The sequence below is a fragment of the Prochlorococcus marinus genome (assembly GCF_001180245.1).
GTDB classification, from domain to species: domain Bacteria; phylum Cyanobacteriota; class Cyanobacteriia; order PCC-6307; family Cyanobiaceae; genus Prochlorococcus_A; species Prochlorococcus_A marinus_F.
In genome coordinates, this window is record NZ_CVSV01000045.1 from 1 (window position 1) to 57,671 (window position 57,671).

At 31.5% G+C, this 57,671-nt stretch carries 59 protein-coding genes and 1 tRNA gene (1 of these 60 running past the window's edge); 29 read left to right on the forward strand and 31 right to left on the reverse strand.

Annotation, left to right across the window (positions count from 1 at the left end):
• The 5 genes from AMO19_RS01455 to rsgA form a co-directional block, all read left to right on the forward strand.
• On the forward strand, positions 1-216 hold a 216-nt coding region (locus tag AMO19_RS01455; RefSeq protein WP_146255916.1), incomplete at its 5' end, for a peptide-methionine (R)-S-oxide reductase.
• A 74-nt stretch (positions 217-290) separates the two neighbouring features.
• On the forward strand, positions 291-1,010 hold the full coding sequence (gene grpE / locus AMO19_RS01460; protein ID WP_075507118.1) for a nucleotide exchange factor GrpE: 720 nt from the start codon (positions 291-293) through the stop codon (positions 1,008-1,010).
• A gap of 29 nt (positions 1,011-1,039) precedes the next feature.
• Positions 1,040-2,164: a molecular chaperone DnaJ gene (gene dnaJ / locus AMO19_RS01465; protein WP_075507045.1), complete on the forward strand. Its 1,125-nt coding sequence runs from the start codon at positions 1,040-1,042 to the stop codon at positions 2,162-2,164.
• Entirely contained in the window at positions 2,164-2,394 is a 231-nt protein-coding gene (locus tag AMO19_RS01470) for a sulfurtransferase TusA family protein (protein ID WP_075507046.1), read from the forward strand. Before dnaJ ends, AMO19_RS01470 begins: the two co-directional genes overlap by 1 nt.
• Entirely contained in the window at positions 2,384-3,301 is a 918-nt protein-coding gene (rsgA, locus tag AMO19_RS01475; protein WP_075507047.1) for a ribosome small subunit-dependent GTPase A, read from the forward strand. Before AMO19_RS01470 ends, rsgA begins: the two co-directional genes overlap by 11 nt.
• Here rsgA and AMO19_RS01480 read toward each other — a convergent pair.
• Genes AMO19_RS01480 through murC form a run of 3 tightly spaced genes read right to left on the reverse strand, consistent with a single transcriptional unit; the run spans position 3,267 to position 5,941 of the window.
• Positions 3,267-3,617: a YbaB/EbfC family nucleoid-associated protein gene (locus AMO19_RS01480; protein ID WP_075507048.1), complete on the reverse strand. Its 351-nt coding sequence runs from the start codon at positions 3,615-3,617 to the stop codon at positions 3,267-3,269. The two genes, rsgA and AMO19_RS01480, sit on opposite strands and share 35 nt — an antisense overlap.
• A 17-nt stretch (positions 3,618-3,634) precedes the next feature.
• Complete coding sequence (gene murB / locus AMO19_RS01485) at positions 3,635-4,528, reverse strand: UDP-N-acetylmuramate dehydrogenase (RefSeq protein WP_075507049.1); 894 nt, start codon at positions 4,526-4,528, stop codon at positions 3,635-3,637.
• Positions 4,529-4,531: 3 nt separating this feature from the next.
• Complete coding sequence (murC, locus tag AMO19_RS01490; RefSeq protein ID WP_075507050.1) at positions 4,532-5,941, reverse strand: UDP-N-acetylmuramate--L-alanine ligase; 1,410 nt, start codon at positions 5,939-5,941, stop codon at positions 4,532-4,534.
• A 193-nt stretch (positions 5,942-6,134) separates the two neighbouring features.
• Between murC and gap the strand changes: the two genes are divergently transcribed.
• Positions 6,135-7,157 carry a type I glyceraldehyde-3-phosphate dehydrogenase gene (gene gap, locus AMO19_RS01495; RefSeq protein ID WP_075507051.1) on the forward strand — a complete coding sequence of 341 codons (1,023 nt, stop codon included), beginning with the start codon at positions 6,135-6,137 and terminating at the stop codon, positions 7,155-7,157.
• On the opposite strand, the gene thiL is transcribed toward gap, so the two are convergent.
• Both thiL and AMO19_RS01505 read right to left on the reverse strand, forming a co-directional pair.
• Positions 7,158-8,144 (reverse strand): thiamine-phosphate kinase, encoded by a 987-nt coding sequence (thiL, locus tag AMO19_RS01500; RefSeq protein ID WP_075507052.1) that lies wholly within the window; start codon positions 8,142-8,144, stop codon positions 7,158-7,160.
• A complete protein-coding gene (locus AMO19_RS01505; protein WP_075507053.1) occupies positions 8,137-9,228 on the reverse strand; it encodes a peptidylprolyl isomerase in 1,092 nt (363 codons plus the stop codon). The genes thiL and AMO19_RS01505 overlap by 8 nt, the downstream gene beginning before the upstream one ends.
• A 43-nt stretch (positions 9,229-9,271) precedes the next feature.
• On the opposite strand from AMO19_RS01505, the gene efp reads away from it, so the two are divergent.
• Positions 9,272-9,832: an elongation factor P gene (gene efp, locus AMO19_RS01510; protein WP_075507119.1), complete on the forward strand. Its 561-nt coding sequence runs from the start codon at positions 9,272-9,274 to the stop codon at positions 9,830-9,832.
• Positions 9,832-10,338 carry an acetyl-CoA carboxylase biotin carboxyl carrier protein gene (accB, locus tag AMO19_RS01515; RefSeq protein WP_075507054.1) on the forward strand — a complete coding sequence of 169 codons (507 nt, stop codon included), beginning with the start codon at positions 9,832-9,834 and terminating at the stop codon, positions 10,336-10,338. Before efp ends, accB begins: the two co-directional genes overlap by 1 nt.
• Here accB and pdxA read toward each other — a convergent pair.
• From pdxA to AMO19_RS01545, 5 genes are all read right to left on the reverse strand, one after another.
• Positions 10,315-11,349 (reverse strand): 4-hydroxythreonine-4-phosphate dehydrogenase PdxA, encoded by a 1,035-nt coding sequence (pdxA, locus tag AMO19_RS01520; protein WP_075507055.1) that lies wholly within the window; start codon positions 11,347-11,349, stop codon positions 10,315-10,317. The two genes, accB and pdxA, sit on opposite strands and share 24 nt — an antisense overlap.
• 22 nt (positions 11,350-11,371) lie before the next feature.
• Positions 11,372-12,250, reverse strand: a complete 879-nt coding sequence (locus tag AMO19_RS01525) for an SDR family oxidoreductase (protein ID WP_075507056.1) — start codon at positions 12,248-12,250, stop codon at positions 11,372-11,374.
• Between the two features lie 262 nt (positions 12,251-12,512).
• Positions 12,513-12,911 carry an HNH endonuclease gene (locus AMO19_RS01535; RefSeq protein ID WP_075507058.1) on the reverse strand — a complete coding sequence of 133 codons (399 nt, stop codon included), beginning with the start codon at positions 12,909-12,911 and terminating at the stop codon, positions 12,513-12,515.
• Between the two features lie 163 nt (positions 12,912-13,074).
• Positions 13,075-13,533, reverse strand: a complete 459-nt coding sequence (locus AMO19_RS01540) for a DUF6554 family protein (protein WP_075507059.1) — start codon at positions 13,531-13,533, stop codon at positions 13,075-13,077.
• Between the two features lie 59 nt (positions 13,534-13,592).
• Positions 13,593-14,102, reverse strand: a complete 510-nt coding sequence (locus AMO19_RS01545) for an AbrB family transcriptional regulator (RefSeq protein ID WP_075507060.1) — start codon at positions 14,100-14,102, stop codon at positions 13,593-13,595.
• Between the two features lie 132 nt (positions 14,103-14,234).
• Between AMO19_RS01545 and AMO19_RS01550 the strand changes: the two genes are divergently transcribed.
• On the forward strand, positions 14,235-14,432 hold the full coding sequence (locus AMO19_RS01550) for a hypothetical protein (protein WP_025967735.1): 198 nt from the start codon (positions 14,235-14,237) through the stop codon (positions 14,430-14,432).
• A gap of 1 nt (position 14,433) precedes the next feature.
• Here AMO19_RS01550 and AMO19_RS01555 read toward each other — a convergent pair whose 3' ends face one another.
• Positions 14,434-15,570 (reverse strand): pyridoxal-phosphate-dependent aminotransferase family protein, encoded by a 1,137-nt coding sequence (locus tag AMO19_RS01555; RefSeq protein ID WP_075507120.1) that lies wholly within the window; start codon positions 15,568-15,570, stop codon positions 14,434-14,436.
• 87 nt (positions 15,571-15,657) lie between these two features.
• On the opposite strand from AMO19_RS01555, the gene cbiD reads away from it, so the two are divergent.
• The 6 genes from cbiD (at position 15,658) to mrdA (ending at position 22,350) form a co-directional block, all read left to right on the forward strand.
• Positions 15,658-16,770: a cobalt-precorrin-5B (C(1))-methyltransferase CbiD gene (gene cbiD / locus AMO19_RS01560; RefSeq protein ID WP_075507061.1), complete on the forward strand. Its 1,113-nt coding sequence runs from the start codon at positions 15,658-15,660 to the stop codon at positions 16,768-16,770.
• Positions 16,771-16,825: 55 nt separating this feature from the next.
• Positions 16,826-18,412 (forward strand): glutamine-hydrolyzing GMP synthase, encoded by a 1,587-nt coding sequence (gene guaA / locus AMO19_RS01565; RefSeq protein ID WP_075507062.1) that lies wholly within the window; start codon positions 16,826-16,828, stop codon positions 18,410-18,412.
• A gap of 483 nt (positions 18,413-18,895) precedes the next feature.
• A complete protein-coding gene (locus AMO19_RS01570) occupies positions 18,896-19,609 on the forward strand; it encodes a PD-(D/E)XK nuclease family protein (RefSeq protein ID WP_075507063.1) in 714 nt (237 codons plus the stop codon).
• An 80-nt stretch (positions 19,610-19,689) separates the two neighbouring features.
• Positions 19,690-20,298 carry a hypothetical protein gene (locus tag AMO19_RS01575; protein WP_075507064.1) on the forward strand — a complete coding sequence of 203 codons (609 nt, stop codon included), beginning with the start codon at positions 19,690-19,692 and terminating at the stop codon, positions 20,296-20,298.
• Positions 20,299-20,405: 107 nt separating this feature from the next.
• Entirely contained in the window at positions 20,406-20,549 is a 144-nt protein-coding gene (locus AMO19_RS08390; protein WP_179850471.1) for a hypothetical protein, read from the forward strand.
• Positions 20,550-20,559: 10 nt separating this feature from the next.
• Positions 20,560-22,350 carry a penicillin-binding protein 2 gene (gene mrdA, locus AMO19_RS01580; protein WP_075507065.1) on the forward strand — a complete coding sequence of 597 codons (1,791 nt, stop codon included), beginning with the start codon at positions 20,560-20,562 and terminating at the stop codon, positions 22,348-22,350.
• Positions 22,351-22,372: 22 nt separating this feature from the next.
• Here mrdA and AMO19_RS01585 read toward each other — a convergent pair whose 3' ends face one another.
• Genes AMO19_RS01585 through AMO19_RS01595 form a run of 3 tightly spaced genes read right to left on the reverse strand, consistent with a single transcriptional unit; the run spans position 22,373 to position 26,509 of the window.
• On the reverse strand, positions 22,373-22,897 hold the full coding sequence (locus tag AMO19_RS01585; protein ID WP_075507066.1) for an NAD(P)H-dependent oxidoreductase: 525 nt from the start codon (positions 22,895-22,897) through the stop codon (positions 22,373-22,375).
• A 17-nt stretch (positions 22,898-22,914) separates the two neighbouring features.
• Positions 22,915-24,717, reverse strand: a complete 1,803-nt coding sequence (locus AMO19_RS01590) for a diflavin flavoprotein (RefSeq protein WP_075507067.1) — start codon at positions 24,715-24,717, stop codon at positions 22,915-22,917.
• A gap of 16 nt (positions 24,718-24,733) precedes the next feature.
• Positions 24,734-26,509: a diflavin flavoprotein gene (locus AMO19_RS01595; RefSeq protein ID WP_075507068.1), complete on the reverse strand. Its 1,776-nt coding sequence runs from the start codon at positions 26,507-26,509 to the stop codon at positions 24,734-24,736.
• Positions 26,510-26,628: 119 nt separating this feature from the next.
• On the opposite strand from AMO19_RS01595, the gene alaS reads away from it, so the two are divergent.
• Positions 26,629-29,289 carry an alanine--tRNA ligase gene (alaS, locus tag AMO19_RS01600; protein WP_075507069.1) on the forward strand — a complete coding sequence of 887 codons (2,661 nt, stop codon included), beginning with the start codon at positions 26,629-26,631 and terminating at the stop codon, positions 29,287-29,289.
• Here alaS and speA read toward each other — a convergent pair.
• On the reverse strand, positions 29,274-31,220 hold the full coding sequence (gene speA, locus AMO19_RS01605) for a biosynthetic arginine decarboxylase (protein WP_075507070.1): 1,947 nt from the start codon (positions 31,218-31,220) through the stop codon (positions 29,274-29,276). The genes alaS and speA overlap by 16 nt on opposite strands.
• A 122-nt stretch (positions 31,221-31,342) precedes the next feature.
• Between speA and ndk the strand changes: the two genes are divergently transcribed.
• On the forward strand, positions 31,343-31,801 hold the full coding sequence (gene ndk, locus AMO19_RS01610) for a nucleoside-diphosphate kinase (protein ID WP_075507071.1): 459 nt from the start codon (positions 31,343-31,345) through the stop codon (positions 31,799-31,801).
• Positions 31,802-31,804: 3 nt separating this feature from the next.
• Here ndk and thiO read toward each other — a convergent pair whose 3' ends face one another.
• Positions 31,805-32,914 carry a glycine oxidase ThiO gene (thiO, locus tag AMO19_RS01615; protein WP_075507072.1) on the reverse strand — a complete coding sequence of 370 codons (1,110 nt, stop codon included), beginning with the start codon at positions 32,912-32,914 and terminating at the stop codon, positions 31,805-31,807.
• A 79-nt stretch (positions 32,915-32,993) separates the two neighbouring features.
• Between thiO and gatB the strand changes: the two genes are divergently transcribed.
• The gene (gene gatB, locus AMO19_RS01620; protein ID WP_075507121.1) at positions 32,994-34,466 is read left to right on the forward strand and encodes an Asp-tRNA(Asn)/Glu-tRNA(Gln) amidotransferase subunit GatB; all 1,473 of its coding nucleotides are present in this window, start codon (positions 32,994-32,996) and stop codon (positions 34,464-34,466) included.
• Positions 34,467-34,469: 3 nt separating this feature from the next.
• Here gatB and coaE read toward each other — a convergent pair whose 3' ends face one another.
• Complete coding sequence (gene coaE, locus AMO19_RS01625; protein WP_075507073.1) at positions 34,470-35,087, reverse strand: dephospho-CoA kinase; 618 nt, start codon at positions 35,085-35,087, stop codon at positions 34,470-34,472.
• A gap of 76 nt (positions 35,088-35,163) precedes the next feature.
• On the opposite strand from coaE, the gene argJ reads away from it, so the two are divergent.
• Positions 35,164-36,402 (forward strand): bifunctional glutamate N-acetyltransferase/amino-acid acetyltransferase ArgJ, encoded by a 1,239-nt coding sequence (gene argJ, locus AMO19_RS01630; RefSeq protein WP_075507074.1) that lies wholly within the window; start codon positions 35,164-35,166, stop codon positions 36,400-36,402.
• Between the two features lie 220 nt (positions 36,403-36,622).
• Here the strand turns inward: argJ and AMO19_RS01635 are convergent, their stop codons facing one another.
• From AMO19_RS01635 to AMO19_RS01645, 3 genes are all read right to left on the reverse strand, one after another.
• Positions 36,623-37,219, reverse strand: a complete 597-nt coding sequence (locus tag AMO19_RS01635; RefSeq protein ID WP_075507075.1) for a YadA C-terminal domain-containing protein — start codon at positions 37,217-37,219, stop codon at positions 36,623-36,625.
• 89 nt (positions 37,220-37,308) lie between these two features.
• Complete coding sequence (locus tag AMO19_RS01640; RefSeq protein ID WP_075507076.1) at positions 37,309-38,010, reverse strand: hypothetical protein; 702 nt, start codon at positions 38,008-38,010, stop codon at positions 37,309-37,311.
• A gap of 507 nt (positions 38,011-38,517) precedes the next feature.
• Positions 38,518-39,189, reverse strand: coding sequence for a ParA family protein (locus tag AMO19_RS01645; protein ID WP_075507077.1), 672 nt, complete (start codon positions 39,187-39,189; stop codon positions 38,518-38,520).
• A 150-nt stretch (positions 39,190-39,339) separates the two neighbouring features.
• Here AMO19_RS01645 and AMO19_RS01650 point away from each other — a divergent pair, with 150 nt between their 5' ends.
• A complete protein-coding gene (locus tag AMO19_RS01650; RefSeq protein WP_075507078.1) occupies positions 39,340-40,302 on the forward strand; it encodes an aldo/keto reductase in 963 nt (320 codons plus the stop codon).
• A gap of 8 nt (positions 40,303-40,310) precedes the next feature.
• On the opposite strand, the gene AMO19_RS08395 is transcribed toward AMO19_RS01650, so the two are convergent.
• On the reverse strand, positions 40,311-40,448 hold the full coding sequence (locus AMO19_RS08395; RefSeq protein ID WP_179850472.1) for a hypothetical protein: 138 nt from the start codon (positions 40,446-40,448) through the stop codon (positions 40,311-40,313).
• 478 nt (positions 40,449-40,926) lie between these two features.
• Here AMO19_RS08395 and AMO19_RS01660 point away from each other — a divergent pair, with 478 nt between their 5' ends.
• Entirely contained in the window at positions 40,927-42,051 is a 1,125-nt protein-coding gene (locus tag AMO19_RS01660) for a THUMP domain-containing class I SAM-dependent RNA methyltransferase (protein WP_075507079.1), read from the forward strand.
• A 25-nt stretch (positions 42,052-42,076) separates the two neighbouring features.
• On the opposite strand, the gene AMO19_RS01665 is transcribed toward AMO19_RS01660, so the two are convergent.
• Together AMO19_RS01665 and AMO19_RS01670 are read right to left on the reverse strand one after the other, a co-directional pair.
• Positions 42,077-42,463, reverse strand: coding sequence for a phage holin family protein (locus AMO19_RS01665; RefSeq protein ID WP_075507122.1), 387 nt, complete (start codon positions 42,461-42,463; stop codon positions 42,077-42,079).
• A 1-nt stretch (position 42,464) separates the two neighbouring features.
• The gene (locus tag AMO19_RS01670; RefSeq protein ID WP_075507080.1) at positions 42,465-42,926 is read right to left on the reverse strand and encodes a hypothetical protein; all 462 of its coding nucleotides are present in this window, start codon (positions 42,924-42,926) and stop codon (positions 42,465-42,467) included.
• A 188-nt stretch (positions 42,927-43,114) separates the two neighbouring features.
• Between AMO19_RS01670 and AMO19_RS08270 the strand changes: the two genes are divergently transcribed.
• The 4 genes from AMO19_RS08270 (at position 43,115) to AMO19_RS01685 (ending at position 48,466) form a co-directional block, all read left to right on the forward strand.
• A complete protein-coding gene (locus AMO19_RS08270) occupies positions 43,115-43,252 on the forward strand; it encodes a hypothetical protein (protein WP_146255918.1) in 138 nt (45 codons plus the stop codon).
• An 83-nt stretch (positions 43,253-43,335) separates the two neighbouring features.
• A complete protein-coding gene (locus AMO19_RS01675) occupies positions 43,336-43,698 on the forward strand; it encodes a hypothetical protein (RefSeq protein ID WP_075507081.1) in 363 nt (120 codons plus the stop codon).
• A gap of 76 nt (positions 43,699-43,774) precedes the next feature.
• On the forward strand, positions 43,775-47,365 hold the full coding sequence (gene smc / locus AMO19_RS01680) for a chromosome segregation protein SMC (RefSeq protein ID WP_075507082.1): 3,591 nt from the start codon (positions 43,775-43,777) through the stop codon (positions 47,363-47,365).
• A 45-nt stretch (positions 47,366-47,410) separates the two neighbouring features.
• On the forward strand, positions 47,411-48,466 hold the full coding sequence (locus tag AMO19_RS01685; protein WP_075507083.1) for a PRC-barrel domain-containing protein: 1,056 nt from the start codon (positions 47,411-47,413) through the stop codon (positions 48,464-48,466).
• Between the two features lie 3 nt (positions 48,467-48,469).
• On the opposite strand, the gene AMO19_RS01690 is transcribed toward AMO19_RS01685, so the two are convergent.
• Together AMO19_RS01690 and AMO19_RS01695 are read right to left on the reverse strand one after the other, a co-directional pair.
• On the reverse strand, positions 48,470-49,756 hold the full coding sequence (locus tag AMO19_RS01690) for a glycosyl transferase (protein ID WP_075507084.1): 1,287 nt from the start codon (positions 49,754-49,756) through the stop codon (positions 48,470-48,472).
• A 4-nt stretch (positions 49,757-49,760) separates the two neighbouring features.
• Positions 49,761-49,842 (reverse strand) — tRNA-Leu (locus tag AMO19_RS01695).
• A 260-nt stretch (positions 49,843-50,102) separates the two neighbouring features.
• Between AMO19_RS01695 and accC the strand changes: the two genes are divergently transcribed.
• Entirely contained in the window at positions 50,103-51,452 is a 1,350-nt protein-coding gene (gene accC / locus AMO19_RS01700; RefSeq protein WP_075507085.1) for an acetyl-CoA carboxylase biotin carboxylase subunit, read from the forward strand.
• A gap of 17 nt (positions 51,453-51,469) precedes the next feature.
• Here accC and AMO19_RS01705 read toward each other — a convergent pair whose 3' ends face one another.
• Entirely contained in the window at positions 51,470-51,775 is a 306-nt protein-coding gene (locus tag AMO19_RS01705) for a YggT family protein (protein WP_075507086.1), read from the reverse strand.
• A 90-nt stretch (positions 51,776-51,865) separates the two neighbouring features.
• Here AMO19_RS01705 and psbX point away from each other — a divergent pair, with 90 nt between their 5' ends.
• Positions 51,866-52,051, forward strand: a complete 186-nt coding sequence (psbX, locus tag AMO19_RS01710) for a photosystem II reaction center X protein (protein ID WP_011862101.1) — start codon at positions 51,866-51,868, stop codon at positions 52,049-52,051.
• An 80-nt stretch (positions 52,052-52,131) separates the two neighbouring features.
• On the forward strand, positions 52,132-53,061 hold the full coding sequence (locus AMO19_RS01715) for a Ycf66 family protein (protein ID WP_075507087.1): 930 nt from the start codon (positions 52,132-52,134) through the stop codon (positions 53,059-53,061).
• Here AMO19_RS01715 and AMO19_RS01720 read toward each other — a convergent pair whose 3' ends face one another.
• From AMO19_RS01720 to def, 5 genes are read right to left on the reverse strand one after another with little or no spacing between them, the layout of a single operon-like run.
• Positions 53,062-53,337 carry a chlorophyll a/b-binding protein gene (locus AMO19_RS01720; protein ID WP_075507088.1) on the reverse strand — a complete coding sequence of 92 codons (276 nt, stop codon included), beginning with the start codon at positions 53,335-53,337 and terminating at the stop codon, positions 53,062-53,064.
• Between the two features lie 7 nt (positions 53,338-53,344).
• Positions 53,345-55,327, reverse strand: coding sequence for an ABC transporter ATP-binding protein/permease (locus tag AMO19_RS01725; protein ID WP_075507089.1), 1,983 nt, complete (start codon positions 55,325-55,327; stop codon positions 53,345-53,347).
• A 42-nt stretch (positions 55,328-55,369) separates the two neighbouring features.
• Positions 55,370-55,648 (reverse strand): hypothetical protein, encoded by a 279-nt coding sequence (locus AMO19_RS01730; RefSeq protein WP_075507090.1) that lies wholly within the window; start codon positions 55,646-55,648, stop codon positions 55,370-55,372.
• Between the two features lie 46 nt (positions 55,649-55,694).
• A complete protein-coding gene (locus tag AMO19_RS01735) occupies positions 55,695-56,036 on the reverse strand; it encodes a histidine triad nucleotide-binding protein (RefSeq protein ID WP_025905813.1) in 342 nt (113 codons plus the stop codon).
• A gap of 4 nt (positions 56,037-56,040) precedes the next feature.
• Entirely contained in the window at positions 56,041-56,646 is a 606-nt protein-coding gene (gene def, locus AMO19_RS01740) for a peptide deformylase (RefSeq protein ID WP_011862107.1), read from the reverse strand.
• 80 nt (positions 56,647-56,726) lie between these two features.
• Between def and AMO19_RS01745 the strand changes: the two genes are divergently transcribed.
• On the forward strand, positions 56,727-57,671 hold the start of the coding sequence (locus AMO19_RS01745; RefSeq protein WP_075507091.1) for an alpha/beta hydrolase family protein. It continues 981 nt past the right edge of the window; the window shows 945 of its 1,926 coding nt (coding positions 1-945); its start codon is at positions 56,727-56,729; its stop codon lies off the right edge, out of view.

Here is a 57,671-nt window from a genome sequence, read left to right on the forward strand (position 1 = left end):
AAAAAATACGATAGCGGTACAGGATGGCCAAGTTTTTGGGATTCAATTCAAGGATCAGTAGAAACAAAAGTTGATTTCAAGTTAATTGTCCCAAGAACCGAATATCACTGCTCTCGATGCGGAGGTCATCAAGGGCATGTATTCAATGATGGGCCGCTTCCCACTGGTAAAAGATACTGTAACAATGGATTAGCATTAAAGTTTGTTCCTGATTAAATATTTGTGCGGCCTTCCGCAACTTGTTTTGTGCATCACTTTATTGGAAAATAGTTTTATTAAATTTTAGAAAAATGATTGAAAATCAATCAGACAATATTGATAATAAAGAAAATGATGTTTCTACCCAGGATAATTCTCCTGAAGATAGATCATCTACGCAAAATTCAACTACCGAAAATGATGAATTATCTTCTCAAAAAACAGAGGAAATAAATACTGAAGAATTAAAAAATACTATTTCAAATAATGATGCAAGATTAGAACAATTAGAAAAAGAGCATGAAACATTAAAAAATCAATATGTAAGGATTTCAGCAGATTTTGATAATTTTAGAAAAAGGCAGTCTAGGGATCAGGATGATTTAAAAATCCAACTCGTTTCAAAGACTTTAACTGCAATACTTCCTATTGTTGATAATTTTGAGAGAGCAAGACAACAACTTAAACCAGAAAGTGAAGAAGCTCAAGCTCTTCATAGAAGTTATCAAGGATTATATAAACAATTGGTAGAAGTTTTAAAACAACAGGGAGTGTCACCCATGAGAGTTGTTGGTCAACAATTTGATCCGAACTTGCATGAAGCTGTATTAAGAGAGCCTAGTGAAGAGTTTGAAGAGGATTTTATTATTGAAGAATTGCAGCGAGGATATCACCTAGAAGGTAAGGTTTTGAGACATGCATTGGTGAAGGTCTCTATGGGACCTGGTAAACAAAATTCACAACAGGAAGTAGAAAAGGATACAGTTGAAGGGGATGTTGATTCAGAGGCAAATACTTCTGAAAATGTATAAATTCCAAATTCTTATTTAAGCATTATCTAATGGCTGATTTTTACCAAATACTTGGAGTTTCAAGAGATGCTGATGCGGATACCCTAAAAAGGGCTTATAGAAAATTAGCAAGACAATATCATCCTGATGTTAATAAAGAACCTGGTGCTGAAGATAAGTTTAAAGAAATTGGTAAGGCTTATGAAGCATTAGCTGATCCTGAAACAAGAGCTAGATATGATCAGTTTGGAGAGGCTGGCCTTGGAGGTGCAGCTGGAATGCCTGATATGGGCGATATGGGTGGCTTTGCAGATTTATTTGAAACGTTTTTTAATGGCTTTGGTGGACAAAATCCCCAGGGTGGAAGAACTCAAAGAAGAGGCCCTCAACAAGGAGATGATCTAAGGTATGACCTCAATGTTGACTTTAAAGATGCAATATTTGGTCAACAAAGAGAAATTAAAATTCCTCATCTTGAGACATGTGAAATCTGTAGGGGAACAGGAGCCAAACCAGGCACCGGGCCAAAAACTTGTTCAACATGTGGGGGTAGTGGACAAGTGAGAAGAGCTACTAGAACACCTTTCGGTAATTTTACACAAGTAGCTGAATGTCCTTCATGCAATGGAGCTGGTCAGATAATTGCTGATCCATGTGTAAGTTGCGGCGGTAATGGAGTAAAGCAAGTCAGAAAAAAATTAAGAATTAATATTCCTGCAGGAGTTGATACAGGTACCAAATTAAGAGTTTCCGGAGAGGGTAATGTTGGTTTGAAAGGAGGTCCACCAGGAGATCTTTATGTTTTTATCAAGGTTAAGAATGATTCAAAACTTAAAAGAGATGGTGTGACTATTTACTCAGAAATAAATGTTAGTTATTTACAGGCCATTTTAGGTGATACTGTTGAAATTACTACAGTTGATGGAAATGTTAATTTAAAAATTCCAAGTGGTACACAGCCAAATACAACTCTCTCACTTGAGAATAAAGGGGTACCTAGACTTGGTAATCCCGTTGCTAGAGGAAATCATGAAGTTTTAGTAAAAGTAAAATTGCCAACTCGTATAACTGAAGAAGAACGAAAGCTCTTAGAAGGTTTAGCTTCTCAATATTCAGACAAAAGTATTAATTCCAGTAGTGGACTTTTTAGTAAATTATTTGGTAAAGAATCCTAATGATTTCTTTAAAGCATTTGGATCTTAAATCTGTTCCATGTCCTTTAAATGTTGTCAAAATCAAATTGGCTTTGGAAAAATTATCCAAAAATGAACACCTTATAGTTGAACTAGATAAAGGGGAACCAGAAGAAATGGTATTAAATAACTTAAAAGAGATGGGATGTTTGTTTGAGCCAATTAAAGAAAGTGAAAAATTTATAAAAATAAAAATATTGAATGAAAATTAATAGTAAAAATTTAGGTTTAGTTACGAAAAAATTTAATGAGTTTTTTTTAGTTGACTTAAAAAATCAAGAAAACTTTGAAAATAGCGATAAATTTTTATGCAAGGTGAAGAAGTCTATAAATTTCAAGGATCAATTAATTTATGTTGGTGACGAAGTAATAATTGACAATATTGATTTACAAAGCAAACGTGCAGTAATAACAAGTCTTATAAAAAGAAAAAATTTATTAGTTAGACCCTCAGTTGCTAATATTTCTAACATATACGTAACTTTTTCAGTTGAAGAGCCAGAGTTAAATTTATCTCAAGTGAATAGGTTTTTGATATCAGCAGAATCTATGGGTGTTGAGGTGTCATTAGTTTTGACAAAATGTGATTTAATTTCAGATTTAAGAAGATCTTCATTAATTAATAAATTTGAGAAATGGGGCTATCAAACAATAACTTTAAATTTAGAGAGATCTGATTACTTTAATAATTTCTTAGCTGAATTAAAGCAAAAAAAGTGTTCAATTTTTATGGGTCCATCAGGTGTTGGCAAAACTACTTTGCTTAATATGATAATTCCTGGTCTTCAAAATAATACTTCTCCAGTTTCAAATAAAATTAAGAGAGGTAAAAACACTACTCGAAATGTTGAGTTATTTTCAATTTCGAATCAAAGTTACATTGTGGATACTCCTGGTTTTAATATGCAACCTCTAGAGGTTGATATTAAGTTGTTACCAAATCTTTATTCAGAGATATATAAACAGGTAATCGAAGAAGGAATTAAGTGTAAATTTCGTAACTGCTTACATTTAAAAGACGATGGATGTAATTTAAATAAATCCTTCGAAAGATATCCTTTTTATAAAGACATGATTGAGTCTTCTAAGAGTCACTATTATCAAAACCAGGAAGATTAAGATTTAATCCACCAGTCAAGTCATTCATCCTTTCTTTCATAGTTGTAGTTGATAATTCATGAGCTTTTTTAATAGCTTGTAGAATGTTTTGCTCTATTTTTTCTTTATCTGCGTTTAAAAAATTTTCTTGTACTTCTACCTTTAAAGGAAGTTGATTTCCACTTATCCAGACTTTTATCATTTCATCATCACTTTTTCCTTCAATCTCCATATTTTCAAGTTCATCTTGTAATTTTTGAGCATCTTGCTGAATTTGTTTAGCTTTTTTAAAAGCTTCTGTAAGTTGTCCAAAGTTAGGAAGTCCAAAACCCGCCATTTTGTAAAAAAGTTTCTTTAGTTAGGATAGTCAAAACCAATCATTCTTACTTCTGGTTGCAAAAAAATTCCCTTGTTTTGTAGTACTTTTTGTTGAATTACTGTTATTAATTCATAAATATCTTTTGAACTTGCTGAAGAAGTGTTAATTATAAAATTTGAATGTATTGTAGAAATTTCAGCACCTCCAATTTTAAATCCTTTTAAACCTATTTCATCAATTAATTTTGCTGCATAATTATTTTGAGGATTTTTAAAAACACTACCAAAACTTGGCTGATGATATGGTTGTGTGTCTGTTTTTAATTTAAGGTTATTTTTGGTTGTTTGAATTAATTGTTCTAGATTCCCATTAGGCTCAAAATGTAGTTTTGCACTAATAATTGTTAAATCATTTTTTTGAAAAGAACTAAATCTATACTCAAAGTTTATATCTTTTTTTTCAATTTCAAGTTTCTCATTAGTTTTATTGTTTATAACTTTTACGGAAATAAGATTTTTTGCCAGAGATAAATTGCCTGTGCCAGCATTCATATAAATTGCCCCTCCTAATGTTCCTGGAATTCCGACAGCCCATTCACCTCCTTGTAATCCATTTTTAGCAAGAGAATTAGATAATGTTGGGAGCATCACACCTGCTTCCGCCTCAACAATTCCTGAATATGGCTCTATCTTTAATGATTTTAATTTTTTTGTGCACACAACTAAGCCTTTTATAAAAATATTATTTATTAAAAGATTGGAACCTGCGCCAATTATTTGACATCTTTGTTTGTTTAAATTAGCCCATTTTATTAGATGTGAAAATTCTTCAATGCTTTTTGGCTCAGCAAAATATTCAGCTACTCCTCCCACTTTTATAGTTGTATAACTACTTAAATTACATTTTTCAGAAAAAATTTTTTTATTCATAAATTAGTTATTTTTTTCATTTAAAATTGACCAGAAATTATGACAATCACCAGCTCCCATATTCAAAATTAAATCACCTTTTTGAGTTAATTGATAAAAATTCTTTGTAACTTCATGATAATTATTTATGTAACATACATTTTTATTTTTTTTATAAATCATATCAGTGATAATTTTCGAAGTAATTTTATCTTCGTTTACTTCCCCTGCCCCATAAATACTGGTTATATAAATAACATCTGCTTTCGATAATTCTTCAGCGAACTCTTTAATAAATTTCTTTACTCGAGAGTATCTATGAGGTTGAAATATAGCTATTAATCTTCTTTTTTGAGATTCCTTATTATTTTTTTGCTGAATAAATAATCTTCCTAATTGAATCGTCTCTTTTATTTCGTTTGGGTGATGCGCGTAATCATCATATAAACTTCTTTGATCTATTTGGCCTCTGAATTCAAATCTTTTTTTTGGTAGTTTCAGATATTTTATATTTTTTTTAATTTCCAAAAAATCTACTCCTATCATTCTTGAAGCTGCTATTGCTGCAGTGACATTAGATAGATTGTGTAAACCTGGAATCGGAATATTTAAACTACTAATAAAATTTCCATTTTCATAGTATTTTCCAATTGTATACTTTGAATTAATTTCAGCTGGGATTATTGCATAAGCTACGTTTTCTGACGTAGTGTTTGACCACTTGTAATTAGAATAAAAATTATTTCTTGAAATTTCACAATCAAAATTAAGTAATAATTTTTTAGAGTTTGTAGCGAAACTTTTAAAAGAAGATATGACTTCACTTAAATTAGAAAAGTGATCGCAATGATCAAAATCGATGTTATTGATTATTCCAATATCAGATTTATATTTGTTAATTGTCCCATCAGATTCATCAACTTCAGCCACTAAGAATTTTGTATTTTCTAAATGACAATTAGAGTTGTAAATAGGAATTATTCCTCCAGTTATTGAAGAAGAATTACCTGTACATAATTCAAGTATTGTAGATAGAAATGTACTGGTTGATGTTTTTCCGTGACTGCCAGCTACCGCCAATGTAGTATAAGTACGCATTAGCATTGCGAGTATATCTGAACGATGTTTTATTGATAAATTTTTTTCTCTGCAGTATAAAAATTCTTCATTTTCTGGCTTGATCGCGGAGCTTACAACAAAATTAATCAATTTGTTGGTAAATTTTGAAATAACAAATTTAATATTTTGTTGAATTTGAGAAGTAAAGATTACTGCACCTAATTTCTCCAATTTTTTAGTTTCATTATTTTTAACTAAATCAGATCCTGAAACTGAACAACCTTTTTTAAGTAAACCTATTGCTAATGCTGACATTCCAATACCTCCAATCCCAATGAAATGAAAATGACTTTTCAACAGTAATTTTTTATCCAATGTTTTTCTTTTGCTTAAATCAAAATAACTTCTAGGTAAAATTTTGCTATTTTTTCTTAAAAAAAAATGTTTTTTTTTCTTGAATTAATACAAAACTAGACTTATTTGCTTAATAAATCAAAAAAACCTTACGTTATTGCACAAAATTCAGTATGATCAGCAACTTAGGTTAATCATTTAGAAATTATTAGTTATGACTTTGCGTGTTGCAATTAACGGCTTTGGCAGAATTGGTCGAAACTTTATGCGTTGTTGGCTTAGTAGAGGGGCTTACACCAATATTGAAGTAGTTGGAATTAACGTTACCTCAGATCCTAAGACTAATGCTCATCTATTAAAGTATGACTCAGTTCTTGGTCAACTTGATGGTGTTGATATTCAATATACTGATGATACTTTTGTAATTAATAACAAGACTATTAAATGTTTTTCTGATAGAAACCCATTGAATCTCCCTTGGAAGGACTGGGGTGTAGATTTAGTTATTGAATCTACTGGGGTATTTAACACAGACGTAGGTGCAAGTAAGCATTTAGAGGTAGGAGCAAAAAAAGTTATCTTAACTGCTCCTGGAAAAGGCGATGGCGTTGGTACTTATGTAGTTGGAGTTAATGCTGATACATACAAACACAAAGATTATGATATTTTAAGTAATGCCAGTTGTACAACGAACTGTTTAGCTCCAGTAGTTAAAGTTTTAGACCAAACTTTTGGGATTAACAAAGGTTTGATGACTACAATTCATAGTTATACAGGAGATCAAAGAATTTTAGATAATAGTCATAGAGATCTAAGAAGGGCTAGAGCCGCTGCTACAAACATTGTTCCTACTTCTACAGGTGCTGCAAAAGCAGTAGCACTGGTATACCCAGAAATGAAAGGCAAATTAACAGGAATTGCAATGAGAGTTCCAACTCCTAACGTTTCAGCAGTAGATTTCGTATTTGAATCTTCTAAATCTGTCACAACCGAAGAAGTCAATAACGCTCTCAAGGAAGCATCTCTAAGCTCAATGCAAGGCATCATCAAGTACGGAGATGAACCATTAGTGTCAAGCGATTATGCAGGTACTAATGAATCATCAATTGTGGATAGTGACCTTACTATGTGTATCGGAGATAATCTTGTAAAGGTTCTTGCATGGTATGACAATGAGTGGGGTTATAGTCAGAGAGTTGTAGATTTAGCTGAGATTGTTGCTAAAAATTGGGAATAATTAAAAGTGTTTGAAAGGTTTGTTATTGAGTAATTTATTTTTTTTATTATCTTTAAATTCTATTGATGGTTTACCATCAACAAAAAACCCAATTTCGTAAATATCTTTATTAAGTTTAGATATATTTTTTGCCCATTCTTTTGGTAATGAGAAAACTAATTCATAGTCTTCACCTCCAAAAAAATAATATTCGTCCCATTTATCTCCTTTAGGCCAATCTTTATCTTTAGGTATTTTTTCATAATTTATTATCGCTTTACAGTTGCTAGCAATTGCTAAATCTTGTAAGGCTTGAAATAGACCATCACTGCTATCAGTGCATCCTACTCTCGTTAGTTTTTTATTGGCGCGAGTTGTGAGAAGATTATTTAGAAAATTTGGGTAGACTTTAGGGCGGCAAAAATGTTCAATGGACTTCCTGATTAATTTTTTATTAAGAGAAAAATCATTATCGAAATTAACTTTATTTTGTATCATAAATCCTAGTTTGCTAAGACCATGAATTCCTGTAGTTAAGATTATATCTCCTGGTTTACACGCGTTTCTTCGCAATTCAAGTTCACCTTGAATTCCAAAGGCCGTAATTGCAATTATTTTTTCATTTCCCTTTGAGCAATCTCCCCCTAGAATCATCCCGCCATATTCTTTTAATGCTTTATTTATTCCTTTGTATAATTCTTCAACCCAAATCCACTCAGTTCTAGCAGGTAGAACTAGGCTGATTGTAATACCTATAGTTTGCTTGCTTCCACTTGATAATAAGTCAGAGATGTTGCTAACAACTGCTTTCCAACCCAGGTCCCCAGGACAAATAGTAATGTCATTGAAATGAACATTTTCTACCAAAGAATCACTATTAACAAGTATATTTTCATTTTTAGTTTTGATTAAAGCACAATCATCTGAAATTTGGTTTTTAGGCATAAATTTTCTTAGCCTATTTATTAATTCTTTTTCCCCTATATCTTCTAATATTTCTTTATGCATGTAATTTGAGGTTTTCAATCCCATCTAAAACATCAATCGAAATTATTGTGTCATCTTTAGTAAGCTCTTCTAATACATCAAATCCATCTATAACGTAACCAAAGGCAGCATTCCTCCCGTCAATTAAATTGCGACCTGCTGGATTTAATTCTGCTTCATATAAAAAGAAGAAAAATTGCGATGAGCCATCATCAACTGCGGTATTTGAATGGGACCATCCTAGAGTTCCAAGTGTTGCAAATGGCAATGTTGGCGTCTCTGTGTAAAGACCTAAATCTTCAAAAGTTTGATTATAAAAAGTATCTTTTTCATCAGGAATTCTAATTTCTAAGGGAACGTGACGTTCTTCGTTTGTTTCAGGATCTACGTAACCAATATCTTCACCAATTGGATCACCTGTTTGCAGTACAAAAAATTCTTCTGCTCTGTTGATAGGTAAGTCTTTGTAGAAGTTTTTTGAAGATAAATCTATAAATGCTCCTGCTGTAAGTGGAGCGTTAAATCCATCCACAATAGCTTGCATATCTCCTTTCGAGGTTTTTATATTAACCTTTGCTCTGCCTAGTAATCTTGGTAAATTATCAAATTCCTGGGGAATAGAGTATGGAAATTCGTTTGGTAGAAAATATTCTTCTAATCCACCTATTTTATCTAAAGCATCTCTTCGGGTCGTTATAAATGAGTATTTATCCTTTGATTTAGAGTAATCTTGAAGATTTTCAAGATTATCTTTGAGTTCTAAAAATGTTTTTTCAGCAATTTTCTTTTTATCGTTAGGTAATTCTTTAATAATTTTACTCTGGTATTTTTTTAGTAAAGATTGACATTTTGTAACAGTTTTCGTGAGAGCGGGCCATCTTCCTCCTCTTACAAGGTCACTAGTTTCTTCCAATTTGTGTTGAAGTTCTTGTAACTCAACTTGCTTGATAGGGAGTGCGTTTCTGAGGATTGCACTAGGGTCTTTTACTGCATTTCCAGTAGGCAAATCAGCTAGTACTTGAATCGGTTTTAAGAGAAAAAACTGTAAAATTACAATCGATAGAATTACGAAAAGTTTGTTCTGATTTGATAAGAATTTTTGCATAGCACTCTTGCAGGTTTATGATCCTTGGGGATGTAATACAGGAATGATTTCCAGTAACGATTTTCGCACAGGTACTACCATCGAATTGGATGGACAAGTTTGGCGTGTTGTAGAATTTCTACATGTCAAGCCTGGCAAGGGTTCTGCTTTCGTGCGAACAAAATTAAAATCAGTTCAAAGCGGCAACGTAGTTGAAAAAACTTTTCGAGCCGGAGAATCAGTACAGCAGGCTATCCTTGAGAAGTCTAACCTGCAACACACTTATGTGGAGTCTGGTGATTATGTTTTTATGGATATGACAAGTTTTGAGGAGACAAGACTTTCTTCAGAACAAATCGGTAAGGGTGCTAAGTATTTGAAAGAGGGTATGGAGGTTAATGTAATTTTCCATAATGGTAAAGTTTTAGAAGTAGAACTTCCAATATCTATTACTTTGAAAGTTACAGAGACTGATCCTGGAGTTAAAGGTGATACTGCTAGTGGGGGCACGAAACCAGCTATTCTAGAAACAGGTGCTCAAGTTATGGTTCCTTTATTTATTTCTGTTGGAGAAATGATTAAAGTTGATACCCGTAATGATAGTTATCTTGGACGTGAAAATTAATGGCTATGAAATTAGATCATGATGACTTAAATCGCTTAATAGAGAAAATCTCTACAAGCGATATTCAAGAATTCTCACTAGAGGGAGAAGATTTTAAACTCGAAATAAAAAGGAACTTATTTGATCAAAATCAAGTTGTTAATAATTTAGTATCTAATACTTCATTTGATAGGCAAACAATTGCTAATGAAAAAACTTTCAATAATAATATCCCAGTTGCTAATGAGCCTGAAGCGCCTCAGGTAGCCCCTCCTGGGCGCTCTGACCTTACTGAAATAACATCACCTATGGTTGGAACCTTTTACAGAGCGGCAGCTCCTGGCGAGGACCCATTCGTAGAAGTTGGAAACATTGTTAAGGTCGGCCAAACTATTTGCATTTTGGAAGCTATGAAGTTAATGAATGAAATTGAATCTGAATTTAACGCTGAAATAGTAGAGATTCTCGTTGAAAATGGAACACCAGTTGAATTTGGTCAAGTTTTAATGCGTGTTAAGCAGTCTTGAATTATTGGTCATTTCTACAGCAGCTTTTATAGCCTCAATCATACTGTGAGATTCAGCTACTCCTTTTCCAGCAATATCAAATCCCGTCCCATGATCTGGGGATGTTCTTATAAACGGCAAACCTATTGTGGTATTTACTGAGTAATTAAGAGCTATTATTTTCATTGGTATTAAACCTTGATCATGATACATGGCGAGAATACCATCATGCTTTTCCGCATCTTTATAATTCCATGCTTTTACGGAAGAATTCCAACAACTATCTGGTGATAAAGGGCCTAACAATTTAATACCTCTATTCTTTTTATTCCAAGCAATCAATGAATCATTGAGCCAATCTTTTTCTTCACTGCCCAAAATCCCCTCTTCACCAGCATGAGGGTTTAATCCTGCTACTTTTAAAGTAGGTTTATCAACATAGGTATTACAAAAATCTTTGAAAAGGTTTAGTTTTGAATGGATTAATTCTGGAGTTAATTGATTGGGAACCTCACAAAGAGCTATGTGAGTTGTAGCTAGTAGCGTATTGAATCTCCATCCTGTGATTGGTGATTTTGCTGTAAATAACATTCCAACATTTTTAACTCCACACGATTTTGCTAATACTTCAGTTTGACCAGAGAAGTAATGACCTGATAGTGACCATGATTTCTTGCAAATTGGTCCAGTTACAAGTGCTGAATTAGGATGTTGTTTTACAAGTTCAATTGCTTTTGTTAAGTAATAGAAACTTGCATTACCATAACTTGATTTAGAATCATTATCTGCTGAGGAAATTTCGAGATCATGTATTTCTAAATCTTTAGGATTTGCAAGGTTTTCTAATCCTAGGGATCTAAGATGGTTGTAAGTATTTTGTAAATTTCTTTTTGATCCAACCAATATAAAGTCAATATTGTCTGATATCTCATTAGAACAAAGTGCTTTTAAAATTATTTCGGGTCCAATACCTGACTCATCTCCCACGCTTATTACTAGCTTCAAATCCTTTTTTGTATTCTGAAAATTCATAAAGAGTTTTTAAATTTATTTTTTAACTATTCAAATAGCAATTTTTTAAACCTATTTTATAGTTTTTATAAATTAGTTTATATCCGAGTGTTTCGCATAGTAGTTTATTGGAAACTCTTCTATTTTCCATCCAAAAAGATTGAGCGATAGGTGATAATTCTTTTTTTGCATCTTCAAATAACACTGGCCTTGGCATCGTTAAGCCAAGTAAATCGTAGCAATATTGAATAACTTCTATCTGAGAACAGGGTTGATCATCTGCAATATTAATAATCTGATAAAACTTTAATGAATTTTTATTTTGTAATAGATAGATAATTGCATTAGTAATATCAGCAACATGAATTCTTGAAAATACCTGATTTTTTTTAGATATAACACGAACTTTTTTATCTTTTATTGCTTCAAAAGTGGATCGTCCAGGTCCATAAATACCAGGTAACCTAAAAATTTGTACAGGTAAACCGGATTCAAGCCATTCTTTTTCACAATTTAATCTTTTATGACTTCTTTCCTGAACAGGGTTTGGATTATCAATTTCGGAAACCCAATCACCCTTAGTGTTACCGTAAACTCCTGTTGTAGATAAATAGCCAACCCATTCAAGGGATAAACTTTTTAGCTGATCCTTAAGACTGCTTAATACGGGATCTTTTCCATTCTTGTCGGGAGGTATGCAACTAAGAATATGTGTGACTCCATCAAAAGTTTTTTTGGTAGGAATAATACCGATTTCGCTGTTGAATAGGAAACTATCTGGATCTTTTTTTTCAGATCTCGAACTTATTAAAGCGGTATAACCTAATTGTCTAATTTTTTTTGCAAAGAAACTACCGCTGAACCCACATCCGAAGATTAAAAATTTATTTTTACTATTTAGTGAACTTGCGGAATTCTTCATGTGTTGATAAAGTAGTACATATGTATTATTAATGATGAAGGCAGTTCTTAAACCTGAATTAAAATTAAAAACTTATTGCATTAGCAAAAGTTATAGTCGTCTTAAAGAAAAAGAAATCAGTTTTATTAACTTTAAATTCTATCAAAAACTATTTGTACTTCTTATTTCATTTTCGACAATTTTAATATTCCCAGAATCGCCAAGAGAACTGGAAAATATATGTGAGAGTTATAACGCTAAAAAAATATGTAATGTTTGGTGATCAAGCTGCTCTGTATTCTGATCCATCTTTTCCGTTATTTTTATTAACCTGAAAATTAGGATTAGCCCATTGCAGTAATCTTATCGCTAGTCTTAAATCTCCATCTAACCAAGCTCTTATAGCCATTGCTCTTCGAGGATCATAAAATTTTTGTCTTCTATACCAATACAAAGCATTTTCATCTGATTTATCACCATTACAGGAAAGGCATGCTGGTACACAGTTTTCCGTTGTACTTAAGCCTCCTTGGCTTCTTGGTATTACATGGTCAATAGATTCGGAAGTTTTTCCGCAATATATACAACTCTTTCCTGTAAACTTATGAATAGATTTTCGCCATTGTCTTAATCTGAACTTAGGACATAAATCCTCTAAAAACACCGCATCATTAATATGCATTCAGAATATTTAGTTAAATAAATGATGGCTTGAATATGTTAAAAGTCAATAATTATTTATGCTTTTTAGCCTTCATTGGCCAGAAAAAATATTTTTTAGTGTGTTTAGATACAAAATAGTATTTAGTAAATTTAGAAAAAATTATTATCTTTATAAAAATTGATTAATAACTATATCTGTCAAATGTTTCATCAGTAAATTCTTCAGAAATTTCTTTATTAGTCTCTTCTAATTCTTTTTCTAATTTTATTCTTTTGTTTTCTCTATCTTGTGCTTCTTTTTCTTTTCTGTTTTTTTCTTTTTCTAAATCTCGCATTAGTTTTCTATTTGGATGCAGATTATCTAAATATTCAACGCAATAACTAAATTTTTCTTTTTCTCGTATAACTGTTTCTGTTATTTGCGCTGCTGCATTTTTAGGTGAAACTTTGAATAATCCTCCTTTTTGTTTTTTTATATATGTATAAGCCGCATCCCAACTACTTTCATGGTCATTTCCCCCATCTCGCATAGTACAAAAAATTTGTGCACCAAATGAACTTGCATTTGCTTTTGGAGTAGTAAGAGTTAGAGGTGTGAAAATTACCAACGAAAATAATATTAGTTTTTTAAATCTTTTCATTAGTCGTTTATATTCTATTTAAAAATATCTTTTATTATGAATATGTCTATAGAAATTTACTATTTAATTAATCCAAATATATTCAAGCATTTCACAACTAATGGAAGAATTAGAAGCACAGTAATCAATCTTACTGCGTGAAGAGTTGCTACTGCTGCTCCTACTCCGTATTCCGACCCAACAAGACTCATTCCGCTAATTCCCCCTGGTGCAGCTCCTAGAATTGTTGTTATTAAGTCTAAATTAAGTAATCTGCTTGTCCATAATCCAATCGCTAATCCAGTAAGAACTAAAGTAAACGTTATTAATATTGCTGGCCTCCATAAGTTTTGAATATCAACTAATGAGTCTTTTGTTAATGATGTACCAATGACAGTTCCAATTCCAATCTCCAAGATTGTTCTTGTGCCGATTGGCCACTCTGCTACATTGACTTTGCCACTGATGCTAAGTATGCTTGCGCCTATTAAAGCACCTGCAAGAGGCGCAGCAGGAATACCCGTTTTTAGAGCTAAAGCACCAAAAATTCCTCCTGCAATTAGATAGTAGAGTAGATTTATGTTTAGCATAAATTTGAGAGAGTTTTGATCAATATATTAATAAAAAATTTTTTTTCTTAAGTTTTTAATCAAATAATATTTTTGTTTCCTCTCGTAATGTCCCCTTTTGTTGGCATAATATTAGATAAAGCATGAATTTTTATGTCTTCAAAAATTTCATACAAAGAAAATAAAAACCGTATCAAGAAAAAATTATCTTTCTTTGAAGGTGGTCACCAGTTAGAAAAATTAGAGTTTGCCCTCGCAATAGCTCAAACTAAGGGTGATGAAAAAAAATCAATAGTTCTTAGAAAAAAGATTGTTGAATTAGGCGGAAATGTTGAAGAGCCAGGAACTTAACTCAATTTCCTGCAAGATGTTTAGATACCTCAGCTAATGCTTCACCAGCTTGCTGAGTTGTAATTTTTCCAAGACTTAGAAGAGTATTACTTATAGCAGAAACTACTGTAATAATATCTCTATCATTAACATAACCTAAGTGCCCGACTCTAAATATTTTTCCTTTTAAATGATCTTGTCCCCCAGCAAGTAAAATATCAAAATTATTTTTTATTGTTTTTCTAAATTCTTCAGCATCCATTTCTCCAGTTTTTATTGCTGTAATTGAAGGGCTTAAGTATTTTTCGTCAGCAAATAATTTTAAATTTAAAGCCTTCGTTGCATTGCTTACCGCTAATTTATGTTTATTGTGTCTGAAGAAAATGTTATCTAAGCCTTCTTCTCTCATCATTTTTAAAGCTTCATCTAAAGCAAAAATTAAATTAACTGCTGGAGTATATGGATTACTGTTGCTTAAAAGACTCTTTCTATAGGATTTTAAATTTAAATAAAATTTTGGTAAGTTAGATTTCTCTGTAGCTTCCCAAGCTTTTTGGCTCATTGATATAAAACTAAGCCCTGGGGGTATCATATATCCTTTTTGTGATCCTGAAGCAACAACATCTAATTCCCATTCATCTACTGGTACACTGCAAGCTCCAAGACTTGTAACGCAGTCAACAATTGATAAAGCTGTGTTGTGTTCGCGAATATATGTACTTATAGTTTTTAGATCATTAATTACACCTGTGGAAGTTTCAGAATGAGTCAAGATAACTGCTTTTATTTCTTTTTGTTTATCTTCCTCTAATACCTTTTTGAATTCTTCTGGATCAAGCGGAGTGCCCCATTCTGAATCAATATTTATAACTTCTAAACCAAATTCTTTTGCAACTTTTACCCATCTTTCACCAAATTTTCCATTTTCTCCACAAATTACTTTATCTCCTTTACTTAAGGTATTTATTATTCCAGCTTCCATTGCGGCAGTTCCACTACCAGTAATTGTTAGAACATCATTTTGAGTTTGATGAAGCCATTGTAAGTTTTTGGTAGTGCTCTCAACGAGATCTTGGAATTCTTTACTACGATGTCCTATTGGATGCTTACTTAATGCGTGTAAAACTTTTTCTGGAACTGGTGTGGGTCCAGGAATCATCAATGATAATTTTTGTTGTATGGCCACTTTTTGTGAAATAGGTCATTCTTAGATTAGTTCTCATTATATATTTTTCAATTACTTGATTTGAAAAAAGGATTTTCTTTACCTTTGTGGGTTGCTGGAGCTGCTAGGTCAGCATTAAAAAAACTAGTAGGGTTACCATTTAATAATTATGAACTAATAAAAATTCCTAATGAAACAAAAGAAATAAAAATCGAGATTCATTCTGTTGGTTTACTTAAAGATAACTCGCATGCTTTAGGAATCACCTTTGCAAAGTCCGGCTTAGATCTTGATATTACACAAAACTTAGAAATATGGACAATAGCCTCTTTAGAAAAAATTCCTTTAAATAATTCTGTTCAAACAATTCCAATAAATATTATTGCAGGACCTGGGGTTGGTATAAAAAAAGAAACATCAGAGATATGTATTTCTGATTTCGCAAAAGAAGTTATAAATAAAAATTTATTAGATATTATACCCGAAGGCTTTAATTTGAAATTAAAAATTATTTTTCCAAATGGAGAGTTTTTAGCTGAGAGAACAAGTAATAAGTCATTTGGTATCGTTGATGGATTATCTATTATTGGAACTTCTGCTGAGACTTATTCGAGTGCTTCACCTGATCAATTGGAAGAGGCTAAAGCTAATCTAGCAAAATTAATTCAAAATAATTTTAAAGGGAAAGTTGTTTTTGTTATTGGTGAAAATGGGTTAAATTTGGCAAAAACTCATAATGTTGATTTACCAATTATCAAAATTGGAAATTGGATAGGCCCATTGTTAGTTGATGCCGCAATAAAAAAAGTTAAAACTGTAATTCTTTTTGGCTATCATGGAAAACTAATTAAGTTAGCAGGTGGTATTTTTCATACGCATAATCATTTAGCTGATGCAAGAATTGAGATTCTTGTTTATTTAGCTGTCCAAGAAAAGTTGCCACTTGAAATAATAGTTAAATTATCTGAGTTAAATACTCTTGAGGATGGATTATTACTCCTTGAACGATTTAATAAATCTTTAGCTGATAAATTGTTTGAGAATCTATCAAATACGATAGAAAAACGTTCTTTTGCTTATGTAAATAGGTATGTAAAAACGGATATGGAAATCGCATCAATCATTTTTGATAGAAAAAGAGAAATTAGGTGGGCTGGAAATTATGGTAATAATTATTTTTCTTATTTTAAGTGAGATTAATTTTGTCATTCATTATGCTTTTGTAAATAAATTGAGCTAACTTTTATACATGAGTCAAATTCTCTTAAAAAAAGAACGAGATCCGTCAATATTGATCTTAGATTTCGGATCTCAATATTCTGAATTGATCGCAAGAAGAATTAGAGAAACGAACGTTTTTTCTCTTGTAGTCAGTAACTCTATTTCAATTGAGGATATTAATGAAATTAATCCAAAGGGGATCATTTTGAGTGGAGGCCCAAATTCTGTTTATGAACAAAATGCTCCTAAATGTGATGAAAAAATTTTTAATTTAGGAATTCCCATTCTTGGCATATGCTATGGAATGCAATTAATGGTCAAAGAACTTGGAGGATCTGTTATTTCAGCCTCTAAAAAAGCTGAATATGGTAGAGCGCCAATTAATATAGATCGAAAATCTGACCTCCTTACTGATGTAGAAGATAAATCTATTATGTGGATGAGTCATGGCGATTCAATTAATTGTCTGCCTGATGGATTTAATAAAATTGCTCATACTGAGAACACACTTCATGCAGCAATTTCAAATGATGTAAAGAAATTATATGGCGTACAATTTCATCCTGAAGTTATTCATTCAGAATTTGGGATGACGGTAATTAAAAATTTTGTTTATAAAATTTCTTGCTGTGCTGCTGATTGGACAACCGAAACCTATATAGAGGAAACTATTCCTAGGATAAGAGAGCAAGTTGGTAATAAAAAAGTTTTGCTTGCTTTGTCTGGAGGAGTTGATTCCTCAACTCTTGCTTTTCTTCTTAATAAAGCAATAGGAAATCAGCTTACATGCATGTTTATAGACCAAGGATTCATGAGAAAAGGTGAACCAGAATTTTTAATGAATTTTTTTGATAAGAAATTTCACATAAAAGTGGAATATATAAACGCAAGGGAAAGGTTTATTGCCAAATTAAAAGGAATTACTGATCCAGAACAAAAAAGGAAAATTATAGGCGAAGAATTTATTAGGGTTTTTGAAGAAGAAAGCAATAGATTGGGGCCTTTTCAGTATTTAGCTCAAGGTACTCTTTATCCAGATGTTATTGAAAGTGCTGGTACTAATATTGATCCTAAGACTGGTGAAAGAATAGCTGTAAAAATAAAGAGTCATCATAACGTGGGTGGACTTCCAAAAGATTTACAATTTAAATTAGTTGAGCCATTAAGAAAACTTTTTAAGGATGAAGTTCGAAAATTAGGAGCTGCTTTAGGTCTGCCTGATGAAATAATAAAAAGGCATCCATTCCCAGGTCCAGGATTAGCTATAAGAATTTTGGGAGAGGTCAATAATGAAAAACTTGATTGTTTAAGAGATGCAGATTGGATAGTAAGAGACGAAATTAAAAAAGCAGGTATTTACAATGATATTTGGCAAGCATTTGCAGTATTGCTACCTGTTAAAACTGTAGGAGTTATGGGAGATAAAAGGACTTATGCATGGCCAATAGTTTTACGTTGCGTATCTAGTGAAGATGGTATGACGGCAGATTGGTCAAAAATTCCTTTTCAGATTTTGGAGAGGATTGCAAATAGAATCGTAAACGAAGTAAGTTCAGTTAATAGAGTTGTTTATGATATTACGAGCAAACCTCCTGGAACGATTGAGTGGGAGTAGTTTCTAGGGGTTAAATTTTCCTGACTAATAATTATTAGTTTATGGCGTATTCTCAAATTTCACAAACATTTTATATATCGCTTTTCAAGTTTTAAGTACCTTGGTGTTTATATCTGCCCATCCTACTTATTTAGGTTTTTATGGAATGGTTTCTTCTCGTGTTCTTTATACTCTTGAAGCGACCATTTAGTTAGTGATTTGTTATGTCGTTTAGCAATATAATCCAACAATTCTGTGCGTCACATCTTATAAATAGATTGATTGCTATGGGCATGAAGTTGAGTTCAATTTAATAAAAGAATAAAAGTATACTTCCTGAAAAGAGGTTTCACATTAAATTTATATTTCTTTAAACTCAATGATACCAATGGGTTTTAAGGATCAAAATTAGATGTTACTATTGAGTGAAACTAAGCCTTCAAATTCTTAAAAATTGAAAGTTTTTATTTAACCAAGAAATTTTTAAATGACATTTAAAATGTAATGCACGATATTATTAAATTAAGTCGATCTACAGTTGAGAAATATATTAGTTGCCCAAGATGTTGTGTATTGGACAAAAAATATCAAATAAAACCGCCATCATTACCATTTACCTTAAATATAGCTGTAGATAATTTATGTAAAAATGAATTTGATTATTATAGAAAAATTCAGGAGCCGCATCCATTATTTATTGAATATGGAATTGATGCTGTGCCTTTCAAGCACAAAGATTTAGAATGTTGGAGAAGTAATTTTCAAGGGATAAGATATAGGTCAATCGAATACAACTATGACTTTGGTGGAGCTGTAGATGATATTTGGCAGAAAAAAAATGGTGATCTTATTATCGTTGATGTAAAGGCAACATCTAGAAATAATTTTGATTGGGTTGAGACTTTTAATAAATACGAATATGCAAAAGCTTATAAAAGACAGTTAGAAATGTATCAGTGGTTGTTTAAAAAAAACGGTTTTCAAGTGGCTAAAGAAGCTTATCTTTTATATTTTAATGGCAAGAAAAATCAAAAGTTTTTTAATAACCAATTAAATTTTGACGTACATCTAATTAAATTAGATTGTTCTACTTCATGGGTAGAAAATAAGATAATTGATACAGTAAATTTATTACGTTCGGATAATTTCCCCAAACCCTCATTAAATTGTGAATACTGTAATTATTTAAAGAAGCGTTGGCAGTTGTCGATAAATTAATATTAATGGGATAACTTTTTATATTTATGGAAAAATAGTGAATAAAAGATAATCTTTAATTAGATTATTAATTTAGACTTTTGATAAAATCGAAAAATCCTGAAAGAAAGATTACTAATCATCTACAACAAGATGTAGTCAAGGTATCTGGTAAAACAATTTTTATTAATCCTTTTTTATATTGGCGAAGATTCGATGAAAATACTCACAGATGGCTTAAAGAACCTGGTCAAATGTCAGAGGGTCAAATCTCACCAAACAGAAACCGTTTTTATCCAGAAATAGAGTGGGCTGATTTGAGTCATGAGCAAAAGCTCATAAAAGATGCAACTGTTGAGATGTTTTTAAAAACTCTTGAATTGATAAGCACATTTCATCCATATCTTAGTGCTGGACAATTATTTGAAGTGGAGAGAAAAATGACGATTATTAAAAAGATTCCTTTCGAAAAGTGGGTTACAAAATCTTTCGCCAAAAAAGCGAGATTGCTAGAAAACGAAAAAAGAAAATTCCAAAGAGAAAGATTTTATAGTAGCTGGAGGGAGTGGTTCAGTCTAGAAAATACTCAACAAGCCATTTTGCCGTTAATCGTCACGATATTTATTTCTTCATTTATTGGATGGTCTTTAGGGATTTCAAAGAATAGTTGTAATCCTTATTTTGAACAAAATATAGAACAATTAAATTAATTTCTTTTTGATCTTTTTAAGTATTTAAGTAAATAAAATTTTGAAAAAATAAATTTATTATTTAGAATTCTATTAATTGAAATATTTACTTAAAAAGTAAAAGTTTTATGAGTGAAAATTTAAATTTCAATAATATTGAAAACGATGACTTTAATCCTATCAATGAAGATAGTGATTATAAAGATTTAATAAATAGACTTAATGAGATAAAATCAACCATCGCTTCAATAGAAAAAACAATATCTAAATAAATCTATATTTTTGATAAAAACAAGTCCTAACAAAAAACTTATTTCATTAAAGAGACAACCTTTAGTCTTACTTATTTTTTCCTCCGTATCATTTTTATTGATTCTATGTAGGTTAATTTTTTTACAACTTTTAAATTATGAATCTTTCAAGAAGATGTCAGATGAGAATAGGATCAGACTTATTGCCTCACAGCCAATACGTGGAAGAATACTAGACAAAAATGGTTATGTTTTAGCAGATAGTAGAGTTAAATATTCTTTGATAATAAAGCCTCAATCTGTTAATAAAAGCAATTGGGAAAAACAAAAATCAAGTATTTCTAACTTGTTAAATATTGATAGTAATGAAATTCAAAAAAAATACTCTGATGGTCTAAAAAATCAGAAACTTTCAGTAATTATTCTTGATGATTTAAATGTAGATCAATTAATAAAATTTAAGGAGAATGAAGGTAATTTAATTAGTTTTGAAATAGCTACCAAATTAATTAGAAATTATCCTTATAAATCCCTTGCTGCTCATGTAATTGGTTATACTCAGCCAATTACTCAATTAGAATATAAATTTTTATCTAAGAAAGGTTATAAATTAAATGATTTAATCGGTAGAACTGGAATTGAATATGTTTACGAAGATTTTATAAGAGGTGAATGGGGTGGAGAAATGGTTGAAGTTAATTCATTAGGAAAATTTCAAAGATCATTGGGTATAAGACCTCCATTACAAGGTAATGATATTGAACTTACAATCGACCTTAAATTGCAATTAGTTGCGGAGGAAGTTCTTCAAGATAAAAAAGCTGGAGCCATAATAGTAATGGATCCAAGAGATGGTGCAATAAGAGCAATGACAAGTAAACCTACATTTGATTTAAATTTTTTCTCAAAGGATTTTAAACCTGAGAAAGAATATAATAAACTTTTTAATTCTCCTGAAAAACCGTTATTTAATAGAGCATTAAATGCCTACGATCCAGGAAGCGTTTGGAAAATTGTAACTGCTTTAGCTGGCTTGGAAAGTGGAAAATTCCCTAGAGAAACCATGTTAGAAACGAAACCATGTATAACTTATGGGAGCCAATGTTTTAGAGAGCATAATGATTTAGGCTTTGGGGTAATAGGTTATGAAGATGCTTTAAGAGTTTCGAGTAATACATTTTTTTATCAAGTAGGTTATGGAGTAGGAGTTGATGAAATTCATAAGGTCTCTCGAAAGCTTGGTTTTAATTCTCTATCTGGAGTTGAAATTTCTGAACAAGAAAATATAGGATTAGTAGCTAGTAGTGAATGGGCTAAAAAAGGCAGAGGATGGGGGCAACCAGGAAGAACTCCTTGGGTTCCAGAAGATATTGCGAGTATGTCTATTGGACAATTTGTTGTACAAGTTACTCCTATTCAAATAGCTAGAGCATATGCTGCAATTGCAAATGGTGGATATCTAGTTACTCCTTATTTAGTTAAAAAAGATGGAGAAAATCTTTCAGATAAAAAACGTATTCCAATTGACATTGATCCACAAAATCTTCAATTAATAAAAAGTGGGCTTAGAAAAGTAGTTGAGTCTGGCACAGGAGTATCAATTAATTATGGAGTTTCAAATTTACCTCCAGTTTCAGGCAAAACTGGAACTGCTGAAGATGGTGAAGGTGGATTGGATCACGCTTGGTTTGTTTGTTTTACTCCCTCTGAAAAAAGTGAATTACTAGTAGTTGCTTTTGCACAAAATACTCCTGGTGGGGGATCTGTTCATGCACTGCCTATGGCAAGAGAAATTTTGAAAGTTTGGAATGAAAAAAAATGAAATTTTGTTAGGTTTTAAATGTTTATGTTTTTAATTTTTTCATTTGTAAAAGTCTTTGAATAATATCTTCAATAGTTTTTGAATCTATAGGTTTACTATATGAGGACAAAAGTTGTCGCCCTAATACTTGACTTCCTAAATGTACTAATTGAATGCGCAATGATGTCAGTAGTTCTAACCCTATGCCACCAGAAAATGTTGCAATTGCAATCGGTTGACCATTAAATAAATTTCTAAAGTCATCTCCAGAAATAGAAAGCCATGCTATAAAGTTGGATAGAATGGGAGGTATGGATCCATTATATTCAGGCGCACAGATCACCCACCTTTCAATCTGGAAAAGCTTCTTTTTTAATTCTTTTATTTCATTTGGAATATTTTCTTTGCTGTGAATTCTTGGATTAAATAATGGAATATCGAGAGTGGTAAGATCTAAAATTTCAGAACTTATTTTAAGTTCATTACTCTTTTCAAGAAATTTTCCAGAAAGTTCCAGATTTTTACCACAACTAGCCGAAATTATTATTAGATTCTTTTTCTCAGTCATAAATTAGATAAATAAATTTAATAGTTAGCACCTGTTTTGCGGTGATGAACTGCCGTTAGACTATCTGATTTTAGTATATTACCGTGTAGTACTTCGGCGTAAATTACCCAATGATCTCCACATTCCATTCTCTCTTTTACAGAAGCATCTAACCATGCTAGCGATTCAGGAATGATTATCTGCTCGTTAGGAGTTAATTCAATATTTATTCCTTCAAATCTATCTTCTCCAGGTGCAAATGGCTTTGTGAATCTTTTCAAAGGTTCTTTAAAATCTTTTTCACTAAGAATATTTAAAGCGAATGAATCTCCTATTTGCAGTAGAGACTCTACCGATCTATCTTTTGCTACTGCAATACTCAACCCGGGCGGAGAAAAACTTGCTTGACTAACCCAAGATGCAAGCATAGCTCCTTTGATATTATTCTCATCTTTCCCTTTAGAGGCTGTCAGGACACAAAGTGAACCAATCACTCTTCCAAGAGCTTGCAGCTTTGGATCTGTTTTGCTCGTAATCATTCCAGTATCCGATTTTCTGGGTTTTTTCTTTGCTTTTTTTAAAATTTTTCTTCCAAAGTGAGTTCCTATTTCTTCTAACTCTTTAATCTTTGGTTTGTTTGGACTGAATTTAATTCTTATAGGGTCAAAACTAAACTTAAAACCACCGTCTTTTAATTTTGTTTCAAGTAAATCTATAGCTTCGCCGCTCCATCCAAAACTGCCAAAAATTCCCACTGGCTTATCTCTATTACCCTCTGCTAACAATGTTCCTAGTGCACTAACAATTGGAGTTGGGGCGTGACCCCCTAATGTGGGTGAGCCTATTAAATATCCATCAGCATTTTGGATAGATTTTACTAGAACATCATTAGGTGTAAATTCACAATTAATACTTTCAACTTCTACAGAAGTTCTATTTATCCCTTTAGCCAATGCATCACCAATTGAGGCTGTATTTCCATAAGCACTTGCATATATCAGAGCGATCTTAGGATTATTTGTTGAGAAATTCTCTCCCCATCTAATATAGTCATTTAAAAAGCTTTTTAAGCTGTATTCGATCGCAGGACCATGTAAGGGTGCGATAGTTTTAATGTCATAATCTGCAATTTTTTCAGTTATTGATATTACTTGATTAGACATTGGTGCTATCAAGCAATCATAAAAATGTTTTCTATCAATTTCAGTACTAACTCGATTTGTTTCAGACCAATCTTTAGATGCAATATGTGCAGAGAAAATTTTTTCACTAAGAAGTATTTCTTGATTATGTTCATAAATTATCAGGCCACCAGGCCAACGTGCTGTTGGAATAGGAATTAAATCTAGTGAAATGTTATCTAATTCTAAATTAAGTTCTTTTTTGATTATCTTTACTTCAGGTAATTGAATTTCAATAAAGTTTTCTAGGGTAGGATTTCTTTGATTCCAAAGTTCGCTAATAAGTTTATAACCTGGATTAGAGCAAGTAATAGTTGTGTTTTGATATTGGGTACTTATATTTTTTATAGTTTCAATAATTTGGGGATTAATATGACCAGAAATGAAGTTGATTTTATCTACTTTAAATTGATCGCAAAATTTAGAAATTACATTATTAAATGAATTTAAATATTGTTTCTCAGGTGGATGAATAATAAAAAGTTCCTCATTACTTCTAATGAAAAAAGTATTAAATGAAGTTCCTTTTTCAAGGTTAAATTCAAGTTCAAATCTTGCTTTATTTTGGTCTAAGAATCTTACACAAGAAAAATTTTCGGTAATTTCAAATTCTGATAATTTTTGATTTTCTGCAAGTAAGCCTATATTAATATCTGACATTTTAGAGACTTATTTTTTAATAGTGATTAGCAACTTTTCTGTGATGAACTGCTGTCTTGCATGATAAGTCAGAAACATTACCATTTTCAACAATTCCGTAAATTATCCAATGGTCTGGAGTCTCTAACCTGGAACTGACTTTACAATCTAAAAAGGCGAGTGAATCTGAAAGAACTGGTCCTCCTTCAGCTATGTTGCTAATTACATCTACATCGGCAAATCTATCAGCTCCAGGGGCAAATCTTTTTAAAAAATGTCTGAACATTTTTTGATAGTTATCTTCTCTCAGAATATTCACAACAAAACCTTCCCCAACTTGCATATATGATTCAATAGCTCTATCTTTTGCTACTGCAACTGTAATACCTGGTGGAGAAAAGCTTGCTTGACTAACCCAACTTGCGACCATTGCACTTTGTCTAAATGTAGAACCTTCCCCTTGGCTCGCTGTAACTACATATAGTCCACCACTTAATCTGCCTAACGCTTTATCTAAATTTGAATCAAGGCTCTTCATAGAGGCAATATTCTTCTTTTTATTGATCAATTGACCCAAGTCAGTTCCAGCCTCTTCGAATTCTTGATAAACAATGGGATCTGGAATATTTTTAACTCTTAAGGGAGAGAAAGCTTCTTTTTGACCAAGTTCTCTTAATTTATTTGCTAAGGAATCTATTGGTTCATCATTTCCACCAAATGCATCATAAACTGCAGTAAATTGTTTTGGTTTTAGTGCTGCGAATAAAGTACCAAGAGATTCTTTTAATTCATTATCAGAGTCTACTGGCCATGTAGGTATTACTACTGCTTTTGATTCGGAAATTAAACTTGCTAATTCTTGCGGGTCAGAAGATCTTAAATCAATTAACTGAACCTGAGCATCTGCTTTGCTTATTCCATGAGATATCGCTTGACTTAGTCGATCACAATAACCATAGTCGCTTATGTAGCACACTGACACAAAATCATTGCCTTTGCTTTTATTACTACTCCATTCTAGATATTTTCCTTTCCAGAAATTGACCTGATTATGTAGCAAAGGCCCATGACCAACAGCTATTGTTTTTAATTCAGGTAGCTTATCTATTCTTTTAATTGCCTGCATAACGCTTCTAGCGTTTGGACCCATAAGGCAGTCGTAATAAAAACGGAAATCATCGTATATTTCTTTTTGATCAGTGTCAAAAAATTCGTCAGAACAATAATGAAGTCCAAATGCATCGCATGTATAGAGAACATTTGTGCTGTGATCATATGAGAATATGGTATCCGGCCAATGTAAATTTGGTGCACTTATAAATTCAATTTTATGTTCTAAACCGCTATTAGGATTAGTTCCGAGATTTAAAAACTCGCCACTCTTAACCTCTAGACGTTTAAAGGGAATATGTATTTGGTCTTCAATAAATTTAAGCGCTAATTTTGATCCAACTACTGTAATATTTTGGTTTAATTCTAAAAGATTACCTATTAAACCAGAATGATCAGGTTCTGTATGGCTAGTAATTAAATAATCAACTTCTTGCGGATTAACCTTTTTCAGTAATTCTTCAAACCATAATCGTTCGAACTTTGCGTGACTAGTATCAATAATTGCTAGTTTCTCGCCTTTAATAATAAAACTATTGTAAGTAGTCCCATTTCTTAAACCAAATTCAATATCAAATCTACTGCGATCCCAATCCAAAGATCTTATGGCACAAGAATCATCAGCAAAGTTTTGAGATTGAACCGTCAACTTGTTATTATTTTGTGCCAATTTAGAATTACTTGTCTGGGCAGAGGCTATCATAGAATAATTAGCTTTATAAATTAACTTTAGTTATATAGAATATAAATTCGCGTGATTATTTTTGCGAAATAACCGAAATTACGCTTTTCTTTAATTTTTAATCTTCTTATTCTGGATAAATGACATCTCAACTAATTAAAAAAATAGTTACTGGAGATGAGATAAGAAATGCTTTTTTAAAATTTTACAGTGAAAAATTACATAAAATCATTCCAAGTGCATCTTTGATTCCAGATGACCCTACGGTTATGCTCACAATTGCTGGAATGCTACCTTTTAAACCAGTTTTTTTAGGTTTAAAAGAAAGACCATCAAAAAGGGCTACATCTAGCCAAAAGTGTATCAGAACAAACGATATAGAAAACGTTGGAGTTACAGCTAGACACCATACTTTTTTTGAAATGCTTGGTAATTTCTCTTTTGGAGATTATTTTAAACGAGAGGCTATTCAATGGGCCTGGGAATTAGTTACTAATATTTATCAACTTTCTGTTGAAAATATAATTGTGAGTGTTTTTCACGAAGACGAAGAGTCTGCAAAAATTTGGAGAGACGAAATTGGTATTCATCCAGATAGGATAGTGAAACTAGGAGAGGAAGATAATTTTTGGTCATCTGGCAAAACAGGTCCATGCGGACCTTGTTCAGAACTTTATTATGATTTTTATCCTGAAAAAGGTCTGCAGAATATTGATTTAGAAGATGGAGATCGATTTATTGAATTTTATAATCTTGTCTTTATGCAATATAATCGTGATCCTAATGGAAAATTGACAGATTTAAAATTTAAAAATATTGATACAGGAATGGGTCTTGAAAGGATGGCTCAAATACTACAAAAAAAGCAAAATAATTATGAGACAGATTTAATTTTTCCTATCATTCAAAAAATTTGTGAGATTGCAAATATTGATTATTTTTCTTCAGATGATAAAAACAAAATTTCTTTAAAAATCATTGGTGATCATACAAGAGCTGTTATTCATTTAATTTCTGATGGAGTAGCAGCAAGTAATCTCGGCAGGGGATATATATTAAGAAGGCTCATTAGAAGAATGGTCAGACATGGGAGATTATTAGGTATAACAAATGAATTTTTAACTAATATTGCTACTGTCGGGATCAATCTAATGCAAAATAATTATCCTGATTTAAAAAATAATAATGATTTAATTTTGAATGAAATAAAAATTGAAGAAATAAGATTTAGGGAAACTCTTGAAAGAGGAGAGAAATTGCTAGATGAGATAATTTCTTCAGGTCAGAAATTAATTTCTGGTGTTAAAGCTTTTGAACTTTATGATACTTATGGATTTCCTCTAGAACTTACTGTAGAAATTGCTGAAGAAAATAGTATCGGTGTAGATGTAAAGGGTTTTGAAGAAGAAATGAATGCACAAAAAGAGAGAGCTAAAGCTGCTTCAAGTAATATTGATTTGACATTAGAGGGATCATTAGAGCGAGAAATAGATCTTTTTAACAAAACTGTTTTTAATGGTTATAATTCTCTTCTTTCGGAAGCTGAAATAAAGGGTATATTCCTGGATTCAACATTAGTTAAGCAAGCAAGTGAAGGTCAGAAAGTTTTAATTGTTCTTGATCAGACAACTTTTTATGGAGAATCTGGTGGGCAAGTTGGTGATATTGGAACGATATTTTCAAAAGATGTAGAGGTCTTGGTTGATAATGTTATGCGAAAGAAAAATGTTTTTTTACATTATGGAACGATAAAAAGAGGAATATTAACTATTGGACAAAAAGTTAAGACTAATGTTAGTCCCTCTAATAGAGCTAAGGCTTCTGCAAATCATACAGCTACTCACTTATTACAATCTGCACTTAAATCAGTTGTCAATGAAAGCGTTGGACAAAAAGGTTCATTAGTAGCTTTTAATAAATTACGATTTGACTTTAATTCCTCTAGTCCTATCTCTAAAGATCAAATTTCTAAGATTGAGACTTTAGTTAACTCATGGATTATAGAAAATTATGCCCTAGAAATAAAACATATGTCTAAGAGTGAGGCTCTTGAAAAGGGGGCAGTCGCCATGTTTGGAGAAAAATATGATGATGAAGTGCGCGTTGTTAACGTGCCAGGAGTTTCAATGGAACTTTGTGGTGGCACACATGTTAAAACGACATCCGAATTAGGTTCTTTCAAAATAATTAGTGAGGAAGGAATCTCTGCTGGAGTCAGAAGAATCGAAGCATTATCAGGCCAATCAGCATTAGACTATTTCAGTGATAGAAATGCTTTAGTAAATCAACTAAGTGATTTGTTAAAAGCAAATCCTAATCAACTTTTTGAAAGGGTTAATAATTTGCAAGCAGAGCTTACTAATAAGAATAAAGAGATACAAAAAATGAAAGATGAAATTGCATTTTTTAAATATTCTTCTATAAAATCATCCGCAGAAATAGTAAATTCTTTTTCAATTTTAGTTAATCAGATTGATGGCTTAGATGGGAATTCTTTGCAATCTGCAGCACTCAATTTAACTTCTTATTTGGGAAATAAAGCAATAGTGATTCTTGGGGGAATACCAAATCCAGAAAATAGAAAGTTGTTATTTGTAGTTTCTTTAGGTGATGATGTAGTAAAAATAGGATTGCATGCAGGTAAATTAATTAATGAGATTGCAAAAATTTGTTCGGGAGGTGGAGGAGGAAGGCCTAATTTTGCTCAAGCAGGTGCTAAAGATATTGATAAGTTAACTGATGCTCTAGATTATGCTAAAAATTACTTGCAAAAAACATTAGATAGTCATTCTGATAAATAACTACTTTTTCTGAGACTAATTTCGATTTGATCCATTAATTTCCTTGCTTCTTCAATAGTTAATTTTTTTTGATCAATTGCTGATTCAGTATTAATTCTTATAGATTCAACCAAAGAAGCTGAACTGTAATCTAATAATTGTAAAATTTCAGATTTACTGTCCTCTTTAATAATATTTTTGACCTTATATGAATCATCTTGATTTATGTCTATATGAACAACGTTTGTACTGCCAAATAAATTGTGCAAGTTTCCTAATGCTTCTTGATAAGCTCCAGTCATAAAAATTCCAATTAGATAATCTTTACCTTCCTCTGGCTTATGTAAATTTAGTAATGATTTAATTTTTCCATCATTAATAAAATTATTTAGTTTCCCATCTGAATCACAAGTTAAATCTGCAAAGTTACCTTTGCAGAACGGCTCCTCTAAGTGCCGATGTATTGGCATTATTGGAAAAATCTGATTTATTGCCCAGCTATCGGGAATAGATTTAAAGATAGATAAATTTGCATAATAAGTTGACGCAAGAGTTTCTGTAATTTCAGATAAATCAGGGTGATTGATTTCATCATTATTCAGGTTATTAGAAATTTCTTTTGCACAAGCCCAAGTAAGTTCTTCGGCATAAGCTCTTTCGGCCAAACTTAAAAATCCTAATCTAAAAGCGACTAAGCAATCTTCTTTAAACTTTTTTGCATCATTCCATAGTTCAATTATTTGAGATAAATTTATTTTTTTATTTTTAAGTTTTTTTAATTCATAGAATGTTTCAAGTAAATTTGAAATTATTAATTTTTGATTTGTTTTATTAAAAATTTGTAGCTTGGAACTTACATGGCTTGTTCCTAAGACATTAAAAATTAAAACTGAACAATGACTAATTATTGCTCTTCCACTTTCTGAGATTATGGTCGGATGCTTGATCTTATTTAATTCACATGAGTCCTTAATAGTTGCAATTACATCGTTAGCATAATTTTGAAGAGAATAATTAGTAGAGGTGTTTGAGGAGGTTTTAGTCCCATCAAAATCTATCCCTAATCCTCCCCCAACGTCGATATATTGCATTGGGGCTCCTAGTTTGCAAAGTTCAACATATATTTGACTCGCTTCTTGTAATGCGTCTTTGATAACAGCAATATCACTTATTTGACTGCCGATATGAAAATGGAGTAATTTCATTTCATTGATTAGATTTGCTTCTTTTAGGTCTTCTATTGTCAACATAATTTCTGGGATTGATAAGCCAAATTTGGAATTATCCCCAATAGATTTACTCCACCTACCACTACTTTTACTTGATAACTTTGCTCTAATTCCTATCAATGGAGTCGCGTTAAGTTCTTGAACTGCTTGAATAATTCTTTTTACCTCATCTCGTTGTTCAATAACTATTATTGGATTTTTGCCGAGTTTTCTGGCCAAAGTAGCAATCTGAATATATTTTTTATCTTTATATCCGTTGCATATTAATAATGAATTTTGGTTTTCAAGAAGTGCAAGGCCAATTAATAGTTCTGATTTACTTCCTACTTCTAAACCAAAATTCCATTGGCTACCAAACTCTATTATCTTTTCTAGGACATTTTTCTGTTGATTACATTTGACAGGAAAAACGCCTTGATAAATATTTTTATATTTATAGGTTTTTATTGCTTTTAAAAAAGATTCATGTAATGCATTTATGCGATCTTTCAAGATATCATTAAATCTTATGATCAATGGAGGATTTATTTCTCTACTCTTAAGTTCTTTGACAAGCTTAAAAAGATCAATCTTATTTTCAGATTTTATATCTTTAGTGACTGATATGTTTCCTTTGGAATTTATAGAAAAATATTTATCTCCCCATTTATCTATGTTATAAGTCGAAATACTATCTTCAATAGTCCAAATATTCTTTAATTTTTTAGGCTCAAAATTGGTCAATTTATGTCTTAGTGATTAATAAATGTTTTTGAAAATAACTCAAAACAATATCTTTTATTTTAATGATTACTTGCCAAGTTACCACCCAAAAGTTGAATATACATAGAGTGATTATTAACTAAATGACAAAAGAGAGAACCTTTATTGCAATTAAACCAGATGGAGTTCAAAGAGGATATGTTTCTGAGATTATTGGCAGATTTGAAAAAAAAGGATTTAAATTGGTTGGTTTAAAGCAATTAATTCCTTCAAAAGAACTTGCTCAAAATCATTATGGATTACATAGAGAAAGACCCTTTTTTGGTGATTTAGTAGACTTTATTTCAAGTGGGCCTGTTGTAGCAATGGTGTGGGAAGGCGAAGGAGTTATTTTGAGTGCCAGAAAACTAATAGGTGCAACAAAACCTCTGGAAGCAGAGCCTGGAACAATTAGAGGTGATTTGGCTATTGATATTGGAAGGAATATTATTCATGGTTCTGATGGAGAAGATACAGCAAAATTTGAGATTGATCTGTGGTTTAACGCAGAGGAATTATGTGAGTGGGAAACTTCTGATTCGAAATGGCGATCTGAAAATTAAAATTTAAATCGCAAATCTATCTAAACTAAATTTTTCTAAAAAGTTTTTTTCTATTTCTTTGAGATTTTTATTTTGAACTATTTTCAAAAGAAGTTCACTTGTTATTGCAGAAAATAAAACTCCATTTCTATAATGTCCTGTAGCTATAAAAAGATTTTCAATTTTTGATTTTCCAATTATTGGTTTTAGATCTGGTGTGCAAGGTCTAAATCCCCACCAATGTTCCATTTGTGGCCAATTAATAGCTTCTGGCAATAAAGAGCGAATGCCTTCTTGTAGTTGTTTTATTCCATTAGGAGTATTACCCTGATTAAATTTTGAGTCTTTTTCAACTGTCGCTCCAACTACAATTAGTCCATCATCACGGGGAACTAGATAAGTTTTTGGACCAAAAATAACTCTTTTCAAAAAATTTGTTGGACCTTGTATTGATAGCATTTGTCCCTTCACAGGAAAGACTGGAATCTTATTAAAAATTTTTTTACTCCATGCACCGCTGCATATAATTGCTTTTTCGCAGCTAATTTTTTTTATTTCCCCAGTGGCACATAAAACTGTTGCACCTGTAATTTTGTTTTTTTCGAATGTCAAATCCTCTACTTCTGAGCCCTCTTGAAATTCGACTCCATGCAAGGAGCATGCTCTCTCAAGAGCACGCATTAGTCTTCTTCGGTTATCTATTTGGCCATCTTGTTCAAAAAGTAAACCATGTTTCCAAATAGAATTAATTCCATTAATTTCTGTTTGAAGATCTTTGTGATTTAAATATTTTCCATATTCATAAGTGGGAAACTCTTCAAGATCTTCTTTGTTTTTAAAAGGAACTACTATGCCACATTTTTTTAAACCGCATTTAATATTGCTATCTTGTTCAATACTTTTTATCCACTTTGGAATAAGATTTTGACTTACTTGACCAAATTTTAGTAATTCATCTTCGAGCCCTTCGGCATGAGTAGCTAACATTCCTGCAGCAACAAATCCAGCTGATTCATTTCTGTTTTTGCTTAAAACTAAAACTTTGAAGTTATTTTTAGAAAATTCATAAGCAATAGATAAACCTAAAAGTCCACCGCCAATGATTAATATTGAATTTTTGGTTTCTTGTGTCATTTAAAAATTAATATTTTTATTTGTGTTTTGGTCCTCTTTTCCTTTATATCCAATAATATTAATAAAGAGACTTTTGATAATGAACAATTTGAAATCTTGGGAAGCTGTGATTGGTTTGGAAACTCATGTTCAGCTTAATACGAAAAGTAAAATATTCACATCTGCGTCAACAGCTTTTGGTGATGCACCTAATACGCATATAGATCCTGTAGTTTGTGGGTTGCCAGGAACTCTTCCAGTTTTAAATGAGACTGTTCTTGAGTATGCTGTAAAAACCTCGTTAGCGTTAAATTTAAACGTTGCAAAACATTGTAAATTTGATAGAAAACAATATTTTTATCCTGATCTGCCTAAAAATTATCAAATTTCACAATTTGATGAGCCACTAGCTGAAAATGGCTGGTTAGAGGTTGAAATAATTGAAAAGGATAAAGAACCTTATATCAAAAAAATTGGTATAGAAAGGCTGCATATGGAAGAAGACGCCGGAAAACTAGTCCATTCAGGAAGTGATAGATTAGCTGGCTCTAAGTATTCTTTAGTTGATTACAATCGTGCCGGAATAGCACTTTGTGAGATTGTAAGTAAACCAGATATTAGATCAGGTAAAGAGGCATCTGAATATGCTTCAGAGATTAGAAGGACAGTTAGATATTTAGGAGTATCAGACGGAAATATGCAAGAGGGTTCATTACGCTGTGATGTCAATATTTCAGTTAGAAAAGGACCTAATGCTCCTTTTGGCACCAAAGTGGAAATAAAAAATATGAATTCATTTTCTGCAATTCAAAAGGCTTGTGATTATGAAATAGCCAGACAAATAGAAGTTTATGAAAATGGAGGAAAAATTTTCCAAGAAACAAGGTTATGGGATGAAGCTAAGCAATTAACGAAAAGTATGAGATTAAAAGAAGGTAGCAGTGACTATAGATATTTTCCTGATCCTGACTTAGGTCCAATTGAAATAACAAAAGCCCAACAAGAAATATGGTTTAAAGAACTACCAGAATTACCTTCAAAGAAAAGAAATAAATATGTAAGCCAATTTGGGTTGTCTGCATATGATGCAAGGGTAATTTCTGATGAAATAAGCATGGCAAACTTTTTTGAAGAAACAGTAGCAAATGGTGCCGAGGCTAAACTAGCTTCAAATTGGGTAACAAGTGATATTGTGGGCTATTTAAAATCAAACAAACTAAGTTTTAGTGAGTTAAAGCTTAGTCCTGAAAACCTTGCTGAAATGATTAGCATGATTTCAAAAAATATAATTAGTGGAAAAATTGCAAAAGAAATTTTACCTGAACTTATTCAAAAAAATATTTCTCCGAAAAAATTAGTTGAAGAAAAAGGCTTGGCAATGATATCTGATTCTTCAAGTATTTTACCAATAATTGATGAACTTTTAAATGAACATCCAAAAGAAGTTCAAGCATTTAAAAATGGCAAAACTAAGTTACTTGGTTTTTTTATTGGTCAACTTATGAAAAGAACCAAAGGTAAAGCTGACCCGAAACTTGCAAATAAACTTCTTATGGAAAAATTAAATAGCTAAAGCTTAAAGAAGCTCTTTTATAATATTAATCCATTTAGTTTGATCATCCGAATTATCTAAAATGATATCTGAAAATTTTCTTTTTTCTTCAAAACTTAATTGAAAATCTATCAATTCGCATGCTTCTTTTTCACTAATTTTATCTCTTTTGATAAGTCTTTTTTTTTGTAGTTCTGTAGGACATTTAACTAACCATATTTCAGTGCAAATATCTTCAAACTTTGCTTCAAATAATAATGGAATAACTAATATTAAAGTTTGATTATTTTTATATTGATTGCATTCTTCTATCATTTTTTCTTTGATTAAGGGGTGAAGCAGTTTTTCAATCCATTCTTTGCTTTTTGAATGTTTAAAAATAATGTTCCTTAAAAGTTTTCTGTTAATTTCCCTTTTTGAATTGTTGTTATTATCAATAATTTTATTACCAAAATAATCACAAATTTTCTTATATCCATATGTGTTTGGTTTGATTAATTCTCTTGATAAATGATCTGCATCTAATATTGGAATGTTTTTATTTTTTCTAATGTAACTAGTTATGGTTGACTTCCCACTTGCAATACCTCCCGTTAAACCAATTCTTCTTTGGTTGTTTTTTGATTTTTGAAGAATATCCATATAATTAATAATAATCTAATGACTTAGTTCCTTTAGTATTAAAGAGTAGTTAGTATAAATTAAAATACAAAAAAGTTTGAGCCAGTTAGATTCCAATTGGTCGTTTGTTGATGACACTAAGGTAACACCCAAGGGGTTTCTTTTTGCTGGGATATCTGCTGGATTAAAAGCCTCTAATAAAAAAGATTTAGCACTAATACTCGCTCCAAAAGGAAGTATCTTTTGTGGGATGTTTACCCAATCAATAGTTCGCGCTTCTTGTGTGGATATTTGTGAGGAAAGGATTAAAACAACTTCAGGTTTTGTACGAGCAATACTAATTAATTCTGGTCAAGCGAATGCATGCACAGGAAATCTTGGAATTCAACATTTTCAAATTGCTACAGGAAAGATTGCTGAACTTTTAGGAATAAAAGAAGAAGAAGTTTTAATGTGCTCAACTGGTGTAATTGGTGTTCCAATTCAAATAAATAATTTAATAAAAAATTTACCGGAATTAGTTAGTGATTTAAAGAGTAGTAATTTTCAAAATGCAGCAGAAGCAATTTTAACTACTGATTTGACTTTGAAAAAAGTTTTAATAGAGACGACTATTCAAGGTAGAAAAATAAAAATAGCAGGATTTGCAAAAGGTTCAGGAATGATTTATCCCAACATGGCTACAATGCTTGCTTTTCTAACCTGTGATGCTGGTATTCAAAAAGAAGAATGGGACAAAATGATTGCTAATGCGGTTAAAAAATCGTTTAATGCAATAACAGTTGATGGCGAGACAAGCACAAATGATTCTTTTGTTGGAATCAATGCAGGAGAGAAAATTGAAAAAAGGTTTTTTCCAATTATTCAAAAAGGAATTGATATTGTATGTCAAAACTTGGCAAAAAATATTGCAAGGGATGGAGAGGGAGCAAATTGTTTATTAGAAGTTATGGTTCAAGGAGCAAAAAATACTGATGATGCAATTATGCTCGCGAAATCTATTTGTAATTCTGCTTTGGTAAAAACTGCGATACATGGTTGTGATCCTAATTGGGGAAGAATCATTTCTGCTGCAGGTAATTCTGGAGTTAAATTCAACTTAAATGAAGTTGACTTGTATATAGGAAACGCTCAGATTTTGGAAAACGGCAAGTTAAATAAATATGATCCACAAAAAATCACAGACTATATTAAGTCCAGAATGAAAGGTAGATATTTAGTAGATGATATTGTAAAAATTATGATTAATCTAAATTCTGGCGAATCTAAAGGCACAGCTTGGGGTTGCGATCTTTCTAATAAGTATGTCGAAATAAACTCAGAATATACAACTTAGGTATTGTGATCTCAAATTTATAAAATTATCAAGTCTATATTTGGTTTTTAAGGATCAAAATGGCAAAAACGGTTGCACAACATTAAAAGTGCGACTTATATGTGATTTTGATGCGCACCATAATAATTTTAATTAGCCCAGATAAGCTCTAAATTAAGGAAGAGATAGTTATAGCACTTAAAGACCTATGCAAGATCTTGCATAGGTCTCATTAAATTTTTTAATTGAGTTTATAGACTGCCAAATCTTTTGATTTGATTCCGATCAAAGTAATCTTTTCTAATCTTTCTAATCTTGATAAAAGAGCTTTGTTTTGAGCAATGATTGTTTGATTTTTAGTTGCTAAATTTTTATTTTGAGAAATAATTTTCTTGTTCTTTTCTTCAAGAGAGTAAATTTTTTCTTCCATACTTTCTTTTTCTTTCATACTTATTTGGGTAGGTTTTTTTAATCCACCTAATTTAAAAACAAATCCTGCTTTAACAACTCCGCTTTCTAAAGTTCCGCTACCATAAGATTTGGAACCACCAAAGACATAAGATCCACCAGCATTTATATCAACTCTTTCATTTACTTTAGAAGCACAACCAAAACCAATCGCATACCTACTGCTGTAAGCACCAGTTCCAACTCCACAACTCAGTTTGGATTCTTTCGATGTTTGAGGTAAAGCAGATAATGCTGCTGTAAGTGCTGTTGACCCTGCAACTCCTTCTCCAAGATTTTTGATATTTGTTTTATTAGTAGAAATATTATTTTTATTGGTTGTAATTTGAGCGTTATTACCTGCTTGTACTTCTACTCCATCAATTAACAATTTGCTGCCATTGGTGACATTGATATCGATTGCATTACCATTTTCATCTTTAGCGTAAAGTTTTTGGACACCATCTTCTTCTTTTGTAATTAGTGAATTTTTACCAATATGAATTTCACCAGAATTTTTTTGGTAATCAGTGAAACCCCATCAACCGTTAAACCTTCTGAGGTTATGTCAATGTCATTGCCATCTGCGCCAATTTGAACAGAACCATCTGAATTTTTAGTAATAACAGCAGCGCCATCAATATTCAAACCATCAGAAACTATATCAATATCATCCGTATCTCCACCAATTTGAACAGAACCATCTGAATTTTTAGTAATAACAGCAGCACCATCAATATTCAAACCATCAGAAACTACATCAATATCATCCGTATCTCCACCAATTTGAACTGAACCATCTGTGTTTCTTTGTACTGCATATTTGCTATAAGTTTGGTTAAAGTCGGCTTTCCAGTTTGTTCCTAAGTCTGTAAAAGTTTCAGTTGATCCATTATATTTTAGTAATTTACTTGTTCTAGCTCCACCCACACTTGTTTGTTCTTCTGCATAGAGAATTAAATTATTTTCATCGTCAACCCAAGATAAGCTTGGAGTAATACCAATATATGTTGCAGTTCTAGTTACTCCTGAATCACATGATCCTGTGCTGGAATCACACTTTTTGATTAACAAAGTATCAGATGTTGATTTAACTCCATATGTATCCCATTCTGCGTTAGCAGAATAACTAACTAATAATAAAGCTGATGTAAAAAATGAATAAGTAAAGAATTTCCTCATAATAAATTAGGCTTTTTTTTAATTATGCTCCTGAAAAATAAATTGCAGTATTTTTTTTAGAGGTCACAATTCAATATCATTTTATAATCGATTAAGTAACACAAACTCATGAAAGTTTGATGATTATTTAACAAGTAGTGGAGTCAGATGACTTTGTGACTGAAGTAATATGCACAACAAAATGTTATTGATACCACTAATATGTCAAAGTTCAAATCCTAAAAGTGTGATCCTAGTGTGATTTGTATAGGTAATATTGAAGTCAGTTATATCAATAGATTAGAGATAGGTGCATAATCAACACACATAGTGTGCATCAATAGCGAATATACTACTTAAGTTTTAGTAAATCTAATGGTAGATATTCATTTATATAAAGAAACAGTATTGTCAAAGTTCCAATTACAGAGCCTATAAAACCTCCAAAAAAATTAACTAATAATCCAGATTGTCTAATTTTTGTGTCTTCGTTTTTTTCTTCTTTAAAATTAGGAGAATCAACTACTTTTAAGCGCTGATTGGTTGTTGGTTGTTTAAGTTGTTGATGTCGGATGAGGGCTTCGAAATCAGGCATGGAATTTGTGAGGCAATTGAACAATAAGCAGACCAGCCCGTCATTCGACGAGGATCTGATCTACCTAAATCGTCTACAGCTTCAAATACAGCATTGCCCGAGGCTTCTGCTTTATCAAACGCTGAAAGTAAGGGTATGAATGTATCAAAAACATACAAACCAAAATTTTCTAGAGCTGCTTTGGCTTGTTGCGCTGCTTTTTGCTGTCTAAAATCAACTTTTACTATTACTACTGCATGGTTAACTTTTAAGTTGCTTAATAAATTATCTAATTCAACAGTTAATTCTACTGATCTTGCTTTAGCAGTTGTAGGTAAGATAACTAAGTCTGAACCATAAGCTAAGTGTTTAAGTTCTTCTTGATCACTGCTAGCTTGGCCATCAGTTATTACAATTTCTGATGATCTTGATGCTTTAGCAGCTGAACTGACAGGAAAAACTGGAAATGCAAGATTGCCTCTTGATGCGTATGCTAAAGCAGATCTATTCTTGTCGGCATCGACTATGCAAACTTTTTTACCTTCAGAATGCCAAACACTAGCAAGGTGAATACTTGTGCAGGTTTTGGCCACACCCCCTTTTTGTCCGCAAACGGTAATGAACAATTTTTTATTTTTATTTCTCTTACTTTGGAGAATAATTTCTCAATGTCAAGAGAAATTGATTTTTAATCCTTTAAAACTTATTTTTTGAAATATTTTAAATAAGTTGATATTTTTAGATAACCTTATAAAGTTCCTTAATTAAATTGTTTAGTGAAGAAAAGAATTGGATTAGGTACGTGGTCTTGGGGGAATAAGCTTTTTTGGAATTACCAATCTACAAACGACGATGATTTACGTGAGACATATAATGAAGCGTTACGCAGAGGTTTCGATCTAATTGATACTGCAGATTCTTACGGTACTGGGAATCTTCAGGGTAGAAGTGAATTTTTGATAGGCAAATTTTTACTAAATACTCCTTCAGCAAAGAAAAAAAGAATTCAAGTAGCAACCAAACTTGCACCTTATCCATGGAGATTAGGTAACAGAGGTTTTAGTAAACCTTTTTTGAACAGTTTAGAAAGACTTAATAACAAATTAGATATAGTGCAATTACATTGGTCAACTGCAAAATACAACCCTTGGCAGGAATTAGGGCTGTTGAATAATCTTTGCGATTTAAAAGATGAAGGCTTTGATTTTCAAATAGGCTTATCAAATATAGGCCCTAAAAGATTGATGCAATTAATTAACTTCTTGGCAAAAAGAGATCAGAGCCTAAAGAGTGTTCAGATACAGTTTTCTTTGCTTGCTCCCGATTTAGGAAAACAATATCAGGTAAAAAAAATTTGCGAAGAAAATAATATTGATTTCTTTGCTTATAGTCCTTTGTCCTTTGGAATACTTTGTATTGATCCAGATAAAGAAGAAAATAAAGAAAAAAGTTTTATTCGTAATGCATTATTTGAAAACTATAAAAAACCAACATATGAATTGCGCAGGTGTTTAAAAAGAATTGCAAATCAAAGATCAGTTTCTCAAGCGCAAGTAGCAATTAATTGGTGCTGTTATCAAGGAGTTATTCCACTAGTTGGAATGCGAAAAAAATCTCAAGTTATTGATGTATCGCGTGTATTTAAATGGAATTTAAATATAAATGAATTTAAAGAACTTCAGGAATTTTCAAAAAAATGTTTAAAAAAAATGCCTAAAAATCCTTTTTCAAGTATTTAATTTAATTTTTAGCTAGATATCTTTTTATTTTTTTTAATTTGACAGCTATTATTCCATAGTTCAGTGGGAAATTTTTCGCCAGTAAATCTAATAACTTTAGGTTTCAGATTTATTATCAAGTCATCTAGGTTTTTATTAGGTTCCATTGTGCAGAATTTGGTTTTCTAATAAGATAAATTAATTTACAATCAATCTTCTCAGTATTTATACTCATAAAATAAAAAATTTTTTTTTTAATACATGCAACTGCAGCAATATTTACACGCTAATAAATTATCTAATACAACTTTATATTTATTAAAAAAGTGGAGTCCTTCCAGACTCCGCGCATCATTTGGTTGATAAGGCTGATATGACCCCATCTCCTTAAGGATCAAGCAGCAACTGGTGCTGTTTGACGGGAGAAACTAACGATTTTGTTAGCATTTGTGTTTTTGCTCTAACCGAGCCGGCTTCAGTCACCTTCCTTATGCCCCGTCGAAACCATTACAACCCCAAATAGTGGAGTTGAGCGGAATCGAACCGCTGTCCGAAACATCGGTTGAGATCACCTAGTCCAATTGGACATTTATATTCTGACAGGCAAAATGAGTATTGAATAGTTTTTTTAAGTTTTTATCGTTTATGAACGTAGTAGCATCAGCTCCAGATGGAATAGAGAAATATTTAGCTAAAGAAATTTCAAATTTAGGTGGTTTTAATATTAAAACTTATAAAAGATTTATTAATTTTGAATGTGATTTTGAAACTTTTTATAGAGTTCATTTTTATTCCAGATTAGCTTTTCGTTTTTATAGAGAAATTACCAGTTTTAATTGCTATGACAAGCAATCTTTATATGAGGGAGTTAGAGATTCATTTGATTGGTTAAATTGGTTGCATCATGAAAAAACGTTTAATGTTCAAGTAACTGGGAGAACATCTTCTTTAAGTCATACATATTTCACTGCTCTTGAAGTTAAAAATTCCATAACTGATTTGCAAAAGGCAGTTTGGAATAAAAGATCAAATATTTCTTTAGAAAATCCTGATTTTATCATTCATCTTCATTTAAATAATAATAAAGCAATTATCAGTCTTCAAAGCAGTGTTGAAAGCTTACACAAAAGAGGCTACAGACCCGCAGTTGGAAATGCCCCATTAAAAGAAAATTTAGCTTCTGGATTGATAAATATGACTCAATGGAATGGCAAAGTCCCTTTAATTGATTTTATGTGCGGATCAGGAACTTTTTTAATTGAGGCAGTTAACCAATTTCTTGAAGTTCCCATAAATATTGATAAAGTATACCTTTTTGAGAATTGGTTGGACTTTAGGAGGGATATTTATCTTAACGAAAAAAATAAGGCAAAAAAGAAAATTATAAATTATGAAAAATTACCAACAATAATAGGCTGTGAAATTAATAAAAAGGTTTTTGAACAGGCGAAAGTAAATATATCATTGGCTGGACTCGAAAATTATATTGAACTTATAAATAATGATTTTTTAGAACTCCAATTAAAATCTAAACCTGGGGTCATTCTGTGCAATCCTCCATACGGTAAAAAATTAGGCGATGAAAATGAATTGATTTGTTTATATGAACAAATAGGAATTTTTCTAAAGAATAATTTTTCAGGTTGGGAATTTTGGCTGTTAAGTGGAAATCCAAAACTAACAAAATATTTGAAAATGAAATCTTCATTGAAAATTCCCGTTAGCAATGGGGGAATAGATTGTAGATGGATAAAGTATTTAATAAGGTAATTAATAAGGTAATTAATAAGGTAATTTATTTTTTGCCTAAAACGGCCTTTGTTGTCTTCCCTAAACCCTCTAATGTTTGAGGAAGATAAGGTCCTTTGGCTAATTTTCCTCCAAGCTTCAAACTTAAACCTGCAAGAAATAAATCGATAAATATTATGAGTAATAAATTATATTCAATATTCCAGTTATTATATTTCGTTAGAAAAAGATAAAAAATAATATGGATGCAAATTAGCACTGATAATAATAATGTGCTGCCAATTGCCAAAAATATTCCACCACTAATTAATCTTCTTTTTTCTCTATCTACTTCTTGAAGAGCTATTCTTACGTGCAAATCCATCACTGAACTTGCAATCGCTGAAATTCTGGAGGCGGTATTTGAAAAGTTTTTATTTTTTGGTTTTTCCATATTATTTTCTGCCACTGTTTACGATAGTTCCTATTAGTAAACCAATACCAGCAGCAATAGCTATAGATAATAGTGGTTTTTTTCTTATTGGATTTTCTATTTTTGGTCTAAGTGTATTGTTAAGTTCTTCTAATAATTCTTCTAATTGACTTTCGATAGGTTCAATTTTTTCTGCTATTTCCCAATTATTTTCACTTATTGAATCAATTATTTCAAATAGTTGGTTTTTTATTCCAGTTACTGAGGTTCCACTATGGCTGGCTATTACTTCAACTAAATCATCAATACTCCCTTTTGTGGCTTCAAGGGTTTGTTGTGCAATGTTAGGCCATTTTTCTTTGATTAAAGGTATTAAAGCGTCAATTTTTTCAAGTAACCATTTTTCTGAAATAACTTCTTTTTCAGGAAGATCAGAGTTATTTTCTTTTTCTTCTACTTCTTTGGGAGGATTGTAAATCTCCATTATTTAAACTCGTTTATTTTAAGATTAGACCCTATTTTATTAATTTGGAACCCTTATCTAAAGAATTGTTCAATTTATAAAGAATAAAAACATATAAAAGTTTATTTACATTTTATTTATCTACTCAGTTCTGCAAGAAGGTTTTGTTAAGCTATTACTGAATTTATTAAATGAGTTTAAATTTCATCATGGATATTACATTTGCAACATTAATTTTTGCATCTCGCACAATCCCTACAGATTTTGGATTAGTAGCTGCAGCTATCGCTGGAGCTGGAAGTTTGCTATTCATTGCTTTAAGATTTGTTCCTGATGCAAGTAATTAAATAACAGGAACCATCTTTAATAAAATATATCTTTATCTCAACTTTGTTTTGAAAATAGATTCGATTTATTTATCAATTAGATAATGAATAAATGGGTTTTGCTTGAACATAAAGTTTATTCTGCTGACTCTTTCGATATTCATTATGATTTTCTTGTTGAAAATGGCATAGATTGTTTAACTTGGAAATTTTTAAAACTACCTTTATTAAATCAAGCTTCGATAGAAATTTCTAAGCAGCCAAATCATAGACTTATATGGTTATCCAGAATAGAACATGAACTTTCTGAAAATAGAGGGTTTGTAAAAAGAATTGATCATGGAATATTTAAAAGCGTTTCTGATAAATTGGATTCTGAATATTATCGATTCATTTTGGATGGTGAACTTCTTTTTGGTTTGTTTGAAATTTCGGGTAATTACTGTAGATTGAGTAAAAATTATTAATATTCATTTATAAATAAACGTAATATTTCTATTGAGAATTTTTGCAAATTAGTTATTCTTATTTAGCTATAGAGACTTGAGATTGGTACATATCAATCAGGTCGAGTTTGAAAATTTTAAATCTTTTGGGGGAAATGTCAAAATTCCTCTTGAAGAAGGTTTTACTGTGGTTACCGGTCCTAATGGTTCTGGGAAAAGTAATATTTTAGATGGAATTTTATTCTGTTTAGGTCTAGCTAATAGCAGAGGGATGCGGGCTGAAAGATTACCAGATCTAATAAATAACTCCAAAGTTAAAGAGGGTAAGTCATCAGAAACATCTGTATCGGTAAAATTTAATATTCAAGATTGGTCTCCAAGAGAGGACCTTCCGCCTTTGGAACTAGAAGAAGAAGAAATTGCCCTTAATAAAGGTCAAAAAGAATGGATAGTTTCTAGAAAATTAAGGCTTATGCCAGGTGGTTCTTATGCTTCTACTTATACTTCTGATGGAAAACAATGTACCTTGCAACAAATACAGAGAATATTAAGAGATATTAGTGTTGATCCTGAGGGCAGCAATGTTGTTATGCAGGGTGATGTAACAAGAATAGTATCGATGAATAATAAAGAGAGGAGAAATCTTATTGATGAATTAGCAGGAGTCGCACTTTTTGATACAAGAATAGAACAAACTAATGCAAAATTAAATGACGTTTTCGAAAGACAAGAAAGATGTGAAATTTTAGAAAATGAATTGAAATCTAGTAAGAGTAAGCTTGAAAAAGAATGTGAAAAAGCAAAGAGATATAAAGAGTTAAAGGCAGAACTACTACAAATAATGGAATTAGAGAAAGTTCTTATTTTTGATAAACAAGTTAAGCATGTTGAATCTATAGAAAAAAAAGAAAGTGAAATTGAAAAAAATAAAATATTATTTAATAAACAAAAAGAATCTATCAGCAAAGAAATATTAGTCTTAGAAGATGCTTTGAAAATACTGATTGATGAGCTTAAGGAAAAAGGAGAGGATAAATTGATAAAAGTCAATTCTGATATTGGAAGTATTAATTCTAACTTGAGAGAACTTGATAGGACATCAAGTCTGAATAAAGAAGAAGGTATTAAATTACAAAAACAAAGAGATGAAATTGCAATTTCTAAGAGGAATATCGAGTCAGAAAAGATGAGACAAGAAAATTTCGATGATAATTTTTTAAATCAATTAAATTTGCAAATTGATGATCTCACTATAAAACACAAACTATCCAGAAAAAAACTATCTGATGCGGCTGGAGAGTCTGGAGAATTCTCAAAACAAAGTATCAAATTAAATGCTGAGCTTGAAAGTATAAAAAATCAAATAAATCCTTTGGAAATAAAAAAAATGAAAATTGAACAGGAAATTATTCAAAATAATATTCAAAAAGATGAGATATTGTCTCAGATTGACTCCTTAAACTTAGAGCAGCAGAAACTTTTTGAGGGAAATCAAAGAAAAAAAGAGATATCCGATTCACAGAATAAAAACTTGGCAAGTAATAGCTCAGAAATTAATTCTTTAAAAAATGAAATTGATTTATTAATTAAAACTAAATCAAGGCTAAACAACGAGCAATTAAGGCTTGAAAAGGATTTATCTAGATTCGAAAGTAGGAAGGAAGCTTTGAACGAATCCAGAGGTTCATATGCTCTCAGAATTCTCTTAGAAGCAGGGTTAGAGGGTATACATGGTTATGTAGCTCAACTTGGAGAGGTCAGTGAGAAAAATAGATATGCATTAGAAATTGCTGCTGGAAATCGATTAGGACAAATTGTTGTTGATAATGATCATATTGCTGCTAAAGCAATTGAAATCCTTAAAAAGAAGAAAGCGGGAAGATTAACTTTCTTACCTTTAAATAGAATTAAAAGTCAAAACAAGAATTATGCAATTTCAAGATTTGAAAATTATAGGGAGAATGGATTTATTGATAAAGCTATTAATCTAATTACTTTTGATGAAGTTTATTCAGATGTTTTTCGATATGTTTTTGGAGATACTTTGGTTTTTTCAGACTTATCCTCAGCTAGGTTATCAACAAAAAAAAATAGGTTGGTTACCTTAAGTGGTGAATTATTAGAAGCAAGTGGTGCGATTACAGGAGGTAGTAAATTAAATAAAGATTTGGCTTACAGGTTTGGAATTAATAATGATATTGATGATTCCAGTCCTATAAAAGAAAGATTATTAGTTATTGAAGAAGCTTTAAAAGAGTCAAATAATGATTTGATAATAAAAAATAATAGACTTAGTAAATTAGATTATAACCGTAGTCAAATAATTGAGGATTGTGCCTCATTTAATAAAGAAATTGAAGTAAATCAAGATTCTCTTAAGGCTTTCTCGCAAAGAATTGAGGATTGTAAATCGAGATTAAATAAACTTGATACTGCTAATACTTTATTAGTTAACGAGTTAGATCATTTAAAAAATGAATTGAAGCCTTATCATGATCAGTTTTATCAATTACAAACCATTCAAAAGGCAAATTATGAAAAAAATCAAAACTCATCATTAATAGTTTTTAATAACGATTTTAATAATCTTGATAAAAAACTTGAATTACTTATTAAAGAGAGAGATAAATTACTAGATAAAAAGAATCAATTTGTTTTAAATAAAGAGCGTATCAATAATTCATTAAAAATTACTTTACTACAAGAAAAAAACTTGCAGGAATCTATTCAACAACTTGCAATTTCTCATGGTGAATGGATAAAAAAAAGAGATGAATTTAAAAAAGAGCTTTTAGATCTCGATAATCAAAAAAATTCTTTAGAGAAGGATTTAGGTTTATTGAGAAGGAAAAGAGATGAATTAAACTCTTCAATTTCAAATAAAAGGCAAGAATATAATAACTATTTGTTGAAGATTGAATATCTTGAAAGGGATTTGCATTCTCTTAAAGAAGAAATGAGGAGCGAGAAAATAAAATTAGAAAATTATAAAAAAGATCTTCCTAATCCCTCCCCGGAGTTTGGAGAATATGAAGGAAAGAGTCTTGAGTCTTTACAATCAGAAATTTCGATCATAAATGCAAAACTTCAAAGCTTAGAACCTGTTAATATGTTGGCTCTTGATGAACTAGAAGAATTAATTGAGAGATTAAATGGTTTGCGAGAAAAATTAGAAATTCTATCTAATGAGAGATCTGAATTATTGCTGAGAATAGAAACTGTATCTACGATGCGTCAGGAGGCTTTTATGCAAGCATTTACAGAAGTTGATAGACATTTTAGAGAAATTTTTGCAAATTTATCTGATGGAGATGGATTTCTTCAACTTGAAAATCCTAATTCTCCTTTAGATGGAGGATTAACTTTAGTGGCTCATCCTAAGGGAAAAAATGTTAGAAGATTAGCCTCTATGTCGGGTGGGGAAAAATCGTTAACTGCTTTAAGTTTTTTATTTGCTTTGCAAAAGTATAAACCTTCACCTTTTTATGCATTAGATGAGGTTGATAGTTTTTTAGATGGTATTAATGTTGAAAGGTTGTCAAAACTAATATCGAATCAGTCATCAAATGCACAATTTATAGTCGTAAGTCATAGAAGGCCTATGATTAGTGCGTCTGAACGAACAATTGGGGTTGCGCAAGCAAGAGGTGCTAATACTCAAGTTCTTGGGTTACCAAATGCTGCATAAACACACTTTTTTAAATTTATACGTCAGAATGATAAAAAGAAATTTATGAGCTTGTCTAACACATCCGCTAATAAGAATCTCCCTAACTCGGTTCCTAGTGAACGCTTATGGTTAAGGTCAGAATTAATGGGAACACAAGTGATAACTACTGATACTGGGAGGCGGCTTGGCGTAGTTGGCGAAGTTGTTGTTGATATCGATAGAAGAGAGGTGGTCGCTTTGGGACTAAGAGATAATCCACTAACAAGATTTTTACCAGGTTTGCCAAAATGGATGCCTTTAGAAAGTATAAAACAAGTTGGAGATGTCATATTAGTTGACTCCCTAGATTCTTTAAGTGAGACTTTTACTCCAGAAAGATATGGGAAGGTAATTAATTGTCAAGTGATTACAGAATCTGGACAACTTTTAGGAAGAGTCCTTGGTTTTTCTTTTGATATTGAGACTGGGGATTTGATATCTCTTGTTATGGGTGCTGTTGGGGTTCCGCTTTTAGGTGAGGGAGTTTTAAGTACTTGGGAAATACCTGTTGAGGAAATTGTAAGTAGTGGTACCGATAGGATTATTGTTTATGAAGGCGCTGAAGAGAAATTAAAGCAACTAAGTAGTGGATTACTTGAGAAACTTGGAGTCGGGGGTTCTTCATGGGATGAAAGGGAAGTAAATGGATACTCAGCAAATCTTGTACCTGTTGAGAATCAGTTACTTTCAGGTTCTGAATCAGAACAGCAAAACAATTTAGTCGAGGAATATGAGGAAGTTGTTGAACAAAATGATTATGAAGATGATTATGAAGATGATTATGAAGATGAACTCGAATATGTTGAAATAAACGGTTCTGCAGAGGAAATAAATAACAGAAAAAAGTTATACATGGATAATGATTATTCTGATCAGATCGAGGATCAAAATAGTTTTAATCAAATAGATGAAAAAAACAATATTGATTTAAAGCAAAAGAAACAATCAACTACTAATTTAGCTTCTAAAAGACCAATTCAAAATGCAACTGAAACTTTAGATATTGAACCCCTGAATGAACAAAATTTAGTTCAAGAAAATAAAAAATCAGAAAAGTTTGAAATTGATGATCCTTGGTAGTTGTTAAAGTTTTTTTATTGAATTTATAATAATAGAAGCAAGTTTTTTTGCAGCACCTTTCTCGCCTCTTTCTTTATGTAGATTATCCCTAATACTTTTTAACTGATCTCTATTTTCAATAAGAACTAATACTTCATTTGCAATTTTTATTGGCGAAATATTACCTATCCTTTCAGGGACAATCATTCTTTTAGCTTTAATATTTGGCCAAGCAAAAAATTTCTTTTTTTTAAAATAGAAATTTTTAATTATAAAAGTTAGGAATCTATTTATGAATGAAATTTTTCCAATTAATCCAAAAATACCATCCCAAGCATTCATCATATTTAAATGTTGAGTTGGCAAAACAACTAACATTGGAAGACTAATTGCTGCTAATTCTGCAGTATTTGCTCCTACAGTTGTAATTGCAAGATCACATTCTTTTAATATTTCATAGCAAGGATGTTTCTTGATAAGATAGATCTTTGTATTGTTTGATGTTTCAATTACATAATCAAAACGAAAGTCTTTGGAGTTTTTAATTGTTTTTATTCTTGATGAGTAATATTTAGCAATTGGATTTTTGTTGCTTTGAAAAAATAAAAATTCACTTTTATCAGTAGTTGGGGCAATGGGAATTATGAAATTTATATTATGATTTTCTTCAGCGATATGATCTGCAACTTCTAAGAAGAAAGGAATTCCAACTGAAAGCTTTGCTTTCTTAGAACCAGGCAACAATGCAATGTAGTGTTTTTCTTTATTTCTTAATGATATTTCGCTATTAAGTTTGATATCTGCCATCAAATCGCCAATGATTTTACATTTATATTTATATCTTTTTGGTATTAACTCTTTTACTTTTACATTCATTGCAGCAATTTCGTTGGTCCATTTAGGCCATCGCGAAACCCATTCAGCATATGTGATATTTATATAACCTAATCTTTTAGCTAATAAAATGCTCCAAAATTGATCCCCACCAAGGAAAATAACTACTCCCTTTTTTGGCCAATTAGCAAAAGATTGTGGCTTTATTAATAATTTCCAAAAACTTTTAGATTTTGTAATTAATTCGAATTTATTCCATGAATTTGCAACTAAAAATTCTTTACCAGTGGCATTTGGGCAAGGAACAAGGACTAATCTTATAGTGAGCTCGTGTTTATCTTCATTACATTGTGATTTATTTAATTTGTTTAGCTCATCAACTACAGGATTTACCCATGTAGTTAATTCACCAGGACCATTGGAGATTATAACTACTGCAACTGATTTTTTTTTCATTGCAGTTAAACCTGAATACATTAAATGCGGACGGCGAGACTTGAACTCGCAAGGCCGAAGCCACACGCTCCTTAGACGTGCGCGTCTACCAATTCCGCCACGTCCGCAAAGGGTTTTCAGCAACCAGGGGATACCTAAACCCTAAAAATATCATACATTATTGGCTGAAATAAGAATGTAGTTAGAAAAGGGTTTTTTTGAATATAATGAAAAATTTTTCTATTGCATAAAACAAATATTTATACATATATAACGTTTTAGGTTGTATTGTAAAAAATGTCCTCTGATCACTAAAAAATTTTGTTGAATACTTTGGCAAATAATTTTTTATTTTAAGTCATTTCATTTCTTCAATTTTATTTTCATAATGGTTGAAAAAGTTTTAATTGCTAATCGTGGAGAAATAGCTTTACGAATTGTAAGAAGTTGTAGAGAACTAGGTATTGCGACCGTTGCAGTTTTTAGCACTGTAGATAAAAAAGCATTGCATGTTCAGCTTGCTGATGAGGCGGTTTGCGTTGGAGATTCATTAAGTAATAAGAGTTATTTAAATATTCCAAATATACTTGCTGCTGCTACTTCGAGAGGAGTTGATGCTATACATCCTGGTTATGGATTTCTTGCGGAAAATGATAAATTTGCTGAGATGTGTAACGATCATGGCATAGTTTTTATTGGCCCATCTCCTAAAGCTATTAGATCTATGGGAGATAAATCTACAGCTAAAGAAACTATGGAGGCAGTTGGAGTTCCAACTGTACCTGGAAGTAAAGGCTTGTTATCAAATGTTGATGAGGCTTATAAATTGGCAGACGATATTGGCTATCCGGTAATTATTAAAGCGACTGCTGGAGGAGGTGGAAGAGGTATGAGGTTAGTTGAAAAATCTGATAATCTCGAAAAAATGTTTAAAGCAGCTCAAGGCGAAGCAGAAGCAGCTTTTGGTAATGATGGTTTATATATGGAGAAATTTATAAAGAAGCCAAGACATGTAGAAATTCAAATTTTGGCCGATAGGTCGGGTAATGTTGTTCATTTAGGAGAGCGAGATTGTTCAGTTCAAAGAAGACATCAGAAGTTACTAGAAGAGTCTCCTAGTCCTGCAATTAACACTGAGCTAAGAAAAAAAATGGGTAACGCAGCTATTGCTGCTGCAAAAAGTATCGGCTACGAAGGAGCGGGTACAGTTGAATTTTTGGTTGACGATGATAATAATTTTTATTTTATGGAAATGAATACTAGGATTCAAGTTGAACATCCTGTGACTGAAATGGTTACAGGAGTTGATTTAATAGCTGAGCAAATTAAAATCGCAAGCGGAGCAAACTTGGAATTTAATCAGGACGATATCCATTTAAACGGTCATGCCATTGAATGTAGAATCAATGCTGAAGATCCTTCTCACAATTTCCGACCATCGCCTGGAAAAATAACTGGGTGGCTTCCTCCTGGCGGGCCTGGTGTAAGGGTGGATAGTCATGTTTATACAGGCTATGAAATACCTCCTTTCTATGACTCATTAATTGGTAAACTAATAGTCTGGGGAAAAGATCGTAATACGGCAATTAAACGTATGAATAGGGCTTTAAATGAATGTGCAGTAACAGGTATTCCTACAACAATCAACTTTCATCTAACTTTACTGAATAAATCTAAATTTAAGCAGGGTAAGATACATACAAAATATGTAGAGGAAGAATTATTGCCAAATTACTGAGAAATAATTAAATGATTTTATGAAATATGTGCATACAATGCAAGTTTTACAAGACCTTGCTGACCGACTAAAATTTCTCTTAAAAAGCTTATAATTCCGATCCAAATTACGGGTCCAACATCAACGCCTCCAATTGGAGGAATTAGTTTTCTTGTCAAATTAAGAATAGAGCTTGATGGTATTGAAATTAATAACCACAAACCTTTACTTAAATCAATTTTTGGATACCAAGTAAGTATTAATCTAATTAGAAAAACTATAGTTAGATATGAAAGAGAAATTCCTAAACTAATATCTAAAATTTGAAGAGAGTTTACAAGCAAGGAAATCACAATTATTTAATTCATCTTAATAAATAACCCATTGAAACGTATTTAATTCGTATTATAAATTGAGAATTTAATATTTAAAAAGTGCTTCAAATCTCAAATTTATTGTTAGCCGCAGATTTTTCTGCAGAAGTTGCAAATAATTCCGCTGTCGGAATGATAGGTAGTTTTATAGCAGCTGCTTTACTTATCGTTATTCCAGCCACTGCATTTTTGATTTTTGTTAGCCAGAAAGATTCCCTCGATCGCACTTCTACTGGAAGACGCTAGTTTTTGTAGAAGTTTTAAGTACACTATATATATAAGGGATATAATAAACCCTTTTAAAAATAAATTTTTGGAGAAAGAATGTGGTCAATGCTAGTCTCAATTGGGCCAGTATTGTTGGTATAGTTCTCGCCGTATGCGGAGGAGGCCTTTATTTTTTGAGGTCTTTTAAGCCTGCCTTGGCAAGGGATTATGATGTTTTTTTCGCAGCAATTGGACTTTTGTGCGGAGGAATATTATTTTTTCAAGGCTGGAGGTTAGATCCTATCCTTCAGTTTGGTCAGTTTTTATTAGCAGGAACTACAGTTTTTTTCGCATATGAAAGTGTGCGATTGAGGGGAGTTGCTACTGATCAAGCTAGAAGGTCAAGTTATTTTGATGATGATCCTATTTCTGATGTTCCCAGAAGTTCTAGGGGCCGATTTAATGACGATTATGATAGGTTTGAAGAACCTGAAAGACCATCCAGAAGATTTAAACCTCAAGAAGATGAATTTGAAGAAGACTATACGGAGGGGAGATCTCGTAGGAGGAATGTTTCAAGAGCTATACCATCTGCTGCAGCAAGTAGAAGCAGGCCATCTTCAAGGGAAACAAGTCAGTTTGAAAGTGATGAACCTATAAGAAGAAGAAGACAGACTTCTGAAGATAGAAATAGTAAACAACCTGAAACAAAAAACTTTGGTGAGAGAAGAAATTTATCTCGCGATGAAGTTAAAACAGGTTCAAGACCCAGAATGAATCGCACAGTTTCTAGACAAGATAATAGCTCTGCTCCTGGTGATTCTTCCCCGTTAAGAAAGAAACCTACTGGATCCCCAATTAGACGGCAAACTTCAACAGCTCAAGTAGAAGATGCTTCATTTCAAGATGCTAACCAAGCCAAAAAACCACGAGGGACTCGTAGAGTAAGCTCTACACTAAGATCAAGTTCAAAAAATCAAAATAGTAGATATAACGTGGGAACAAACAAGAAGAAACCTAGAGATAACAGTTCTAGATTTGATGATTAATTATAGGATTCCTGCCCATTTTAAAAACGATTGTTTACTAAATAATTCAATCAATATTATTGCAAGGAAGCCAATCATTGCAAATCTTCCATTAGTTATTTCAGAATAACTACTCCACCCAAATTTATATTCATCTTTAATTTCTAAAGATTGTTCATCTAATTTATTGTCTCTAATTTGTTCACTGATGTAATTTGGATCTTTTTCTTGATCTATAAAACTCTCATTCTCTAAATTAGTGACTTCCGAGTTAGTTTGTTCTTCTTTAGAATTCATTTTTTTTTTAATCCTTAAAATTATACTTATCAGAAGTCAATAATTTCCAGTCCCCTCGTCCATTTAATTCTAAAATATTCTCGTGAAAATCTTTTAAGCTAGGTCTATGTCCAACACTAATAAGAGAGAGTTCTCGTTCCTTTAATAAACTATATAGTTTTTTTTCAGTGTTAATATCTAAAGCACTTGTTGCTTCATCAAGTACTGCAAATCTTGGAGAATTTAGTAAGAGTCTTGCAAAAGCCAGTCTTTGTTGCTCGCCTAGGGAAAGAATTCGTGGCCAATCTTGTTTGATATCAAGATTAGGATAACGATCAACTAAGGTTTTTAAATTTACTTCATGAAGTACAGAAGTAAGATGTTCATCACTAAATTTCTTAACTTCCGTGGGATAACATAATTGTTCCCTTAAAGAACCAAGTAACATATAGGGTTTCTGAGGTATGAATAATAATTCCCCAATTTTTGGTTTTTTAATTACTCCCTGATCGGGTTCCCATAAACCACTAATCATTCTTAGTAAAGATGTTTTTCCGCACCCAGATGGTCCTACGACTAAAAGTGATTGATTATTGTCGATGCTTAAATTTAAATTTTTAATTATTGTTTTATTTGATCCTGGTGGGCAAAGGTCAGCATTATTAATGAGAATTGAGGGGTAATCTGAAATAACGTTTTGATTGCTTGTTGGGTTGGTTTGACTAATGGATTCAACTTTTGATTGGAAACCTTCTAATCTCCCAATACCAGCAGTAAATTTTGCAAGCTCTTCAATTTGATTAACAATGAAAAATAAGGAACCTTCAACCATTCCAAATGCAAAGCTTGCCTGAATAAAGCGTCCATAATCAATATCACCTTTAAAGTAAGGGATTGCCATTATTAAATATGGAAAGAAATTTCCAGCATAATTAATGGATCTTCTCATGACGTCTATTATTACTCTCCATATAATTAGTAAATTAAAGTTTCTCACCACTTCTCCTAAGCGTCTTTCAGTTTCACTTTGCTCAGGATTCTCTCCAGAGTAAAAGGCTATCGATTCAGCATTATCTCGAATATGTACTAAGCCATATCGAAAATCTGCTTCATATCTGAGTTGATCAAAGTCAATCTTTACAAGATTTTTTCCAGCAATTAAGAGGATAGAAGTTGCAAATGCGGCGTAACCAAATAAAGAAAAAGTAAGTGTTGTACTAATACTCCATAAAATTAGAATATTAAGTGAAAATGTTAGTAGAGCATCAAAAATACCTAATGTGAAAGAGAGACTTTGCCCGGTAAAAGCTCGGGTATCATCTGTGATTCTTTGATCGGGATTATCTACATCGGTTTGCTCTTCATCATTGGGATTTAACTGGTAGTAAGCTTTATTAGTCATATAATCTCTGACTAGACTTTTTGAAAGCCATTCTCTCCAAATTATTCCTAACTTATACGTAAAAAATATTTGGGAAACCCGTATTGGTAGAGCCACAGCGAAACAACAAGCGTAAATCCCCAATATCCGATAAAATCCATCTTCTTGTTTTTCTACTAAAGCATTTGTTAAATCTCTTGCAATGAATCCAATACCTGCGTTTATTCCGTTTACAGCTAAAAGCATTAATACAATTATCGCAAGGAATAACCAATGTAACCATCTACGGTTTTTTAATTGACGTCTTAAGCTAAAAAAGCTTCCTGATCCAATTAGAAATAGTGCAGAAAAAAGCAATCCCCAACTCCCAGCCCAAATTGAATTGACGGTACTTACTACACCTCCGAAATACTTTTCAAGAAAAATTGGTTGAAAGCTTTCAAAAAAACTTATTATTCCTGTAAGACCAACAAGTACTACTCCACCAACACAAAATAATAGAGAAATTAAAAGCCATATAAATTGGAATCCATTACATTGATCTATGGGGAGAAAAAACGGTTGAGATAGCTTCCTTAATTTTTGTAATTGGTACAATAATTTGGCTTTATTATTCACTGCTTTATTCATTACTCGACTAGTGTTATGAAATAAATTATAACTTTTAGCAGTCTATTGACCAAAGCCAATAAATGAAAGTGCCCAGTCAGGTAGATCCAAGTAATTCAAGATTGTTGCATCAAATTCATGAACTTTTGGAAAAGATTTATCTAATGCCCACCATAGTAGAAAAGGTAAATTAAATAAAATTTGTAATTGCCATTTATAAGTTAAAACATTCCAAATTTTTATTAACTTAGTTTTGAGTGAATCATCTAGCTCTTCCCAATTTTTTGAAATTAAATTAAATAAATTTTTAGATTCTGTATTTAAAGACTCTGGAGTATTCATTTTGTTTTTATTTATTTATAACTCATTAATATTTCTTTCGAGAGTTTTAACCTGGAGGCCAATTCATTTTTCTTCCAGATAAAAAATGAATATGTAAATGAAAAACTGTTTGTCCAGATTCTGCTCCAGTGTTAATTACTGTTCTCCAATTAGTTAAATTTTTTGATTTAGCTATTTTGCTACCAACAAAAAGTAAATGCCCTAATAAATTTGCATCTTGCTCAATACACTCTAATAAACTTATTATTGGCTTTTTAGGAATCACTAAAAAATGTACTGGAGCTTGTGCCTGGATATCATTAAAAGCAATACAAAACTTATCTTCATAAAGCTTATCGCAGGGTATTTCTTCATTAATGATTTTTTGAAATATTGTTGTTTCAGTCATTTAATTAATTAATTGAGATAACGTCTTTTTCGTTAAACCCTTCTTTTAAAAGTTCTTTGTTCAAATCATCTTTTGATGTAACTCTATCTACAAATAATATTCCATTTAAGTGATCCATTTCGTGTTGAATACACCTAGCTAGCAGTCCATCTGCTTTCATTTTTCGTGGTCGTCCCATTTCATCTCTAAATTTTAATTTTATAGTTGATGGTCTTACTACATTCAAATAGACGCCAGGTATACTCAAGCAGCCTTCTTCGTATGAATTGAGGGTTGTTCCAAAGTCTGTAATTTCTGGATTGATTAATATTAAAGGTTCTGCTGCTGAATCTTCGAAATTTACGTCTATGACAAGAAGCTCTTTGTTGATTCCAATTTGAGGTGCAGCAAGTCCAATTCCTTTAGCTGCATACATGCTTTGAAGCATTTCTCTAGCAAGTTTTCTAATTGATTCGTCGACTTTAGTTATTCTTTTGGAATTTTGTCTTAATACATCATCACCAAGTTTATAAATGTCTAAAGATGGCTTACCTGGTTGTTCTTTTGCAATTTTTTCTGCGTTTCCATTTGTTCTTGACTTTTTTGCAAGTTGTGAAAAATGGTTTGCCACGTTAAAAAAAAGGTTTTTACTTAAGAGTTTAGCTATAAAAATACTAGCACTTTAATTTGCATTCTTTATAGTTTTTTTAAATGAGTAATGATGAGCACTTAAAAGTTAGGCAAACTATATCTAAAAAAAAATCTTTTAAGGAATTAACTATTGTAAGGGATATCATTTTTTGGATTGATCTTTTTGGTGAAGGTCAAAATGAAAATGCTATTTTTGCAAGACCATTTAATGAAAAAGAGGCGTTTCCGCAGAAATTAACAAGTAAAAAATATAATATTAAAAATAACTTTCATGGATATGGTGGTAAATCTTATAAATGCATATATTTTAAAAATAACTTTTATTTGATATGGATAGATCAGATTACCAACGCAGTATGGTTTCAAATTTTTAAAGAGGTAGCATCAAATTTTAGAAGTCAAAAAAGATATCTCGATTCAGTTCAAAAACCGAGACAACTATCTAAATCAATTGATGGAAATTTCGATTCTTCATTCGTTATTTCTCAAAAAAATTTTTTGTATGGTATTTGTGAAATAAATAATAGAGATTACTTATTTTCTTTAAATTTAAAAAAAACCAAACAAGATATTTACCGAATAAAAAAATTTAACAATTTCGCTGGAGAATTATCTTCTAATACTTCTGTAAGCTTACTTTCTTGGGTCGAGTGGGATTCTCCATACATGCCCTGGGAGAAAAATGATCTTTATTTTGCTCAAATTGACTTAGATGGAGAGATAACAAAAATAAAAAAATTCTCAAATAAGCTGATTAATGCCAAAAAAAACGTTTCTTTTTTTCAACCTTATTGGATAAGTGAAACTCTTTTAGTATGTTCAGAAGATAGTTCTGGATGGTGGAACTTATTGTTTTTAGATGCTAGTAAAATTGAGAATATTTTTATTAAAAAAAGAGTAGAGAGAAATTTAGTTGAATATGGAGTACCTCAGTGGGTCTCAGGAATAACATTTTTTTCAGGGGATATAAATGACTTATTTTGCTTAGCAAAAAAAGAAAATAAT

What these genes read in the sequence shown, in the direction of transcription:
- grpE (WP_075507118.1), top strand. Translation starts at nt 291, where the DNA reads ATGATTGAAAATCAATCAGACAATATTGATAATAAAGAAAATGATGTT.
- dnaJ (WP_075507045.1), top strand. Translation starts at nt 1,040, where the DNA reads ATGGCTGATTTTTACCAAATACTTGGAGTTTCAAGAGATGCTGATGCG.
- AMO19_RS01470 (WP_075507046.1), top strand. Translation starts at nt 2,164, where the DNA reads ATGATTTCTTTAAAGCATTTGGATCTTAAATCTGTTCCATGTCCTTTA.
- rsgA (WP_075507047.1), top strand. Translation starts at nt 2,384, where the DNA reads ATGAAAATTAATAGTAAAAATTTAGGTTTAGTTACGAAAAAATTTAAT.
- AMO19_RS01480 (WP_075507048.1), bottom strand. Translation starts at nt 3,617, where the DNA reads ATGGCGGGTTTTGGACTTCCTAACTTTGGACAACTTACAGAAGCTTTT.
- murB (WP_075507049.1), bottom strand. Translation starts at nt 4,528, where the DNA reads ATGAATAAAAAAATTTTTTCTGAAAAATGTAATTTAAGTAGTTATACA.
- gap (WP_075507051.1), top strand. Translation starts at nt 6,135, where the DNA reads ATGACTTTGCGTGTTGCAATTAACGGCTTTGGCAGAATTGGTCGAAAC.
- thiL (WP_075507052.1), bottom strand. Translation starts at nt 8,144, where the DNA reads ATGCATAAAGAAATATTAGAAGATATAGGGGAAAAAGAATTAATAAAT.
- AMO19_RS01505 (WP_075507053.1), bottom strand. Translation starts at nt 9,228, where the DNA reads ATGCAAAAATTCTTATCAAATCAGAACAAACTTTTCGTAATTCTATCG.
- efp (WP_075507119.1), top strand. Translation starts at nt 9,272, where the DNA reads ATGATTTCCAGTAACGATTTTCGCACAGGTACTACCATCGAATTGGAT.
- accB (WP_075507054.1), top strand. Translation starts at nt 9,832, where the DNA reads ATGGCTATGAAATTAGATCATGATGACTTAAATCGCTTAATAGAGAAA.
- pdxA (WP_075507055.1), bottom strand. Translation starts at nt 11,349, where the DNA reads ATGAATTTTCAGAATACAAAAAAGGATTTGAAGCTAGTAATAAGCGTG.
- AMO19_RS01525 (WP_075507056.1), bottom strand. Translation starts at nt 12,250, where the DNA reads ATGAAGAATTCCGCAAGTTCACTAAATAGTAAAAATAAATTTTTAATC.
- AMO19_RS01535 (WP_075507058.1), bottom strand. Translation starts at nt 12,911, where the DNA reads ATGCATATTAATGATGCGGTGTTTTTAGAGGATTTATGTCCTAAGTTC.
- AMO19_RS01540 (WP_075507059.1), bottom strand. Translation starts at nt 13,533, where the DNA reads ATGAAAAGATTTAAAAAACTAATATTATTTTCGTTGGTAATTTTCACA.
- AMO19_RS01545 (WP_075507060.1), bottom strand. Translation starts at nt 14,102, where the DNA reads ATGCTAAACATAAATCTACTCTACTATCTAATTGCAGGAGGAATTTTT.
- AMO19_RS01550 (WP_025967735.1), top strand. Translation starts at nt 14,235, where the DNA reads ATGTCTTCAAAAATTTCATACAAAGAAAATAAAAACCGTATCAAGAAA.
- AMO19_RS01555 (WP_075507120.1), bottom strand. Translation starts at nt 15,570, where the DNA reads ATGATTCCTGGACCCACACCAGTTCCAGAAAAAGTTTTACACGCATTA.
- guaA (WP_075507062.1), top strand. Translation starts at nt 16,826, where the DNA reads ATGAGTCAAATTCTCTTAAAAAAAGAACGAGATCCGTCAATATTGATC.
- AMO19_RS01570 (WP_075507063.1), top strand. Translation starts at nt 18,896, where the DNA reads ATGCACGATATTATTAAATTAAGTCGATCTACAGTTGAGAAATATATT.
- AMO19_RS08390 (WP_179850471.1), top strand. Translation starts at nt 20,406, where the DNA reads ATGAGTGAAAATTTAAATTTCAATAATATTGAAAACGATGACTTTAAT.
- AMO19_RS01585 (WP_075507066.1), bottom strand. Translation starts at nt 22,897, where the DNA reads ATGACTGAGAAAAAGAATCTAATAATAATTTCGGCTAGTTGTGGTAAA.
- AMO19_RS01590 (WP_075507067.1), bottom strand. Translation starts at nt 24,717, where the DNA reads ATGTCAGATATTAATATAGGCTTACTTGCAGAAAATCAAAAATTATCA.
- AMO19_RS01595 (WP_075507068.1), bottom strand. Translation starts at nt 26,509, where the DNA reads ATGATAGCCTCTGCCCAGACAAGTAATTCTAAATTGGCACAAAATAAT.
- alaS (WP_075507069.1), top strand. Translation starts at nt 26,629, where the DNA reads ATGACATCTCAACTAATTAAAAAAATAGTTACTGGAGATGAGATAAGA.
- ndk (WP_075507071.1), top strand. Translation starts at nt 31,343, where the DNA reads ATGACAAAAGAGAGAACCTTTATTGCAATTAAACCAGATGGAGTTCAA.
- thiO (WP_075507072.1), bottom strand. Translation starts at nt 32,914, where the DNA reads ATGACACAAGAAACCAAAAATTCAATATTAATCATTGGCGGTGGACTT.
- gatB (WP_075507121.1), top strand. Translation starts at nt 32,994, where the DNA reads ATGAACAATTTGAAATCTTGGGAAGCTGTGATTGGTTTGGAAACTCAT.
- coaE (WP_075507073.1), bottom strand. Translation starts at nt 35,087, where the DNA reads ATGGATATTCTTCAAAAATCAAAAAACAACCAAAGAAGAATTGGTTTA.
- AMO19_RS01640 (WP_075507076.1), bottom strand. Translation starts at nt 38,010, where the DNA reads ATGAGGAAATTCTTTACTTATTCATTTTTTACATCAGCTTTATTATTA.
- AMO19_RS08395 (WP_179850472.1), bottom strand. Translation starts at nt 40,448, where the DNA reads ATGGAACCTAATAAAAACCTAGATGACTTGATAATAAATCTGAAACCT.
- AMO19_RS01660 (WP_075507079.1), top strand. Translation starts at nt 40,927, where the DNA reads ATGAACGTAGTAGCATCAGCTCCAGATGGAATAGAGAAATATTTAGCT.
- AMO19_RS01665 (WP_075507122.1), bottom strand. Translation starts at nt 42,463, where the DNA reads ATGGAAAAACCAAAAAATAAAAACTTTTCAAATACCGCCTCCAGAATT.
- AMO19_RS01670 (WP_075507080.1), bottom strand. Translation starts at nt 42,926, where the DNA reads ATGGAGATTTACAATCCTCCCAAAGAAGTAGAAGAAAAAGAAAATAAC.
- AMO19_RS08270 (WP_146255918.1), top strand. Translation starts at nt 43,115, where the DNA reads ATGGATATTACATTTGCAACATTAATTTTTGCATCTCGCACAATCCCT.
- AMO19_RS01675 (WP_075507081.1), top strand. Translation starts at nt 43,336, where the DNA reads ATGAATAAATGGGTTTTGCTTGAACATAAAGTTTATTCTGCTGACTCT.
- AMO19_RS01685 (WP_075507083.1), top strand. Translation starts at nt 47,411, where the DNA reads ATGAGCTTGTCTAACACATCCGCTAATAAGAATCTCCCTAACTCGGTT.
- AMO19_RS01690 (WP_075507084.1), bottom strand. Translation starts at nt 49,756, where the DNA reads ATGTATTCAGGTTTAACTGCAATGAAAAAAAAATCAGTTGCAGTAGTT.
- accC (WP_075507085.1), top strand. Translation starts at nt 50,103, where the DNA reads ATGGTTGAAAAAGTTTTAATTGCTAATCGTGGAGAAATAGCTTTACGA.
- AMO19_RS01720 (WP_075507088.1), bottom strand. Translation starts at nt 53,337, where the DNA reads ATGAATTCTAAAGAAGAACAAACTAACTCGGAAGTCACTAATTTAGAG.
- AMO19_RS01725 (WP_075507089.1), bottom strand. Translation starts at nt 55,327, where the DNA reads ATGAATAAAGCAGTGAATAATAAAGCCAAATTATTGTACCAATTACAA.
- AMO19_RS01730 (WP_075507090.1), bottom strand. Translation starts at nt 55,648, where the DNA reads ATGAATACTCCAGAGTCTTTAAATACAGAATCTAAAAATTTATTTAAT.
- AMO19_RS01735 (WP_025905813.1), bottom strand. Translation starts at nt 56,036, where the DNA reads ATGACTGAAACAACAATATTTCAAAAAATCATTAATGAAGAAATACCC.